The sequence below is a fragment of the Actinomadura sp. NPDC047616 genome (assembly GCF_040642915.1).
GTDB classification, from domain to species: Bacteria; Actinomycetota; Actinomycetes; order Streptosporangiales; family Streptosporangiaceae; genus Spirillospora; species Spirillospora miaoliensis.
Map to the genome: position 1 here is coordinate 281,208 of NZ_JBEYTB010000003.1, position 56,989 is coordinate 338,196.

The window sequence follows — 56,989 nt, forward strand, 5'->3', positions numbered from 1 at the left end:
CGGGCGGGCGCCTGGACCTCGGCGTGGGCCGCGGCTACCAGAGCGTCGAGTTCGAGAACTTCGGGCTCGACCTGGGCGAGGCACGGGACCGCTTCAACGAGTGCCTCGACATGATGGTCGGTCTCTGGACGCAGGACGGCTACGAGTACAAGGGCCGCTACTACGGCACCGGCCGTCCGCTGACACTGACACCGCGTCCGCTGCAGAAGCCGCACCCGCCGCTGCACGTGGCGGCGATCAGCCCCGAGACCGTGGAGATCTACGCCGCCCGCGGCCTGCCGATCCTGGCCGACCCCGCCGCGCCGTTCCGCAAGATCGCCAAGGCGGCCGAGACCTGGCACGCCGTCGCCGCCGCCAACGACGTGGACACCTCGGGCGCCGAGCTGGTGGCCAGCCGCATCGTCTACGTCGCGCCGACCATCGAGCAGGCCCGCGAGGACCAGGCCCGCTTCGAGGCCGCCTTCGACCGCTCGCGCATCTTCAACGTGCAGAGCGCCCCCATCGACCCGCGCACCGGCGAGGCCGCCAAGGGCTTCGAGTACTACCAGAACCGCTACCTCAAGGGCGGCTCGGTCGACAACGAGTTCCGCTGGGAGCAGCTGGAGGTGATCGGTGATCCGGAGCGGGTCATCGGCCAGATCAAGATGATCCAGGAGATGGGCTACTCCCACCTGATGTGCGACTTCGGCTCGACGCGGCCGATGCCCGTCGAGGAGATGAAGAAGGTCCTGAAGTTCTTCGCCGCGGAGGTCATGCCCGCCTTCCGCTGAGCGAGCGACCGAGCCACGGCACCTCCCCGCCACCACCCCCGGTTTCCGTCACATCCAGGAGGCGCGATGTCCGTCGTACACCGGCTCACACTCGGGGACGTTCTCGGCGAGCACCGGCGGGGCCGGCCGCTCGGCACCGCCGTGGTCGACGGCGACGTGCGGCTGACCTGGCCCGAGCTGGACGCGCGGGTGAACCGCCTGGCGGGCGCGCTGGCCGCCGAGGGCGTCACGGCGGGCGGGCGCGTGCTGTGGCTGGGGCAGAACTCCTTCCGCGTGCTGGAGCTGCTGCTGGCCTGCTCGCGGCTCGGGGCGATCTTCTGCCCGGCCAACTGGCGGCAGTCCGCCGACGAGCTCGCCCACGTGCTCACCGACCTGGCCCCGGCGGTGGTCGTGTGGGAGGAGTCGGAGGCGGTGGAGAAGGCGCGCGGGCAGGTCACGCTCGACGCGCGCTGGGTGCGCTCGGGCGGGGAGGCGGGCTCGGACGGCGTGGTCGAGTACGAGGCGTGGGCCGCCGCGGGCGACGCGATCGACCCCGACGCCGACGTGTCCGCCGACTCCCCCGTCCTGGCGCTCTACACCGCCGCGTTCGACGGACGTCCCCACGCCGCCCTGCTCAGCGACGCCGCGCTGGTCGCGCACAGCATGTCGCTGCTGCACGTCCGGCAGATGGAGGACGGGTTCACCTTCCTGGCGTGCGGGCCGCTGTTCCACGTCGGCACGATGATGTTCACGCTGGCCACCTTCCAGCTCGGCGGCACGGTCGTGTTCACCCCGGCCTACGAGCCGGCGGAGGTCTGCCGCCTGATCGAGCGCGAGCGGGTCACCCAGGCGTTCCTGTTCGGCCCGATGATCGACGGGCTCGTCCAGGCCAACAAGGACCGGACCTTCGACCTGTCCTCGCTGCGCTTCGTCTCGCACTCCCCCGAGTGGGACGACATGATCACCGTGGACGACAGCCCCTGGTGCGCGTCGAAGATGGGCGGCTACGGGCAGACCGAGGTCGGCGGCATGCTGACGTTCCTCGGCCTCGGCATGGGCGGCACGGGGGCGGCGGGCCGGCCGTCGCCGCTCACGCAGGTGCGGATCCTGGACGCCTCCGGCGCCGAGGTCCCGCCGGGCGAGGTCGGCGAGATCTGCGCGCGCGGCCACAGCGTGTTCTCCGGCTACTGGAACCGCCCCGAGCTGAACGCGGCCAAGACGGCGGGCGGCTGGCACCACACCGGCGACCTGGGACGGCGCGAACCCGACGGCACCATCACCTTCATCGGCCCCAGGCTGCGCATGATCAAGTCGGCGAACGAGAACATCTACCCCGCCGAGGTGGAGCGCGCCCTCAAGACCCATCCGGCCGTCGCCGACGCCGCCGTGATCGGGGTGCCGGACGACCGGTTCGGCCAGTCCCCCAAGGCCATCGTGGTGCTCCGGGACGGCGCCGCCGCCACCCCTGACGAGATCATCGAGCACGTGCGCACCGAGATCGCCTCGTACAAGAAGCCGCGGCACGTGGAGTTCGCCGACGAGATCCCCAAGAAGGGCTTCACGCCCGACTACGACGTGCTGGACGAACGCTACGGCGGCGGCGCCTACCCCGGCTCCTGACGCACGCGGACGCACCGATTTCCTGGGACGACCCGGACATACCGTCCGGCCCCGGCGGTCGCCGGGGCCGGACGGTGAGCGATGCTCCCGAACGTGTGCTAGTCTGACCTGAGTTGCGGTTCCCATAGACTCTGTGTGCGCCTGCCGGTTTCGTCAGGCGCATTTTTGTTGTTCTGGATCCTCCGGATGGGGTCATCGCGGCGATCCCGGGTCCACAAGGTGTGCGACCCGGACCGACCCAGAAGGAGACACATATGGCCACCGGCACCGTGAAGTGGTTCAACGCCGAAAAGGGCTTCGGTTTCATCGAGCAGGACGGCGGCGGCGCCGACGTCTTCGCTCACTTCAGCAACATCGCGGCCCAGGGCTTCCGTGAGCTTCAGGAAGGCCAGAAGGTGTCGTTCGACATCGTCCAGGGCCAGAAGGGCCTGCAGGCCGAGAACATCGTCGCCGCCTGACCCTTCTGCGTCCCACTGACGACGCTCGGCGCGGTGCCGCGGCCCACCGCCGCGGCACCGCCCGCCGTCGCCGACGCCGCCCGTCCACCGTCACGGGCGACCGCGCCGAACACCCGCCCGAGCGGGCGGCGCCCATCACACCGACGCGACGGGCCCACCGGCGGCCGTCCGTCACCATCCCTGGTTCGTTCTTGAGACTTCTTCGCACGGCCTCCTACGGCCGTACCGCACCGCGCGGCGGAGCGTTCCTCGATACGTGCCACACCGAGGAAGGCCCTTCGCATGGCCCATGACACCCGCACGTCCCGCACCCGGTCCGCGCGTCTCCGCGGCCGCAGCCGCCGCCGTCCCGCCACCGGGCGGCAGGGGAACGGCGATCTCCCGCTCGATCTCCCGCTCGCACGGAGCACCACGCCGGTCCTGCCGCCGGCCGCCTCCTTCGCTGACCTGGACATGCCGGCGGCGCTCCTCGCGACGCTGACGCGCCAGGGCGTCACCGAACCGTTCCCCATCCAGGCGGCCGCTCTGCCGGACGCGCTGCGCGGCCGGGACGTCCTCGGCCGCGGCCGGACCGGTTCCGGCAAGACCCTGACCTTCGGGCTGGCCCTGCTCGCCCGCACCACGGGACGGCAGGCCGCGCCACGGCGGCCGCTGGGGCTGGTGCTCGTCCCCACGCGGGAACTCGCGCAGCAGGTCACCGACGCCCTCACCCCCTACGCCCGCGCCGTGGGGCTGCGGCTGACGACCGTCGTCGGCGGCCTGTCCCTGGCCCGTCAGGCGAGCGCGCTCGGGCGGGGCACGGAGATCCTGGTCGCCACCCCGGGACGGCTCGCCGACCTGATCGACCGTGGCGACTGCCGGCTGGACGGGGTGCGCGTCACCGTCCTGGACGAGGCCGACCAGATGGCCGACATGGGGTTCCTGCCCCAGGTCACCGCGCTGCTCGACCAGGTCGCGCCGGACGGGCAGCGGATGCTGTTCTCCGCGACCCTCGACCGCGACGTCGACCGGCTGGTCCGCCGCTTCCTCGACGACCCGGTCGTCCACTCGGTCGACCCCCCGGCGGGCGCCGTCACCACGATGGAGCACCACCTGCTGCACGTCACCGAGGACGACAAGCACGACGCCACCGCGCACATCGCCGCCCGCGAGGGACGGGTCATCATGTTCGTCGCCAAGAAGCACGCCGCCGACCGGCTGACCCGCAAGCTGCTGTCGACGGGGGTGCACGCCGCCGCGCTCCACGGCGGCAAGTCGCAGTCCCAGCGCGACCGCGCCCTCGGCGGCTTCCGCGACGGGCGGGTGAGCGTGCTGGTCGCCACCAACGTGGCCGCCCGCGGCATCCACATCGACGACCTCGACCTGGTGGTCAACGTCGACCCGCCCGCCGACCACAAGGACTACCTGCACCGCGGGGGCCGTACGGCCCGCGCCGGGAGGACGGGAACCGTGGTCACCCTCGTCCTGCCCGCCCAGCGCCGCGACATGGACCGCCTCATGGCCGCCGCCGGGATCACCCCGCGCGTCGCCACCGTCCGCCCCGGAGACCACGAACTGGCGCGCATCACCGGCGCCCGGCCGCCGTCCGGTGTTCCCGTCACCGTCACCGTCGCGGCGCCGTCGCCCGACGGCCGCCGGTCAGGACCCGGCCGCCGTTCCTCCACTCCCAGGCGCGCGGCACGCCGCAGGACGTCGTCCAGGAACTCCTGACCCGCCACGCCCGGCGTCAGGGCACACGACCATGGCACCGCGCATGGCCGCCGTCCGGATGTAGCGGCGGCGCGCCCATCCCCGCTCCTGACGTTCGCGGGAGGGGACGGGGGCGCCGCGCCCCCGTCCCCGCGGGCCGGGCGGTCAGCGCGCCGAGGCGGTGACCAGGCCGGCCAGCTCCGGCAGCACCGCGTCCGCCACGGTGATCTTCCGGTCGAGCAGCCCGTTGGCGTGGAACAGGTCGGCGGCGCGCTGCTGCTCGGCGACGAACTCCTCGGTCACCGGGTTCAGCCCGAACGGGCGGTTGCGCAGCGCGTGCTCCCACTCGTCCAGGTCGCCGTCGTCGTCGTCGGCGAACAGCCGGGCGGCCTCGCGCGGATTCTCGCGGACCCAGGCGTCCGACTCCTGCAGCGCGGCGACGATCGCGGCCAGCTCGTCGCGGTGGCGGACGGCGAAGTCGCGGCGGGTGAACCACAGCGAGCGGTGGCTGAACAGCCCGTCGGTCTCGATCAGCGTCCGCAGCGCCGCCTCGCGCTCCAGCGCGGCCAGCCGCGGGTAGTAGCCGGTCCAGGCGTCGACCTTGCCGTCCAGCAGCAGCTGCGCGCCCTCGGGCCCGGCCTCCACCGGCTCGATGTCGGCCCAGGTGAGCCCGGCCCGGTCGAGCGCGAACAGCAGCAGCGTCGTCTGCCAGGAGCCGTGGCCGAGCGCCACCCTCTTGCCGGCCAGGTCGGCCGGGGAGGCGATGCCGGAGTCCGCCAGCGCGACGAGCCGTCCGTTGTTCACGCGCGGCCCGGAGATCGCCACGTAGACGATGTCGTGGCCCTTGCCCTGCGCGGTGACCGGCGGGGTGGAGCCGGTGCCGATGAAGTCGTAGCCCCCGTCGAACAGGTGGTCGCCGTGCGCGGACGGCAGGCCCTCGGTGGGGGCGGGACGGTCACCGGCGGGCAGCGACCGCAGGTCCACCCACTCCACGTCCGGCAGCGACCGCTCCAGGATGCCCCGGTGCCGCAGCACCCACAGGGAGTTGTTGTTGGGGAAGAAGCCGACACGGGTCATCGGGAGATTCCTTTCGCTTCGAGAGTGGGGACGGACGCGTTCGCGCCGGCGTCCGGACGGCCGCCGCGCAGCAGCGGAAGCACGTGTTCGCCGACCCGGTGGGCCTCCTCCAGGTGCGGCACCCCGGCGAGGATGAACGCGTCCACGCCGAGCGCGATCAGCTCGTCGAGCCGGGCGGCGACCTGCGCGTAGCTGCCGACCAGCCCGAACGCCGGGCCGCCGCGCAGCAGGTGGAAGCCGCCCCACACGTTGGGGCTCGCCTCCAGCTCGCGGTACTCGCGCACCGGCCAGTCGATGAACGACTGGCCGCGCAGCCAGCCCACCGAGTCGCCGCTCGCCTCGGGCCCCCGCAGCAGATCGGGATCGACGTGCCGCCAGCCGCGCCGGATCTCCTCCCACGCCTCGTCCTCGGTCTCGCGGGCCAGCACGTCGATGCGCACGGCGAACCGCGGGGACCGGCCGATCGCGGCGCTGTGCTCGCGGACCTGGTCGAACTTGGCGGCCAGCGCGGGGAACGGCTCCAGCCACGACAGGTAGTGGTCGGCGTGCCGCCCGGCGGCCTCGATCGCCGCCCGCGACGACCCGGAGAAGTAGATCTCGGGGAACGGCTGCCCGGCCAGGCGTTCGGGCAGGCCCGCGCCCTCGACCCGGTAGAAGCGGCCGTGGTGGGTGAACGGGCCGCCGTCCCACACGCCCTTGAGCACGTCCAGGAACTCCGAGGTGCGGGCGTAGCGGTCGTCGTGCCCGACCTTGTCGCCCCACCACAGCTGGGCGGGCCCGCCGCCGCCGGAGATGATGTTGTAGACGACGCGTCCGCCGGTGGCGCGCTGCAGGCTCGCCGACATCCGCGCGGCCTGCACCGGGTGCAGGAACCCCGGCTGGAAGGCGATCATGAACCGGTAGGTGGTGGTCTCGCGGGCCAGGCTCGCGGCCGCCGCCCACGGGTCGTCGGTGAACGGGAAGGAGGGCAGCAGCCCGCCGACGAACCCCGACAGCTCGGTGGCGCGCGCCACGTCGGCCATGTGGTCCAGGTGGCTGTACCCGTCGGGCCGGCCGCCGCGCAGCCCGGGGGTGATGCTGCCCGGCACGACCGGCGACCAGTCGCCCCGGCTCACCAGTCGGCGGCGCAGCGACCGCTGGTCGCCGTGCGTGCCGATGCGCCAGTAGATGTCGATCGAGTCACTCGCCCCGGTCATTTCACGTGCTCCCGTGCGAACAGGGGCAGCAGCCGCTCCCCCAGCCGGTAGGTCTCCTCCACGTGCGGCTCGGTCTCCAGCACGAAGGTGCCGACGCCCCGGTCGACGTAGCGGCGCAGCTCGTCGGCGACCTGCTCGAACGACCCGGCGAGCGCGTGCTCGGGGACGCCCCGGACGGCGCGCGCCTCGTCCTCGTCCTCGCGCGCCACGACCGTCAGCCGCAGCCCGTAGGCGACGGTGCGGCCGTGCTCGGCGGCGCGCGCGCCGAGGTCGGCGACGAGCGCGTCGACGTCGTCGGTGACGTCGAAGACGTGCACGTCGGCGTGCCTGGCCGACAGGTCGAGCGCCTCCTCCGAGGCGCCGGACAGGTGGACGGGCGGGAAGCGCCGCCCCGCCAGCGGCCCCTGGAAGCCGCCCGCGAGCACCTGGAAGAACCGGCCCTCGTAGGTGTAGTCCTCGTGCTCCCACACGCCCTTGGCGATCGTCAGGAACTCGTCGGCGCGCGCGTACCGGTCCGGGCCGTCCAGGAAGTCGCCCTGGGCGCGTGCCGTCACCGGGTCCAGGTCGACGACCGGCCACCAGCCGAACCGGTCCCCGGTGAACCGCTGCAGCGAGGCCGACAGCTTCGCCGCGTACACCGGGGTGCCGACGCCGGGGTGGAAGCCGGCGACGCCGTGCAGCCAGCGGTTGGCGCGCAGCAGCCCGGCCACCACGACCAGCGCCTCCTCCGCGTCGTGCGCGAAGGGGGCGACGACGCCGTCGAAGCCGGTGACCTCGGCGGCGCGGCCCACCTCGGCGATCGTGTCGAACGCCCCGTAGCGGTCCCGGCGGGTGTCGGTGACGAACGAGGGCAGCGGCGCCGGGTCGGCGTACGGGCCGACCGTCGGCAGCGTGAGCAGGAACCTGGGCGCCGTCATGCCGCCCTCCTCTCGGTGACCTCGCGCAGCGGCTCGGGCGCGGCCCACGCGTGCACGTCCACGTCGGCGGCGAGGAAGCCGTGCAGCAGCAGGAAGTCCTTCTGCCGCACGAGCAGGTCGAGGCGTTCGGGCGACAGGTCGGGACGCAGCGTGCGGTGGAACCCGTCGCGGTAGGCGGTGCGCACGCCCGCGCGGCCCGACCGGGTCTCCCCGGCGAGGATCTCGCGGACGCCGTCCAGGTTGGCGGCGGCCCAGTCGGCCGCGCGCAGCGTCTGGGCGAGGAACGCGGTCACCAGTTCGGGCCGCTCGTCCAGCAGCCGCTCGTGCACGGTGATCGGGCGCGGGGTGCCGTTGTTGACGCGGGTGGCGGGGTCGGGGTGGGCGTCCAGGTCGACGCCGACGACCAGGCCGAGTTCGGCGGCCTGCTCGGCGGCGCGGGCGCCCTTGACGTAGACGGCGTCCACCTCGCCGCGCGCCAGCTCGTCCAGGCCGGGCCACGACAGGCGGCGTTCGCGCGCGTCGCGTCCCACCGACGGCGAGATGTCGGCGGTGACCTCGACGAACGTCACGTCGTCGAGGGTGAGACCGCCCTGGGCGAGCGCGCCCTTGACGCCATGCAGCGCCATCGCGCGCGGGAAGCTCTGCGCCTTCGTCCGCGCCCAGCCGGGCAGCGCGACCCGCGCGCCGCGCAGGTCCCGCGGCCCGTCGACGCCCGAGCCGGGCCGCACGAGGATCGACTGCCACTCCTCGATCCAGGTCAGCCCGATCAGCCGGGTCGGCGCGCCCTCGGCGCGGGCGGCCAGCGCCGGGACGTTGCCGCCCTCGCGGAACAGCCCCGGCAGGTCGTGGTCGAAGTGGTGGCGGGCCAGGTCGGGTCCGGCGTCCTGCAGGACGCCCACCTCCAGCCCGTACGGCGCGAACGCCTCGGCCAGCCAGCCGTGCCGGTGGGCCAGGCCGCTGGCGGTGGGCACCGGGCAGCGGGTGAACCAGATCTTGTCGATATGACGTTCGTTGGCATGCGTGGGCATGCGGCGGCTCCTCATGGGGATGACAGGGCGACGCCCAGGTGGGTCAGCAGCTCGCGGCGGTGCTCCAGCACCGCCGGGTCGGCCGTGCCCGACAGGGCGTCGCGGGGACGGGGCAGGTCGATGGCACGGTCCACGGCGAACGCGCCGTCGCGCAGCACGGCGACGCGGTCGGCGAGCCGCACCGCCTCGTCCACGTCGTGGGTGACCAGCACGACCGCCGGACGGTGCCGGGCGCACAGCTCGGCCACCAGGTCCTGGGCCTGCAGGCGGGTCAGGGCGTCCAGGGCGGCGAACGGCTCGTCCAGCAGCAGCACCCGGGGGTCGCGCACGAGCGCGCGGGCCAGCGCCACCCGCTGCGCCTCGCCGCCGGACAGGGTGGCGGGCCAGTCGCGTTCGCGTCCGGCCAGGCCGACCTCGGCGAGCGCGCGGCGGCCCTTGTCGCGCGCCGAGCGCGGCAGGCCGAGCGTGACGTTGGCCAGCACGCGCTTGGCCACCACCAGCCGGGGTTCCTGGTAGACGGTGGTGACGCGCGGCGCGGTCAGCACGGTGCCCGCGTCGGGCCGTTCCAGCCCGGCCAGCAGGCGCAGCAACGTGGTCTTCCCGGTGCCGCTCGGGCCGAGCAGCGCGACGAACTCGCCGCGCCGCACGTCCAGGTCGACGCCGTCCAGGACGGTGGCGGCGCCGAACCTCTTGGTCAGGCCGCGCACGCGCACGGCCACCTCGCCGGGGCCGCTCATCGGGCCGTCACCTGCCCCCGCCAGGGCGTGACGAGCCGTTCGGCGCCGCGGATCACCAGGTCGATGAGCAGTCCGAGCAGCGCGTAGATCAGGATGCACAGCACCATGTAGTCGTTGCGGTAGTACTGCTGCGCGAGCGTCACCAGGTAGCCGACGCCCTCGGTGGCGCCGAGCTGCTCGGCGGCGATCAGGCCGGTGAGCGACACCGACAGGCTGATCCGCAGCGCCATCAGCACGCTCGGCAGCGCGGACGGGATGACGACCGACACGGCCAGCCGGGGGCCGCGCAGCCCGAAGCCGCGGGCGGCCTCCACCACCTTGCGGTCGACGCTGCGCACGCCGAGGTAGGTGTAGGCGTACATGGGCGCGGACGCGGCGACCGCGATCAGCACGACCTTGAACGTCTCGCCGACGCCGAACCAGGAGATGAACAGCGGCACCAGCGCCAGGAACGGCACCGCCCGCTTCATCTGCAGGGTCGGGTCGATCAGTTCCTCGCCGAGGGCCGACAGGCCGGCGGCCACGCCGAGCAGCAGCCCCGCGCCGCAGCCGAGCAGCACGCCGAGGCCCGCGCGGCGCGCCGAGGCGAGCACGTAGTCGGCGAGCTGCCCGGTGGAGACCAGCTCCTTGAGGGCGGACAGCACCTCGCCGGGGCCGGTCAGCACGTCCGGGGGGATGCGTCCGCTGCCCGAGCCCCACCACCAGGCGACCAGCAGCGCCAGCGGAACCGACAGCCGGACGGCCAGCGACACCGCCGGGCGGCGTCGCCGCCGGCCCAGCCAGGCGGGTTCGCGCAGTTCCGTGGTGTCCGGCGGCGCGGGCGCGGCCACCTTCTCCATGGTCACTGCGCCCCCAGCTTGAACAGCACGTCCTCGGGGCGGATCTCGCCCGGCAGCACGCCCTGCTCGCGGAACAGGCCGGCGACCGCCGCGACGTGCTCGCCGTCGGCGTCGGTGACGGGGCGCGGCACGTTCTGGTGGCGGGCGGAGGCGAGCGCGTCGTTCAGCCGCGTCCCGGACACCGCGGTCGGGCCCTTGTCGAGGAAGACGTTCTGGAACTTCTCCGGGGTGCGCTTCTCCTGCTCGGTCAGCTCGCGCACCACGTCCAGGAAGGTCTGCACGGCGCGCGGGTTCGCCTGGAGCAGCTCGGTGCGGGCGGCCCAGATGTTGAGGTCCTGGTCGGGCAGGTCGCGGCCGTGCACCAGGACCCGGGCGCCCTTGGCGACGGCCTCGGGGTAGGCGTCGACGATCGCCCACCAGGCGTCCACCTTGCCGGTGGCGAACGCCGACGCGCCCTGCACCGGGTTGAGGTAGACGCGCTGGACCTGCGAGGCCGGGACGCCCGCCTGCTTGAGCGCGAGCAGCAGCAGGTATTCGCCGCGTCCGGCCTTGTTGACCGCGACGCGCCTGCCGGCCAGGTCGCGCACGGACCGGATGGGGCTGTCCGGCTTGACGACCAGGCCGTCCTCCTGCGGCGCGGCCTTGTCGGTGACGCGGTCGGTCGCGGCGAAGATGCGCAGGTCGCGGCCGTTGGCGAGGTAGCCGACCGCAGGGGAGATCGCGCCCTCCAGCACGTTCACCGAGCCGGACCGCACCGCGTCGATGGTCGCGGTGAACGAGGCGTAGGAGCCGCCCCACTCCACCCGCGCGCCGACGGCCTTCAGCCGCTGGTCCAGGATCTTCTCGCGCTTGGCGTAGGCGAGCACGCCCGCGTTGCCGGGGTCCTTGAGTTTGATCACCGTGCCGGGGCCGGAGCCGTCTCCCCCGGCGTTGGCCGACCCGCCGCACGCGGCGGCCAGGCCCAGCGGCAGGGCCAGCAGCGCGGCGAGGGCGGTGCGGGCGAACGGTCTCAGGCGATGGCGGGGGCTCTTGCCGGGGGACGTGGACAGGACGGATCTCGACATGGCTGACGTGGCCCTTCACGGGTCGTGCGCGCAGGCCGACGGGGCGCCCGGGCGGACGCCGGGGCGCATGCGGCGGCAGGGGCTCGCGGAGAGAGAACTGGGAGGAGGGAGGGAAGCCGAGGCCGGATCAGCTACAGAGAGTGCTGTCCAGCCGCATGAGATCGACCACGCGCCGGACGGTCAGTGCGTGCGCCATATTTCAGATAATTCCGGTAGGGATACCAGAATGTCAACCCCGGACACCGCGTCGACCTGCATTTCCTACTGTCGTGGTCGGTTAGCAAGGCTCACGACGGCCCGGGGAACGGCTCACAGGACGGCGATCGGGTTGATGGGGCTGGCGGTGCCGCCCTCGATGCGCAGCGGGGCCGCGACGAACAGGAACTCGGCGCGTCCGGCTCCGGCCAGCTCCTCCAGCCACAGCATCTCGGCCAGGTGGACGCCGTGCCGCCACAGCAGGATCATGTGCAGGTCGTCGGCGAGGCCCTCGTCGGCGAGCTGGCGCTCGTTGAGCCCGCCGATCGCGGCGTTGTCGGCGGCGACCATGCCGACGTCGTGTCCGGCCAGCCAGCGGCCGCCGTCGGCACTCAGGCCCGGCTGCCCGGCCCAGTAGCCGTCCGGCCCCTCCTCCTGCCAGGTCAGCGGCCAGCCGGTGCGGACGACGGCGACGTCACCGGGGCGCAGTTCGGTGCCGGCCGCGTCCAGGCACGCCCGCAGCTCGTCGGGGCCGATCCGGTCGGCCGCCGCCAGGTGCGGGACGCCGCGCAGCCCCGCCACGTCGAACAGCACGCCCCGCGCCACCACCGGCCCGGCCTTGTCGATGCCGCACCGCTGCGCCCCGTAGGAGCGCACCCGTCCGGCCGGGTGCCCGTTGTAGAGCTCGTCGCCCGACCACATGTGGCACAGCGCGTCCATGTGCGTCGTGGTGCCGTGCGGCGTGACGACCAGTGCGTCGTCGGCCATCCGCAGCCCCGCGCCGATCGCCCGCGCGCCCGCCGCGTAGTCGCCGCCGTCCACTGACATGAAGTGCTGCGGCAGCGGCCTGCCCCGCAGGTGCGGGACGGTCGTGGGCGCCGGCGAGGAGGTGGCGCCGCGGATCGGCATCGCCAGGCTCACCACGCGCCCCTCCCGCACGCACCGGGCCGCCGCGACGACCGCCTCCGGGGTCAGCAGGTTGAGGGTGCCGCGCTCGTCGTCGGCGCCCCAGCGCCCCCAGTTGCCATACTGTTCGAACGTCATTCGGTGAAACCTTCCTCGACGAGCGGAGCGGGAACGTGGCGCAGACGGCGGTACAGGGACAGTGCGATCCGGCCTTCGCGGCGGTACGGGACGTCTTCGAGCGGCACTTCGCCGACGGGCTGGAGCTGGGCGCGGCCGTCGCGGTGTACGCGGGCGACCGCAAGGTGGTGGACCTGTGGGGCGGCGTGGCCGACCGCCGCACCGGACGCGAGTGGCGGGCCGACACCCCGTGCTTCGCGTTCTCCTGCACCAAGGCGCTCACCGCCACGGCGGCCCTGCTGCTGGCCGAGCGCGGCGCCTACGACGTCGACGGCCCGGTGACGGCGTGGTGGCCGGAGTTCGGCGCGCACGGCAAGGAGGGCACGACGGCGGCGCACCTGCTGTCCCACCAGGCGGGGCTGCCCGCGTTCGCCCGTCCGGTCTCCGCCGAGGAGGCCGCGGACCCGGCCGCGCTGGCGGCCGAGCTGGCGGCGCAGGAGCCCGAGTGGACGCCCGGCGAGGGCCACGGCTACCACGCGCTGACGTACGGGTGGCTCGCCGGCGAGATCGTCCGGCGGCTGTCGGGGCGGCCGGTCGGGACGTTCGTGAAGGAGGAGTTCGCCGGGGACCTCGACCTGTGGATCGGCGCCCCCGACGACGTCATCGAACGCGGCGCCAAGCTGACCGCCGCGCGTCGCGTCCAGGCCCCGGACGGCGGGCGGCTGGCGCAGGACGCCCCGGTCCCGGACGCCTCGTCGCTGGAGCGGCTGGCGAAGGCGGCGGGCGATCCCGGCAGCCGGCTCAACCGGGCGCTCAACAACCCGCATCCCGGCAAGGGCGGCTTCAACAACCCGGTCGTGCTGCGGGCGGGCTGGCCGGGCGCGGGGATGATGACGACGGCGGCGGGCATGGCGGGCTTCTACCGCGACCTTGCGGCCGGGCGGATCCTGCGGCCCGGCACGCTGCGCGAGGCCATCAGGCCCCGCGTGCACGGCCCCGACCGCACGATGGTCCTCGAGACCGCGTTCGGGCTCGGCTACATGCGTCCGGCCACCCCGTTCCGCGTCCCGGCGGCCGGTCGCGCGTCGGCGTTCGGGCACGGCGGCGCGGGCGGGTCGATCGGGCTGGGCGACGCCGAGGCCGGGCTGGCGCTGGCGTACCTGCCCAACCTGATGGGCGACGGGCTGACCGGCGACGCGCGCGCCTTCCGCCTGATCGAGGCCGCCTACGCCTCCCTCGCCTGAGCCCACCCCCATCAGACCGGCGCCGTCAGTGCATGGTGATGCCGCCGCTGACCGACACGGTCTGGCCGGTGATGTAGGCGGCGCGGTCGGTGCACAGGAACGCGACGAGCCCGGCGATGTCGTCCGGGCGGCCGATGCGGCGCAGCGGGATCTGCCTGGCGAGCTTGTCCAGCAGGCCGGGGTGCCGGTCGGACACCGCCCGGACCATCGGGGTGTCGGTCGGGCCGGGGCAGACGACGTTGCTGGTGACTCCGCCGCGCGCGGCCTCCCGGGCGAGGGTCTTGGCGAGGCCGAACAGCCCCGCCTTGGTGGCCGCGTAGGCGCCCTCGCCGCCGGAGCCCGCGCGCGCACCGTCGGAGGAGACGAACACCAGGCGTCCCCAGCCGCGTTCGGTCATGCCCGGCAGCAGCGCCCTGGTGAGCTGCATGGGGGCGCGCAGGTTCACCTTCCACATCAGGTCCCAGTGGGCGGGGTCGCTGTCGGTGAAGGGCTCGACGATGCTGACGCCCGCGTTGTGCACGAGCACGTCGACGCGGCCCACCCCGGCGGTGAAGCGGTCGATGTCGCCGGGGTCGGCGAGGTCGACGCGGTGGGCGGTGCCGCCGACGGCCTCGGCGGCCTCCTCGGCGGCGGCGCCGTCGAGGTCGGCGACGACGACGTGGGCGCCGAGGGACGCCAGGTCGGCGCAGACGGCCCGGCCGATGCCCCCGGCGCCGCCGGTGACGACCGCGACGCGCCCGTCCAGGGTCAGTCCGTTCACGCGGTCCTCCAGGCGGCGGCGAGGTCGGTGCTGGTGGCGCGGGCGGCCAGCAGGGCGACGGTGTTGGCCATGACGGCGTCGCCGTACTCGGCGGGCATCCCCGCGACCGCGTCGGTGACGACGACCACCCGGTAGCCGAGGTTGACCGCCTCCAGGCACAGGCCGGGGACGCCGAGGTTGAGCGACACGCCGAGGGCGACGACGGTGCGCACGCCGAGGGCGCGCAGCGTCTGGTCCAGGGACGTGCCGGTGAACGGGGAGAACCCGTGGTAGCGGCGCGACTCCAGGTCGGCCGGGTCGTGCAGCTCCGGCAGCACCTCGATCGCGCCCGTGCCCTCCAGCATGTGCGCGGGGTCGCGCAGCAGTCCCCTGATGAACGGGCTGTTGCCGGTGTGGCTGCCGGCGCGGTCGGCGCGGAACGCGGCGGTGCAGTGCACGACGCGGATTCCGGCGGCGCGGGCGGCGGTGACGGCGCGGACGGCGCCCGTGGTCACCTCGCGCTCGGCGCACACCTTGACCAGGTCGGGGAAGCGGGCCAGGTCCCCGACGACGCCGCGCTGCATCTCCATGACCAGCACGGCGGTGTGGGCGGGGGCGGCCAGTGCGGCGAGATCGATCGGCACGTGAATCAATCTAGCACTTGCTTGGTAGACGGGGCCGGTAACGTCCCGTCCATGGACGTACGCGACCTGCACGGCTGGCCCGCCACCGCCGAGGAGGCCGAGGAGATCCAGGACCGGCTGCGCCCCCTGCTCGACCTGGACGGCCCGGGGCCGCAGGCGCCCCGCCTGATCGCCGGGCTGGACGTGTCGTACGAGGGCGACGGGGGCGGGCAGGGCGGACGCCTCGCCGCCGCCGTGGTCGTGCTGGACGCCGCCACGCTGGACGTGGTGGAGGAGTCGGTGGTCACCGGCACCGCCGCGTTCCCGTACGTGCCGGGCCTGCTGGCGTTCCGCGAGCTGCCCGCGCTGGTGGAGGCGCTGCGGCGGCTGTCGGCGACGCCCGACCTGCTGGTGTGCGACGGCTACGGGCTGGCCCACCCGCGCCGGTTCGGCCTGGCCTGCCACCTGGGCGTGCTGACCGGGCTGCCGTCGATGGGCATCGCCAAGACCCCGTTCGTCGGCGCCTACGACCCGCCGGGAGAGCGGCGCGGCGACGCGAGCCCGGTGCGGCACGACGGCGAGGTCGTCGGGCGCGTGCTGCGGACGCGCGACGGCGTCAAGCCGGTGTTCGTGTCGGTCGGGCACCGCGTGGACCTCGACACCGCGTGCCGTCACGCCCTCGCGCTGACCCCCCGCTACCGCCTGCCGGAGACCACCCGCCGGGCCGACCGGCTGTCCCGCGACGCCCTCGCCGACCTGGCCTCGCCCGCCTGAGCCGGGCGGTCTTCCGCTGGATTGCCGACCTTCGCGAACCCGGTTCGGCGGCCTTGTTCGTCAACCAAGCGTGCGCTAGGTTGGCTGGCGATGGACCGCCCGCGCCCCTCCCCCGCGCCGACGCCGCTGACCGAGCCGTACTGGACGGCCTGCCGGCGCGGCGAGCTGGTGCTCCAGCGCTGCCGGGAGTGCGCGCGGTTCGTCCACTTCCCCGAACCCTCCTGCCCGTTCTGCGGCGGCGCCGAACCGGCGTACGAGGCGGTGTCCGGACACGGCCAGGTCCACACGTTCAGCGTCGTGCACCGCAGCTTCCTTCCCGGGTTCACCCCGCCGTACGTCGTCGCGTGGATCGACCTGCCGGAGGGCGCCCGGGTGTTCGGGGACGTCACCGGCTGCCCGCCCGAGGACGTGCGGATCGGGATGCCGGTGCGGGTGACCTTCGACGACCTCGACGGCTTCGGCCCGATCCCCCACTGGAGGCCAGCAGCATGACGCGCATAGGCAACGTCCTGTACGTCGCGAAGGACGTGGACGAGGCGGTCCGCTTCTACCGCGACGCCCTGGGCCTGGCCGTGAAGTTCACCGACGGCGACCGGTTCGCCGCCTTCGACGGCGGCGGCACCACGTTCGCGGTGGCCGGGCCCGACGAGGACGTGACCGGCGGCGTGCCCGCGGTGTCGTTCAAGGTCGACGACGTGGCCGGGGCGGTGGAGCGGCTCACCGCGGCCGGGGCGCGGCTGGTGCGCGGGCCCGAGGAGGGGCCGCACGAGATCCGCGCCGTGCTGCGCGACCCGGCCGGCAACGCGTTCGTCCTGTACTCGCCCCGCCCCTGATCGGCCGACAGGTCCCCGTTCCTCGAAGGCACGTCCCCCCGCCACCGTCCGCGACCCCACCCCCCGAGCCGGAGCCGAAGGAGCCGAGCCGTGGCGCGAGAGAACTCCCCCTTCAGCAACTACGCCTACGCCATCCTCACCGCGAACGCCCGGCGCACCCCCGACAAGGTGGCGCTGACGTACTGCGGCGAGCAGAGCTTCACCTACGACCGGCTCAACCGCAGGGTCAACCGGGTGGCGCACGCGCTGCTGGCGGCCGGGGTGACCCCCGGCATGCGGGTGGCGTCGCTGATGAACGAGACCCTGCACGTCGCCGAGGTCTACCTGGCGCAGATGAAGATCGGCTCGGTCGTCGCCGCGCTCAACCCGTACTGGCCCGCCGACACCCTCCGGCAGGTGGTGGAGCGCTCCGAGTGCACGGCGTTCGTGTACGACGCCACGGTGGAGGACGCGGTGGCCTCCATCCGTCCCGAGCTGCCGAACGTGAAGCTGTGGCTGCGCGTCGGCGGGCCGGGCGCCGACGCCGTCGACCTGGACGCGCTGGCCGCCGAGGCGAGCGAGGCCGAGCCGCCGCTCGGCGGGTTCGGCAACGACCTGCTCGCGCTGTTCTACACCTCCGGCACGACCGGCCTGCCGAAGGCCGTCATGCACACCCACTTCAGCTCGCTGGCGTCGGCGCAGATCTGGCTGGACGTGGGCCGCGACCAGGACTCGGTGATGGGCACGGGCGCGATCATCTGGGGCATCGGCTTCCCCGCGCTGGTCGGCCCGGCGTTCTACGCGGGCATGAAGCTGGTGCTGGAGCAGGACTGGGGCCCGGCCAACTTCCTCACGGTGGTGCCGCGCGAGAAGGTCACCCACGTCAGCCTGATCCCCAGCTTCTTCTCGGCGCTGCTCGGCTCGGACGAGCACCGCGACGCCGACCTGTCGTCGCTGCGGGCGATCGTGCTGGGCGGCGAGCCGCTGCTGCCGAGCCTGCGCGAACGCATCATGCGGCGGCTGCCGGACGCGGCGATCTACAGCTACTACGGGCAGACCGAGGCGCCCTACACCTGCTTCGGCCGCCAGGACGACGGCAGCCAGGACATCTCGTCGGTGGGCCGGGCCCGCATGTCCTGCGCGGTGCGGATCACCGACCCGGGCGGCGAACGGGTCGTCGGCGAGGTCGGCGAGATTAACCTGTCCGGCCCCAACCTGATGGCCGGCTACGACGGGCAGCCCGACAAGACCGCCGAGGTGCTGCGCGACGGCTGGTACGTGGGCGGCGACCTGGGCCGCATGGACGAGGCCGGGTTCCTGTACGTGCTGGGCCGCCGCGAGGACTCCATCCTCAAGGGCGGTCAGTGGACGCAGCCCGCGCAGATCGAGGAGGCCGCGATCGAGGTGGACGGCGTGGCCGAGGCCGGGGCGGTCGGGGTGCCCGCGCATCCGGAGGGCCGCGACGCGGTCGAGCAGAAGATCCTGCTGGCCGTCGTCCCGAGATCGGGGGCGACGCTGGACGCCGACGCGGTGCGCGCCGCGCTCGCGGGCCGGCTGCCCGCCCACCGGGCGCCCGACACCGTCGTGGTCGCCGACGAGCTGCCGCACACGCAGGACGCGTCGGGCGGGCCCGGCAAGCTGCTGCGGCGCGGCATCCGCGACCGGTACGCCGACCGCGTCCGGTGACCGGCCCGATGAAGTCGGTTCCCGAGCACGCCGTCAAGGCGTGGATCCGGGGGTTCGGGGTGGCCGTGCCGCGCGGCGCGACCGCCTCGTCCCCCGAAGGCGTGGGAACGGCCGCGCACGGCCTGACCGGCCCGCTGGTGGTCAAGGCCTACGGGCCCGACCTCGTGCACAAGAGCGACGCCGGGGCCGTCCGCCTGGGGCTCGAGTCGCCGCCGGCCGCCTGCGACGCCGCCGCCGAGATGCTCACCGCCCTCGCGGCCCGGGGCGTGACGCCGGACGGCTTCCTGGTGGAGGAGCAGGCCGCGCCGGGCGTGGAGGTCATCGTCGGCGCCGTCCGCGACCCCGCGTTCGGCCCGGTGCTGCTGGTCGGGCTGGGCGGCGTGTGGACGGAGGTGCTGCGCGACACGGCGCTGCGGCTGTGCCCGGTGACCGAGGCCGACGCGCACTCCATGCTGGCCGAGCTGCGCGGCGCCGCCCTGCTGAACGGCTCACGCGGCCGGCCGGGCATCGACCGGGACGCGCTGGTCCGGGTGATGCTGGCGGTCGGCAGCCCCGGCGGGATCGTCGACCGGCTCGGCGACGGGTTCACCGAGTTCGAGCTGAACCCGGTGATCTGCGGCCCGCACGGCGCCGTCGCCGTGGACGCCCGGCTGCTGGGCGCCGACACGCTGCCCACCGGCCGCCGCCCCGCGGGCGACCGGCAGCCGCGCGCCGCGTCCGGCTTCGACCGCCTGTTCGCGCCGCGCGGCATCGCGGTGGTGGGCGCGTCCACCAGGAAGCCCGGGTTCGGCAACATGTTCCTCGGCTTCTACAAGGCGGCGGGCTACAAGGGGACGCTGCTCGCGGTGCACCCCACGGCCGGCGACATCGACGGCGTGCCCTGCGTCCCGTCCCTGACCGACGCCGCCCCGGACGTCGACTACGCGCTGGTGGCCGTGCCCGCGGCGCGCTGCGCCGACGTGGTGCGGCAGGCGGCCGGGATCCCGTACGTGCAGGTGATGAGCGGCGGGTTCCGCGAGATGGGCGCCGCCGACCTGGAGGCCGGCCTGCTGGCGGCGGCACGCGAGGCGGGCGTGCGGCTGCTCGGCCCCAACTGCATGGGCGTGTACGCGCCGGCGGGCGGGCAGACGTTCCTCGGCGGCGAGCCGGGACGCCCCGGGCGCGTCGCGATGATCTCGCAGAGCGGCGGGCTCGCGGGTGAGGTGATCAAGGTCGGCGAGCGGCGCGGGCTGGCGTTCTCCAAGGTCGCCACGGTCGGCAACAGCGCCGACGTGACGCCCGCCGAGCTGCTGCGCTACCTGGCGGCCGACGACGGCACCGCCGTCATCGGCCTCTACCTGGAGGACCCGCGCGACGGCCGGGGCCTGTTCGAGACGCTGCGCGAGGTCGGCAAGCCGGTCGTCGCGCTGGTCGGGGGCCGCAGCCGCCAGGGCCGCACGGCCGCCGCGTCCCACACCGGCGGCATGGTCAGCGACACCCGCGTCTGGTCGGCCCTGGCCGCCCAGACCGGCGTCGCCCTCGTCACCGGCCAGGACGACCTCATCGGCGCCCTGGACTTCCTCGACCTGCACTCCGCGCGCGACGTCGGCCCCGGCCGCGACGTGCTGGTCATCGGGCCGAGCGGCGGCGCGAGCGTCCTGGCCGCCGACGTGTTCGACACCGCCGGCCTGGAACTGACCGCGTTCCCCGACGAGACGAAGGCCGCGCTCCGCGACCTCGGCCTGGGCGCGGGCAGCTCCCTGGCCAACCCCCTCGAAATCCCCGTGGGTCCGCAGGCCGACCCGGACCTGGTGCGCGGCGCCGTCACCGCGATCGTGGCGGACCGCCCGTTCACCGACGTCGTCGCGCACGTCAACGTGCAGAGCTTCTTCACGTTCGGCACCAGCGTCGAGCCGCTGCTGACCTACGCGCGCAGGCTCGGCGCGCTCCAGGAGGAGCTGCCCCGCACGCGCGTCACGCTGGTGCTGCGCAACAGCGAATGCGCGCCGCCCGGGGTCGAGGACGACGTCCGGCGCATCGCCCGCGGCGCCGGGATACCGGTGTACCGCACCATGGAGGCCGCCGCCGTCGCGGTGGCCGCGGGAAAGACGTTCTCCGCGAGGAGCAGGCATGGGACAGCTTGACGGCAAGGTCGCGCTCATCACCGGCGGCGCACGCGGCATGGGCAAGGCGCACGTGCGGCGTTTCGCCGCCGAGGGCGCCAAGGTGGTGTTCGGCGACGTCCTGGAGGAGGAGGGCGCCAAACTCGCCGCCGACCTCGCCGACGCCGGCCGGTTCGTCCACATGGACGTGACCTCGCCGGAGGACTGGCGGAGCGCCGTCGACACCGCCGTGAACGCCTTCGGCCGGCTCGACGTGCTGGTCAACAACGCCGGGATCATCCGGCACAAGAGCATCGAGGAGATGTCGCTGGACGAGTGCCGCCGCATCCTGGACGTCAACCTCGTCGGCCAGTGGCTCGGCATCAAGTCCGTGACAGCGGCCATGCGCGCCGCGGGCGGCGGCTCCATCGTCAACGTGTCGTCCACCGAGGGGTTCATCGGCGCCGCCGGGCTCGCCGCCTACTCGGCCAGCAAGTTCGGCGTGCGCGGCCTCACCAAGGCCGCCGCCCGCGAGCTCGGCCCGGACGGCATCCGCGTGAACTCCATCCACCCCGGCGGCATCATCACGCCGATGTCGATGCAGGACGACGTCGTCAACGCCACCGCCGCCAGCGCCGACGCGTTCATGAAGGCGCTGCCGCTCGGCCGCCTCGGCTCGACCAGGGAGGTCACCGGCCTGCTGGTCTACCTGGCCTCGGACGAGTCGAGTTACTGCACCGGCAGCGAGATCCTGGTGGACGGCGGGATGCTCACCGGCGCGGGCTACTGACCCGTGGACGAAGCTCCGTCCATCCCTCCACGGCCTCCAGTTCGGCGGCCAGCGAGATGAGCGTCGCCTCGTCCGAATCGTGCCCGAGCAGCTGCGCCCCGATCGGCAGCCCCTCCCGGCTCAGCCCCGCGGGGACGTTCACCGCCGGCCACCCCAGCACGTTCCACGTCCAGCAGTAGGGGCAGGCGGCGGCCACCCCCGACTGCGTCCTGCGGTAGGGAACGCCGTCGTAGGCCCCCACCTTCGACGGAAGCTGCGCGGTCGTCGGCGTCAGCACGACGTCCGCGTACTGGAAGATCCTTCCGATCCTCCTGCGCAGCCCCGGGTCCATGCGCCTGGCCAGCGGAAGCAGCCTTCTGCCGACCGTCCTGCCGATCCGCGCCTCCATCTCGGTGCGCGGCTCCGGCGTCGCCCCCGGGAGGGAGTCCAGCCAGTCCGCCACCCCGGCCGTGCCGCGCGGAACCAGCCCCAGCACCACCAGCCCGTAATCGGGGTCGGCCGGGAACACCTTGTGCCCCAGGTCGGTGAGCCTGCGGGCCATCCTCTCCACCGCCGCCCGGATCTGCGGATCGAGCCTGCCGCTCACCCCGAACGCCGTCCTGAACGACACCGCGATCTTTAGCCTGCGCGGCCTGGTCCGGGCCGCCTCCAGGAACGGCGTCACCGGCGCGTCGAGCCGGTACACGTCCTCGGGATGGCTTCCGGTCAGCACGTCCAGCAGCAGCGCCGCGTCCTCGACGCTCCTGGCCAGCGGCCCCCAGACCGTCAGCCCGTTGAACGGATCCCGGTGCGGGAAACCGGACACCCTGCCCCGCTGCGGCTTGATGCCCACCAGGCCCGTCCAGGCCGCCGGAATGCGGATCGACCCCGCACCGTCCGACCCCACCGCCGCCGGGACCATCCCCGCCGCCACGGCCGCCGCCGAACCTCCCGACGACCCTCCCGGCGTGTGCTCGGGGTTCCACGGGTTCCTGGCGCACCCGAACCCCGGCGACTCGCTGAACGGCCACAGCCCCAGCTCGCACGTCGTCGTCTTGCCCACCACGACCGCCCCGGCCGCCTTCAGCCGCCGCACCAGCTCGGCGTCCGCCGTCTTCGGCAGGTGGTCGCCCGGCACCCCGAACGGCGTCGTCTCCCCCGCCAGGTCCGTGTCGTCCTTGATCGCCACCGGGACGCCCAGCAGCGGCAGCCGCTCCCCGTCGGCCAGCCGCCGGTCGGCCTCCGCCGCCGCCTCCCGCGCCGCCTCGGCGCACACCACCCGGAAGGCGCCCAGCCCGTCCAGCTCCGCGATGCGCTCCAGCGACCGCTCGACCAGCTCCTTGGCCGTCACCTGACCGTCCGCCAGCGCCCGCGCCTGCTCGGCCAGCCCCTCCACGCCGCACCTCCGGGTCGGCCCGGGGGGACAACTCGCCCACCCGGGGTATCGTTCGTTCGAACGAACGATAACGGGAACACCACCCGATCCGGAAGACTGGGGTCGATGAACGCCCGTGACCGCATCCTGCACGCCGCCCTGCGCCTGATCGGCGAGCAGGGCGTCGGCGCCGTGACCAACCGTGCCGTCGCCCGCGCGGCCGGCGTCTCCCTCGGCTCGCTGACCTACCACTTCCCGAACCAGTCCGACCTGCTCCGGGAGGCCCTGCACACCTTCGTCGACGAGGAGATCGCCCGGATCACCGCCCACGTCGAACGGCTGCGCACCGCGGGCATCGACGCCGACCAGGCCGCCGACGAGGTGGAGAAGGCCATCGTCGAGTTCTCCTACGGCCCCGAGCAGCTCGCCAACCTCGAACTGCACCTGCACGCGGCCCGCGACCCCGCCGTCCGCGCCACCTCCACCCGCTCCGTCGAGGCCTACGACCGCCTCGCCACCGCCGTCCTGACCGCCCTCGGCATCCCCGACGCCGAACGCCACGCCCCCGCCGTCGTCGCCATGCTCTACGGCCTGGCCGTCCGCCGCCTGTCCACCGGCGACACCACCGCCACCGGCACCGCCGACGCCTTCCGCCTCCTCCTCCGCGGCGCCCTCCCCCGCGACTGACCTCCGCTCCCGAGCGTGAAAACGGCTCTGGCCCGTACGACCCCAGAGCGGATTAAGGGGTCGTACGGGCCAGCCGCCTGTCTCAATCAGGAACCTCGGGTCGGAACCTCAGCCGACGTTCGCTCTGCTCTCCAGCCTCTGCACCTCCGCCGAAAGTCTTGCTGTGACACCCAAGACGCTAAGCCGCCCACCCCCCGCGACGACCTCTCTTAAGGTTCACTTAGGGAACGCCTGAGCCACCCTTATTCCGGTCCACTCCGGGGCTCCGTTGTTGGACGAGAAGTCTGCATTCACCTGCGGTAACGCATGGTTCTTAGGCGGCGTCTCAGAGGGTGTACGTACGGGTGACCGCCACGAGTCCGCCGTCCTCGCGGGTCGAGGCGGCCAGATTCGGCGGCATGGCCGTGAATCCCGGGACGCTCCGCAGGCCGTCGGTCTCGGCGATGGCGGTGACGCGGACCCGGCCCGTCCCCGGCACGCGGAGCGTGATCTCGGCGCCTTCGGCGGGCAGGCCACGGAAGCGCACCTCGCCCGGCCAGGTCCGGGCCCGTGTTCCCGTGACGGGGACGGTCACGGGGGTCAGGCCGCGGACGGCCGCCGTGGCCTGGGTGATCGGACGTTCGACGCGGAGGGTGACCGATCGGGCGCCGCGGCCGACGCGCACGCGCAGCCTGAGCGTGTCACCGGAGCGGCTCACCAGCGACAGGCGGGGGGCGGCGGCGCGAACGGCGGGGGCGGGCCCCGTCCAGAGAGTGCCGCGCGCGTAGCCGGGTGGGAGCGCCGCGGTGTCATGGCCGGAGACGTAGCGTCTGGTCCAGGCGGGCGGTTCGGTGTCGGCGCTGACCCAGTGGGCCTTCCGTCCGTCGGCGTCCATCACGTACGACAGGTGCGTGCGCCCCGGGTTGTCCGCGTCGAAGCGATCGACGGCCAGTCCGGCGGCGACCAGCGCGCCCGCCAGCACCACGCCGACGGCCGGGACGGCGAGCCGCCACCGGCGGCGCTCGGGCAACGCGAGCTCCGCGAAGGGCAGCAGCGTCAACAGGAACAGCGCCACCATCAGGGCGGCGGCACCGCCCAGCGCCAGCCCCATGCCCGCGAACACCGTCCTGGCCAGCGCGGGCAGCAGGATCGCCGACACGATCGTCCCCACCGTCAGCGCGGCCATCCGCCCCCGGGGCAGCAGTAGCGCCCCCAGCCCGCCCAGGGCGCACGTCAGCGCGGGGAGGGTGAAGACGAACGCGGCGCCCGGCGCGTAGGCCGCGCACACGACCCCCAGCGCTGCGGGCCAGCCCAGCGCGCCGACCGCCAGCGCACAGGGCCCCACCACGCGCCGCAGCGCCAGGTACCAGACCAGCACTGAGACTCCGGCCAACATCGCGACGGCCGCCTGGAACGCCCCGGGTCGATGCAGCAGCCCGCCCATCACGTCGTACGTGGGCCGCACCCCGGCCAGCAGCGCCCACACCACCTGCGCCAGCACCACCGACAGCAGCAGCGGCAGGATCCCCGACAGGGTGCCCACGGCCAGGCGGGGCAGGCTGAGCAGCCGCCTGCGGCGCGCGGCCAGCGCCAGCGCGGCGACCGCCGCCACCGACAGCACGGCCAGCGGCCACACCAGCCACTGCGGATACGTCACCATCACGCCGAAGATCCGGAAGTAGGTGGCGTCGTGGTCGGCCTTCACCGTCGCCAGGTCCGCGTCGCCCAGGGTGCGCGCCAGCGCCAGCATCGTGGAGCCGTGGTGCTGGAGGCTGCCCCGGTCCATCTGGGCGAGGGAGTCCTGGGCGGTGTGGTAGCGCGAGGAGCGTTCGATGTAGGCGAAGTTCATGCCGGTGAAGCCGGCCTTGGTCAGCGGTGTGAAGTCGGTGTTGTTCGGCAGCAGCCGGTACAGCGCCACCATGGACGAGTCGCCCCGGGGGTGCGGCGCGGCCTGCGCGAACGTCCGCACGAGCCCGGCGTTGGCCTCGGACGTCTCGAACATCATGGAGGGCCCGGCGACCCCGCGCGCCTCGAAGTTCAGCAGCACCCCGCCGGCACGGCCCAGCGGGTGCAGCCGGGCGAACGCCTCCGCGCCGAGCACGCCGTCCTCCTCGCCGTCGCTCATCAGCAGCACCAGGTCGTTGCGGAGCCCGGCGTTCCCGAGCGCCCGGACGGTCTCCAGCATGGCGGCGACGGCCGCGGCGTCGTCGGAGGCGCCGGGCCCCATCGCCGCCGAGTCGTAGTGCGCCGCGATCAGCACGGTCCCGGTCGGATCGGTGCCGGGCCGCGTGGCCACCACGTTGTGGACCTGCCCGAACGACGCCAGCCCCCGGGAGGAGTTCGCCCCGACCGCCCGCTGCGTCTCGACCCGCAGTCCCGCCGCCCGCAACTGCTCCACCAGGTAGTTCCTGGCGCGTTCGCCGGCCGCGCTGCCGATCGGGCGCGGTTCGGCGGCGAAGCGTTCCAGGTGGCGCATGGCCCGTTCGGCGCTGAACTCCCCGCTCGGCGCCGAGGCGGGCAGTGGCCGCATGGCACCGCCGGTCGCCGCGACCAGAAAGGCCACCGCCGCCAGGCCGAGAAGACCGGCCAGCCCGGCCCGGATCCGGTGCGGGACCTCGATCAACGTTCCCCTCATGGACACGGAACGCTAGGCCCGGGGCTCTGCCCGCCGTAATGATGCGCGTGCCCCGATCCGCCTGCGGTTTTCCGCACGGCGGGACGGCGGAAAACCGCCACGGCGCCGCACGGCACGGACGCGGCGGGTCAGGCGATGACGCGGGGTCCGGTCCGGGGCCGGTTCCAGATCTGCAGCAGGCCCCGGGTTCCGGCGGAGTGGAAGCGCAGGCGGTAGTCGCCATGCCCGGCGGGCAGCGGCGGGAGGTCCAGGGCGCGTCCGGCCAGCTCGTGGAGGGTGACGTAACCGGTGTGGAAGCGGCAGCTCAGTTCCGCGATGCGGGGGTACGAGCGGTCCGGCCCCGGGTCGGCCGGTGAGATCAGGACGGTCAGCGGAAGATCGCCGTCGTGGACGGGCGCCCACAGGAGCGCCGCACCGGGGACGGCGTCGATCAGCTCGCCCGCGGACTCGGCGTGCGGGGGGACGGGGATGATCTCGCCGAGCGATCGGCCCTTGTCGATCAGGACGACCTGGCCCGCCCGGACGCGCAAGGTCAGGTCGAGGCGTTGAGGGGTCGCGGTGGTGCGGCGGTCCGGGGCGAACCAGGACGGGACGCCTCCGGGGAAGCCGCGCCGGGCGAGGGCGGCGGTGTACTCCTCGTCGGTCATCTGGAGCGCGCGTTCGGCGACCCCCGGCACATCACCCGGCTCGGGCCGTTCGTAGGTGCCGATGGCGATGAACTGCGAGGTCACGGCGGGGTCGGGCGGATGCCACCGGGTAACGCGGACCGTTCCGCAGCGACGGCAGGGGACGCGGCGGACGTTGACGGTGCGGCCGTCCGGATCGGTCTCGGTGCCGGTGGGTTCCAGCACGTTCAGCTCGGGGAAGTCGTGTTCGCCGCCGCACTCCTTGATGATCATTTCCATGGCGACGTCGTCGCGGCTGGGCAGGGACCCCATCAGCGGTCACCTCCGGGCCGGGGCAGCAGGGCGCGGCCGCGTTCGGGGGTGAGCGTCTCGGCCAGGACCGGCTCGGTGAGCAGGACGACCGGCGCGATGTGGTCGGTGGATCTCGGCCGCCAGAGGGGCAGCGCGTCGCCGACGGCCCGCCACAGGGCGTCCGGGTCGCCCGCGCGCCGGTCCAGCGCCGCACGGACGAGCTCGGTGAACTCGGGGTTGCCGTAGTCCGGCCGGACCTCGGAGCGGCGCAGGCGCGCCTGGTACTCGGCGACGAGCACCACCAGTGCGGGGTCCCTGCCCATCGCCATCTGCAGGATCGAGTTGCGGTGGGGCGAACTGACCTGTCCGTGCTGGACGAACAACAGGGGCAGGAACTCCTCGGTGAACAGCGGATCGGAGAGGAACCCGTCGGGGGTGAACGAGGGGTGCAGCAGTCGTCCCAGGAGCTGTTCGGCCTCGTAGGTGCGTCCGAGAAACAGCAGGATCTGCGCGCGCAGAACGGCGGCCCGCGCGTGGCCGAAGTTCTCGGCCTGCGCCAGGACGGCCTCGGCCCCGTCGACGTCACCGGCGAGGGCGTCGCGGCGTGCCTGCTCGACCTTGGCCGCCCACGAGTCGCGCGTCGCGCCCTCGGGCCGGCGCATCCGGTGGAACTCGGCGTACAGGTCCTCCATGAGCGCGGTGAACGACGGGAAGCGCTCGGGCGGCGCGGCACGCCAGGAGAACAGGCTGTAGGCGGCCCACTCCCCGTTCTCGTCCACGTCCCCCGGGTCGAGGTACAGGATGCCCGCGTCCGTCTCCAGGGAGATCAGCAGCCCGCGGCTGATTGGACCGTCGCCGCCGTCGGCCTCCTCCTCTTCGACGGGCTCGTCCCAGTCCTGCCAGTACGGCTCCAGGTCGCGCACCCAGCCGAGGTCGGACGTGCCGCGCATGCGCCACACGAAGATCCCCGCGTTGCGCCAGCCGTCGGTGGTCAGCAGGAACTCGCGGTAGGACGGCGGCAGACGCGTACCGAGCCGCTCCTCCGCGGCGACGACGGCCTCAGGGGGCGCCGGATCGAACCCGAGCCATCCGTCGCGGACCACTTCCGGATCCAGCTCGTCGGGCTCGGTGCAGCCGATCCATTCCTCGCTCCACCTGGTCAGCCATGGTCTCCAGTCCATGGCAAGACCCTGGCGCACACCTCCGACAAAACGCGGAAAAGGGACTCTCATCGGGCGGACGACGCCGTCCACCCGATGAGTTTCGGACGCGGCACCTGTCTCCATTGGCACACGCAACCGAGGGGAGCACGACGATGAGGATCACCCTGGCGACGTTCCTGACGCTGGACGGGGTCATGCAGGGCCCGGGGGCACCCGACGAGGACACCCGCGACGGGTTCCGGCACGGCGGCTGGCAGGCGCCCTACGCGGACGAGGGACTGGCGACCTACACCGCCGAGTGGTTCGCCGAGGCCGACGCCTTCCTCCTGGGCCGCAGGACCTACGAGATCTTCGCGGCCTACTGGCCGCTCGTCACCGACGAGAACCACCCCATCGCGGCCCCCCTCAACACCCTCCCCAAGTACGTCGTCTCGACCACGCTGGACAAGGCCGAGTGGAACAACTCGACGCTCATCAAGACCGACGTCATCGAGAAGATCGCCGAGTTGAAAAGCCGCCCCGGCCGCGAACTGCAGATCCACGGCAGCGGCGTGCTCGCCCAGTCCCTGCTGGACCACGGCCTGATCGACGAACTCCGCCTGTGGACGTACCCCGTCGTCCTGGGCACCGGCAAGCGCCTGTTCGAGCCGGGCCGCACCCCCACGGCCCTGCGCCTGGTCGACTCCAGGCCGACCAGCAGCGGCTGCGTGCTCAACGTCTACCAGCCGGCAGGCAAGCCCACCTACGGCGACTTCACCGAGGAATGACACCTCGCCCAGCAGACCCGCGCGCTCGCGCGTCGGCCTGGGACGGCTGTGATCGCCCGGGTGCCAGACTGCGGCCATGGACGTTCGGCAGCTCGAGTACTTCCTGGCGGTCGTGGATCACGGCAGTGTCAGCAAGGCGGCGATGGCCCTGTACGTCGCTCAGCCGTCGCTGTCCCAGGCGATTCGGTCTCTCGAGCGGGATCTCGGGCAGACGCTGTTCCATCGCATCGGGCGCCGGTTGGTGCTCACCGAGGCCGGCCGGGTGTTGATCGAGCCGGCTCGGCAGGTGGTGCGCGGGCTGGAGAACGCGCGGGCGAGCGTGGAGTCGGTCGCCGGGCTGGCGGTGGGGCGGGTCGAGATCGCGGCGATGCCGTCGCAGGCCGTGGAGCCGCTGGCCAGGATGATCCAGGCGTTCGTCGAGCGACACCCGGGGATGTCGGTGTCCGTGCGGGCGGCCTTCACGGCCACGGCGGTGATCGACCAGGTGCGCGGAGGGCAGGCGGAGGTGGGGCTCCTGGCCGCGACCGACCTGCCCGTGGCGTCGGGCGTCACCCTGGAACCGATCGGCCGCCAGCGGTTCGTGCTGATCGCGCCCACCGACGGTCCGTTCGCGGCGGGCTCCACCGTGCGGACCGAGGATCTGGCCGGGCAACGACTGATCGTGGGCCAGCCCGGGACCGGGATGCGGCGGGTGGTGGATGAGATCCGCGCCTCCGGGGTCGAGCTGACGCAGGTGGTGGAGACCGAGTTCAGGGAGGCGATCCTGCCTCTGGTGCTGGGCGGCGTCGGGATCGCGGTGCTCGCCGACTCGTGGGCGCCGCTGGCCCGCCGGGCAGGTGCCCTCGCCCTGGATCTGGACCCGCCGAGGTACCTGCACCTGGCGCTGGTGCGGCGTGAACAGCTCACGCCGACCGCAGACGCCTTCCTCACGGCCGCGCGCGAACTATAGGCCGAGCCTATAAGGAGCGCTCACTCTGCGTATTGGACGCGAGCCGGTATCTGCTGATGCCATCTGTGGCATGACGGATTACCGGATCGCTCTCATTCCCGGAGACGGAATCGGCAGGGAAGTGACACCCGCCGCATGCGCGGTGCTGGACGCGGTCGGCGCACGCCACGGCATCGCATTCACCTATGACGAGTTCGACTGGTCGTGTGCCCGGTACCGCGCGCTCGGCGCGATGATGCCCGATGACGGCCTTTCCCGGATCCGGCGGCACGACGCGATCTTCCTCGGCGCCGTCGGCGACCCGTCGGTGCCCGACCACGTCTCACTGTGGGGCCTGCTCATTCCCATCCGCCGGGGATTCCGGCAGTACGTCAATCTGCGCCCGGTCAAGGTGTTCGAGGGAGTGGAAAGCCCGGTGCGGCGTGCGGTGGCGGGCGAGGTCGATCTCGTCGTCGTCCGGGAGAACGTGGAAGGGGAGTACAGCGAGATCGGTGGCCGGCTGGGCCGAGGCTTCCCCGAGGAAATGGCCGTGCAGGAGGCCGTTTTCACCCGCGCCGGCGTGACCCGGGTCGCCGGCTACGCGTTCTCGCTCGCGGCGTCCCGCCGCAACCGGTTGACCTCGGCGACGAAGTCGAACGGGATCGTGCACACGCTGCCGTTCTGGGACGAGCTCGTCGCGGAGGTCGGAAGGTCCTACCCGGACGTCACGTGGGATGCCGAGCACATCGATGCCCTGTGCGCCAAGGTGGTCCTCGACCCGGCGCGTTTCGACGTGATCGTCGCCTCGAACCTGTTCGGCGACATTCTCAGTGACCTGACCGCGGCGGTGGCGGGCAGCATCGGCATCGCACCCGCGGCGAACATCAACCCGGAGCGGGAGTTCCCGTCGATGTTCGAGCCGGTGCACGGTTCCGCGCCGGACATCGCCGGCCGCGGGATCGCCAACCCGCTCGGTGCGGTCTGGACCGCGGCCATGCTGCTGGACCACCTCGGGCACCCGGAAGCCGCCAAGGAGATCGAGCAGGCGATGGCCGCCGTGCTCGCCAAGACACCGATCCGCACCCCCGACCTCGGCGGTTCGGCCACCACCGAGGCGTTCACCAAAACCATTCTGGAATTCCTCGGAATGTAGTTTCCCCACCCCCGGCCGGTTGCCACGAGGAGGAACAACCATGGCCGCTACCTCGACGACCCACCCCGATGACGTCCGCAGACCCTGGCACCGCCAGCTCTACGTATGGGTGCTGGCCGGAATCGCGGCGGGTGTCATAGTCGGTTTGTGCTGGCCCGCCTTCGGCGCTTCGCTCGAGCCGGTCGGCAACATGTTCATCGCGGCGATCAAAATGGTGGTCGCGCCGGTCGTTTTCGTCACCGTCATCACCGGCATCGCCGGTGTGGACAGCCTGCGCCGAGTGGGCCGGATCGGCTGGAAGGCGCTGCTGTACTTCCAGTGCGCCACCCTGGTCGCGATGCTCCTCGGTCTCATCTCGATCAACGTGTTCCGCCCGGGCGAGGGCATGCACGCCGATCCGACGAAGATCAAGTTGACCGAGTCGGCGGCCGGTCTGGTCACGCGGGGCGAGCACCAGAACTGGTGGCATTTCGTCACCGACATCGTTCCGTCGAGCATGGTCGCGCCCTTCGTGGAGGGCAACGTTCTGCAGGTGGTGTTCATCGCCGTGCTCACCGGCATCGCGCTGCACGCGGTCGGCCCCGTCGGCGCACCGCTCGTGGACGGCCTGAGCCGTGCCGGCGCCGTCATCTTCAAGATGCTCGGTTACGTCATGTACGCGGCGCCGGTGGGCGCGTTCGGCGCCATGGCCTACACGGTCGGCAAGTTCGGCGGTTCCACGCTCCTCGGGCTCGGGAAGCTCATCCTGGTGTTCTACGGAACCGCGGCGTTCTTCATCGTCGTGGTCCTCGGCGCGGTCGGGCTGGTCATCCGGGTCAACATCGTCAAGCTGCTGCGGTACTTCCGGGAGGAACTGCTGCTGGTCGTCGGCACCTCGACCACCGACACGGTGCTGCCCCGGCTGATGACCAAGCTCGAGAACCTCGGGGTGCCGCGTGACATCGTCGGCCTGGCCGTGCCGACCGGGTACTCGTTCAACATGGACGGCATCGCGATGTACCTGTCGCTGGCCGCCGTGTTCATCGCCCAGGCCACGGACACCCCGTTGTCGCTCGGCGCCCAACTGGCCCTCGTCGCGGTGATGATCCTGACCTCGAAGGGCTCCGCGGGGGTCACCGGTGCAGGGTTCGTCGTCCTCGCCGCGACCCTGTCCACCACGGGGGTGGTCCCGGTCGCGGGCCTGATGCTGATCTTCGGGATCGACAAGTTCATGTCCGAATGCCGCGCCGTCACCAACTTCTGCGGCAACGCCATCGCCTCGCTGGTGATCGCCCGCTGGGAGCGCGCGCTCGACCCCGCCCGGGTTCGCCGCGTCCTCAACGGCGACCCGCAGACCGCACCTGCCGCCCTCAGCGTCGAACGCAGCGTCTCCCATGCATGACCGGCGAACCCTGCTCGCCCGAATCGGCGTCCGAGCGCAGTTCCCTGACCGAACCGAGAGGATCCGATGAGCGTTCCGCTCCCCAGCTCGTTCACCTACCGGACCATCGACGCCGACGGCGTGCGCATCAACTGCGCGGTGGGCGGCGACGGGCCGCCGATCCTGCTCCTGCACGGTTATCCGCAAACGCACCTGATCTGGCACCACGTCGCCCCGAGACTCGCCACCGACCACACCGTCGTGCTCACGGACCTCCGCGGTTACGGCGACAGCCACAAACCGCGGCCGGGCCAGGACGACGCCGAGTACTCCAAGCGCGCCATGGCCCGCGACCAGCTGCTGGTCATGCGCTCCCTCGGATTCGACCGGTTCGGCATCGCCGGCCACGACCGCGGCGGACGCGTCGGCCACCGCCTCGCACTGGACGCACCGGATGCCGTCACGGCGCTGGCCGTCCTGGACATCGTCCCGACGCACCACGCCTTCGGCCACGCGGACATGACCTTCGGCCTCGGCTACTACCACTGGTTCTTCCTCGCCGCCGGCAACGGCATCCCGGAACGGCTCATCGGCCGCGACCCCGAATTCTGGATCACTGCCCGGATGACCGCCCGCCACCACGGCGGCACGCCGTTCGACCCCGCGGCCGTCGCCGAGTACGTGCGGTGCTTCTCCGACCCGGCCGCGATCGCCGCCTCCTGTGCCGACTACCGGGCCGCGGCGGGCATCGACCTCCGCCACGACGAGGCGGACGCCGGCCGCACCATCGCCTGCCCGCTGCTGGCCCTGTGGGGCGAGCACAGCTTCGTCGGCCGCACCTACGACGTCCTCGCCGCCTGGCGCGGCTACGCCGGTGACGTCCGCGGACGGGCTCTACCCAGCGACCACTACCTCCCCGAAGAACAACCCGAACTGGTGACCACCGCCCTGCGCGACTTCTTCTCCTCCTAGCTAGGCCGCATCGAGAACTTGTCACGGGCCGGGAGCTAGGCCAAGTCGCACTCACCGCGCTTCACACAAGGCCATCAAAACGGCACAGTCCTCGGCCCGCTCAGGGCCGAGGACTGATGCGTGCGCCGTCAGCGGGCCGCAGCGATCAGTTCCAAGGTCTGTTCGAGTTCACGGCCCGGAGCCGGCTCGGAGCTCCACATCAGCCGCAGATCATCGCCATGCCGGCGCGGGACCACATGGGTGTGGAAGTGAAAGACCTCCTGCCAGGCGGCCTCGCCGGTGGAATGCACGACGTTCACGCCGTCGGGCGCCAACGCCGCCTTCACCAGCGCGGCGACCCGATGCACCATCCGGGCGACATGCGCGTGGGCGGTCTCGGAGATCGCCCACACGTCGGCGGCATGTTCTCGCGGAACGACCAGCGTGTGTCCCGGCGACGCAGGGGCGATGTCGAGGAACGCCACCGTGTGCTCGTCCTCGAGGACCCGATAGGACGACAGCCGCCCGGCAACGATCTCGCAAAAGGTGCAGTCGCTCACGCACCCGATAATCGCATCCGCCAACCCCGCCCCGCCAAGGCGAAATGCCCAGCACGCGTGCGGCGCCGGTGCCGCGGAGTTCTTCACCGCGCTCGGCGGGCTCGGCGGGGTCATCGTGGAGGCCGGGCACAGCTTCCAGCCGGACCGGATGTTCGCCGCCGTCGTGGTGCTCATGGTGGCCGCCGTCGTGCTGACGTGGCTGATCGGCCTCGCGGAGCGGCGGATCGCGCCGTGGAACCGCTCGCTCACCGGAGACGGGCAGTGAGCGCGCCGCGCCGGGTCATCGTCGGCGTGTCGGGCGCGACGGGCACCGCGCTGGCGGTGCGGACGCTGCAGCTGCTCGGCGCAGCGGGGATCGAACGGCATGTGGTGGTGAGCCCGGCGGCCCGGCGGACGGCCGCCTACGAGATGCCGGACGCCGAGTTCGGCGAGCACGCCGAGGCGGTGCACAACTTCCGCGACATCGGCGCCTCCATCGCCTCCGGGTCCTACCCGGTGGACGCCATGGTGGTGATCCCCTGCAGTGTCCGGACGCTCGGCGCCATCGCCGCCGGGATCGCGGACAACCTGCTGGTGCGGGCCGCCGACGTCACGTTGAAGGAACGCAGGCCGCTGGTGCTGTGCGTCCGCGAGACCCCGCTGCACCTCGGCCACCTGCGCGCGATGGTCACCGCCACCGAGATCGGCGCGATCATCGCGCCCCCGATGCCCGCCTTCTACGCGGCCCCCGAGTCGATCGACGACGTGGTGGACCACACGGTCGCGCGGACGCTGTCGCTCATCGGGGTGGAGGCGCCGGGCGCCCCGCCGTGGCAGGGCACCCGCTCCTCCTAGAGCCGGCCCGCTGCCTGTGAGCGCGCCCACCGTCCCGGCCGGTCGGGATCCTCGCGGCCCCCGGCCGGCCGGCGGCGATCGGTGAAGCGGGGACGGACGCAGCAGCGCGCCGCGTTCAGTCGGGGATGGACTGTTCGGTCCAGATGGTCTTGCCGCTGCAGGTGTAGCGGGTGCCCCAGCGTTGGGCGAGGGCGGCGACGAGCTGCAGGCCGCGGCCGCCCTCGTCGGTGGGGGCGCTGCGGCGGATCAGGGGGGTGGTGAGGCTGCCGTCGGACACCTCGCAGATCAGCGTGCGGCTGCGCAGGAGGCGGACGCGGAGCGGGCCCTTGGCGTGCCGGATGACGTTGCCGACCAGTTCGCTCACCAGGAGCTCGGTGGTCATGAGCAGATCAGAGAGGTCCCAGGCGGCCAGCTGGCGCCGGACGAGCTCGCGGGCCTGGCCGGCGGCCTTGGGGTCCTCGGGCAGCGCCCACGAGGCGATGTTGTCGGGAGCGAGCCGATGCGTGCGCACGAGCAGGAGCGCGGCGTCGTCGCCGGCCCGGTGGCTCGGCGGGATGAAGGCGGCGGTGAGGGTGTCGCACACCGTCTCCAGGGACGCGGCCGCCCCGTTGCGCGCGGTGGCGCTGAGCGTCCGCGCGAGCTGCGCCATGCCCTTGTCGATGTCGCGGTCGGCCGCCTCGACGAGGCCGTCGGTGTAGAGGACCAGCAGGCTGCCGTCGGGCAGGTTGACGGAGGCCGTGTCGATCGGCGGAGAGGCCGCGCCCAGCGGCGGGTTGCCCGCGGTCGTCAGGTAGGTGACGGTGCCGCCGTGCGAGACGACGGCGGGCGGGGGGTGGCCGGCGCAGCCGAAGGCGAAGTCGCCCGTGACCGGGTCGTAGATGCCGTAGAGGCAGGTGGCGTAGCTGTCCTCGCCCAGGTCGCCGACGATGCCGTTGAGGCGGTCGAGGATGTCGTCGGGGGCCAGGTCGAGGTCCGACAGGGTGCGGACGGCGGTGCGCAGGCGCCCCATGGTGGCGGCCTCCGACAGGCCGTGGCCCATGACGTCGCCGATGACCAGGGCGACCCGGTCGGCCGACAGCGGGATGATGTCGTACCAGTCGCCTCCGACCTCCGTCCCGTTCCCGGCGGGCTGGTAGTGGGCGGCGGCCGAGACGGCGGGCAGTGACGGCAGGTCGCGGGGCAGCAGGTCGCGCTGGAGCTCCCGGGCGCGCGCGGCGGCGGCGTCGTACAGGCGCGCCCGTTCCAGCGCCTGGGCGATCAGGCTGCTGAGCGCGGTGAGCAGGGTGCGCTCCTCCTCACCGAGACGGCACGGCCGGTCGAACGAGAGGACGCCGACGCCGATGGCGCGTCCCGACGCGATGAGCGGCAGGAACACCCGGGCGTCCTTGTCCACGGACATGGGGAAGTCGCCCACCTGGGGGTAGCGCGCGATCAGTTCGTCGCCCGACTCGAAGAACAGCGGGATGCGGGTCCGCAGCACCTCCCCTATGGGCGAGTCGTCGGGGAACGGTTCGCCGGAGAGCTGGTCGATCAGCTCGCCGCTGTAGCCGGTGATGCCGACGAGGTAGAGCCGGACGTTCTCCACCGTGGCGATGATGAGTCCCGAGGCGTGGAAGGCCGGCAGGACGCTGTCGGCGAAGGCGGTGACGACGTCCTGGGTGGTCACGGCCTCGGCGAGGGCCCAGGTGAGCTGCTCCATGAGCGCCGCGCGGTCGGCGGCCTGCCCGGTGCCCCTGGGCCCGGCCCCGGGCGGGCACCGGTCGGTGATGTCGGTGATGGTGAGGGTGAAGCCGTCGGGGACCGGGATGATCCGCAGGCGGTACCACCAGTCGCCGCCCGGCAGGGTGATCTCCAGGTCGGCCGGCACGTCGTCGGCCATGGCCGTACGGCAGCGATCCGCCAGCTCGGGCACGCCGCGGAACGCGGGCACGTCCCACAACCGCCGTCCGATCATGCGGTGCGAGGAGCCGAGCAGGCGGTCCGCCGCCTCGTTGGAGTAGGCGATCCGCCCGTCGGCCTCGACGAAGAGGAAGCCGTCACTCATGTGCCGCAGGGCACGCCCGACCGAGCCGAGGGCGGCGTACGTTCCGGTACCGCCGCCCGCGGCGCCGACCAGTCCGACCGACCGGCCCTCCCCAGACCATTCGTTCACCGAGCCCCCTCCCCCGGACGAAGCCGTCCCGGCACCGCCGTGACCGACCTGCTCCCGGCGGCGGGACCTTTTGCTCCGAGGAGCGGGAAATTTCCGATTCCGCCAGTAACGATAGAGGCCGCCGGGCATCCGGCGTGGCGAGCGTTCTGCCGCCCGCCGCTGTTTTTAGGGATATTTGAGAATTTCTTGGAGATGGTCACAGCGCTTCACGGAACAGCTGCTCGACGTCGCTCTCGGTCGCCTCGCGCGGGTTGGTCGCCATGCAGGCGTCCTTGAGGGTGGTCGCCGCGAGCCGGGGGATCGCCTTCTCCGTCAGGCCGACGGCCCTCAGCCCCCCCGGCACGCCCACCGCGTCGGCCAGCCGCTCGACCTTGTCGGCGAGCAGGTACGCGGCGTCCTCCGGGGAGCACCTGCCGACGTCGATGCCCGCGGCGGCGGCCAGCGGGACGTAGCGGCTCGGGTCCGTCCGCGCGTTGAACCTGATCACGTGCGGGAGCAGCACGCCGTTGATGACGCCGTGCGGGGCGTCCAGCAGGCCGCCCACCTGGTGGCTCATGGCGTGGGTGGCGCCGAGGATGGCGCTGGTGAAGGCCATCCCGGCCTCCAGCGCGCCCTGGGCCATCGCCATCCGCGACCCGGCCTCCTCGGGACGGTCCATGGTGCGGTCCAGATGGCGGACCACCAGGCGCACCGCGTCCAGCGCCCGCCGGTCGGTGAGCGGGCTGTGCGCCCGCGACACGAACGACTCGATCCCGTGGGTGAGGGCGTCCAGCCCGGTCGCGGCGTTCAGCCACTCCGGCATCGTGGTCAGCAGCCGCGGGTCGATGATCGAGATGTCCGGCACGACCGCCTCGCTGATGATGACGGCCTTCACCAGGTGCACCGTGTCGGTGACGACCGCGAACTGGGTGACGTCCGATCCGGTGCCCGAGGTGGAGGGCACCATCATGGTGGGCGGAAGCGGCCGCGTGACCCGGTCGACGCCCTCGTAGTCGAGGATCCGGCCGCCGTTGCCGGCCAGGATCGCCACGCTCTTGGCCGCGTCGATGCAGGACCCGCCGCCCAGGCCGATCACCATGTCGCAGGAGTTGTCCCGGTAGGCGGCGAACGCCGCCTCGACCTCGTGGTCCTTGGGGTTCGGCGTGATGTCGTGCCACACGACGGGACGGAGTCCCGACAGGCGCAGGTGCCCGACGGCCTCGGCGACCCATCCCGCCTCGACCAGGCCCGGGTCGGTCACCAGGAAGGGCCGGCGCGCGCCGCCGCGCAGCGCGCAGCAGCCCACGTCGGCCAGCGCCCCCGGGCCGAAGACGATCTCGGGGCTGCCGGTTCTGGCCACTCTCGTCTGGGCGGGGACCGACTCCAGGTTCTTCGTCCGCGGGCCAGTGAGTTCCACCGCGTCCACGCTTCCGCACATCCGGAAAATCCGCCCCGCGCCTGACGGTCGTCCATGCGGCGCCGGCCGGATGCCAAGGAATTCCGGTGCGCTCACTGGTGAGAAAAGCCTTGGCCGTAAAAAGTATACGCGCAGGTCAGCCGCCTTGCCTGCCCCGTCGCGCCCTCACGAGACACAACGCGGCTGCGGAATTCAGGTGCGCGAGTGGCGGCGGCGGACCAGGCGGCGGGAGCGCCGGGGCGGGGGCAGCCATTTGGTGCGGAACCACATCTGGACCTGGGCGCCGCCCAGGACGGAACGGTGGATCCGCAGGTAGCCGCCGGTGGCCTCGGCGGCGCGGCGGGCGATGTCCAGGCCGAGGCCGGTGGAGCCGCCGCCGCTGCGGCCCCGCTGGAGGGCCGCGTCGGGGTCGGCGATGCCGGGGCCCGCGTCGGCGACCAGGATCCCGGTGATGCCCTCGCCGACGTGCAGGGTGACGGCGAAGCCCGTGCCTTCGGGGGTGTGACGGAAGACGTTGCCGAGAAGGGCGTCCACGGCGGCGGCCAGCTCGGTGGCGGGCAGCGGCAGCGGCGCCGGGCGGTCGGCGCCGATCAGCTCGCAGCCGCGGCCCTCGTCCTCGGCCAGGACGGACCAGAACTCGACGCGTTCCCGCAGCACCTTGGCGGCGTCGCAGCTGCCGCGGCCCTGCGGGCGGCGGACGGTGCGGATGATCTGGTCGACCTCGCGTTCGATGCGGTCGACGGCCTCGCGGGTCTGGTCGGCCACGGGACCCGCGCCCAGGGCCTCGGCGTTCAGCCGCAGCGCGGCGAGGGGCGTGCGCAGGCGGTGGGACAGGTCGGCGGCCATCTCCCGTTCGGCGGCCAGGAGCTGGACGACGTGGTCGGCCATGGCGTTGAAGGCGGTGCCGGCCTCGACGAGTTCGGGCGGGCCGTCCGGTTCGATGCGGACGCTCAGGTCGCCCGCGCCGAAGGCGCCCGCCGCCTCGGCCAGGCGCCGGGTGGAGCGGATCATGCGGGCGCCCAGCCGGTCGGCGACGGCGACCGAGCCGGCGACCAGCGCGGCGGCGACGGCGGTCATGACGCTCCACGCCTGCCAGACGCCCCGGGTCAGTTCCTCGTCGGGGATGAAGACCTCGACGACGGCGGTGCGGCCCGCGTCCAGCGCGACGGGCTGCAGGAGCGCCCACCCGCCGGGGACGCGGGCGGTGTGCCAGCGGCCGCGGCGGCCGGCCTCGGCGAGCTGTTCGGGGCGGGCGCGGACGGCCTCGCCGCCGGTCTGCTCGGGCACCACGGTGCCGTCGGGCATGTGCACGGCCATCCGGCGGGCGGCGCCCGCCTGGGTGCTGGCGACGGCGCGTTCGAGGGCGGCCGGGTCCTCGGTGACGACGAGCACGGGGCCGAGGGCGCTGGCCTGCCGTTCGGCGGTGGTCAGCGCCCGGTCGCGGGCGATCTCACGCACGGTCAGCGCCAGCGGGATGAGGAACGCCAGCGCGACCATGGAGGTGACCGCCAGCGACACCAGCACCAGCGTGCGCCTCACGCTCGCCTCCGCGCCACGACACCGTCCCGGCGAGTCGTACGGTCCGCGGCCGGCCGCGGTTCGATCATGCCCTGTCGTCGGGCTCGGCGAGCCGGACGCCGACGCCGCGCACCGTGTGCAGGTAGCGGGGCTTGGCGGCGGTCTCGCCCAGCTTGCGGCGCAGCCAGGACAGGTGGACGTCGATGGTCTGGTCGTCGCCGTAGGCCTGGCGCCACACCTCGGCCAGCAGCTCGCGGCGCGCCACCACACGGCCGGGACGGGCGGCCAGGTAGGCCAGCAGGTCGAACTCGCGCCGGGTGAGCTCCAGCGGCGCGCCGTCCAGAGTGACCTCGCGGCGGTCCAGGTCGATGCGCAGGCCGCCCACGCGCAGCTCGGCGGTCGGGCCCGAGCGGGACGCGCGGCGCAGCACCGCGGTGAGCCGGGCGCTCAGGTGCTCGGCCGAGAACGGCTTGATCAGATAGTCGTCGGCGCCCGCGTTGAGCAGCCGCACGATCTCCGGCTCGTCGTCGCGGGCGGTCGCGATGATGACCGGCACGTCCGACACGCCGCGCAGCATCTTCAGCACCTCGCCGCCGTCCAGGTCGGGCAGCCCGAGGTCGAGTATCACCACGTCGGGAGGCGTCTGGGTGACCTCGCGCAGCGCGTCCATCGCGGTCCCCGCGCTGCGCACCACGTGCGACCGCGCGCTCAACTCCCGGATCAGGGCGGTACGGACGTTCGCGTCGTCCTCCACCACCAGCACACTCGCCATGCCCGAACCGTATGCCACCATGTGGTAGTGCGTCGCGGGATGTCATATGTTGCCCCTGGGGACCACATTTCCTCGGTGATTGCCAGTCGGTACCGGCACGCCCCGATCGTGCGGATGTACGAGTATTGCGGACAGGTCCCCCCACACCGCACAACCAATGATCAGGTCGCGTGTCGCACCCCGTACCGCGCGGCGAAGTCGATGAGGGCCGGGACGGCGTCGCGGGTGCGGGTCCAGGGGCGGACGATCAGACGGTCGACGCCCAGGCGTTCCCAGTGGCGGATCTCGTCGGGGCCGGACAGTTCGTAGGCGTGCACGGTGATCTCGAACGGGGCGTCGGCGCGTCCGGCGGTGGCGCGCAGCTCGCGGAGAAGGTCGAGTTTCGGGCGGACGCCCCGCAGGGTCTGCGGCATGCTGATCCAGCCGTCGCACAGGGTCGCGGCGCGGCGCAGGGCGGCGCGTGACTCGCCGCCCGCGTGGACGGGCAGCGGGCGCTGGACGGGTTTGGGTTCGAACGCCACCTGGGGAAAGTCGAAGAACTCGCCGTGATGCTCGACCGTCCTCTCCGTCCACAGGCGGCGGGAGACGGCGATGGCCTCGTCGAGGCGCCGGCCGCGGGTGGCGAAGTCGACTCCGGCGGCCAGCCATTCGCCCTCGTACCAGCCCGCGCCGACACCGACGACGGCGCGGCCGCCGGAGATCTGGTCCAGGGTGGCGAAGGCGCGGGCGGCGATGAAGGGGTGACGCAGTCCGTAGAGGTAGACGGCGGTGCCCAGCCGTACGTGTTCGGTGACGGCGGCCAGCGCGCACAGGTAGGCGGGCGCGTCGAACAGCGGCGTCTGCGGGCGGATGCCGGGTTTTCCGGTGCCGGGGTAGGTGGCGGTGGACAGGTCGGTGGTGAAGACCAGGTGTTCCGGCAGCCACACCGATTCGAAGCCGAGACGGTCGGCCGCCACGGCGAGGTCGCGCCAGGCCCCGGGGTGGACCAGTCCGAGCGGTACGCCGAACCTCACGACCCCTCCCAGTGGGTGACGCGGCCGTCGGCGAGGTCGCGTTCGACGGCCTCGGGCGCGCGGGCCGCGGGGTCGCCGTATCCGCCGCCGCCCGAGGTCTCGACGACCAGGGCCTCCCCGGCGGCCAGCGGCTGGCGGGTGGCCTTGGTGCCGAGCGGTTCGCGGGTGCCGTCGGCGCGTTCGCGGTAGTAGCCGCCCGCGCGGCCGGGACGGCCGCCGGACGCGCCGGGCGGGGGACGCAGCAGCCGGTCGCCGCGCGTGTCGACGCGGGCGTCCTCCAGCATGCGGATCACGGTGCGGGTGCCGAGCCCGCCCCGGTGGCGGCCGGCACCGCCCGAGTCGGGGATCAGCGAGACCTCCTCGATCCGGACGGGCAGCCGCGCCTCGATCGGCTCGGCCTGCGGGATGATGTTGCGTCCGCCGCCGAACAGCGCGCCGGTGGCGTCGGGGCCGTCGCAGCCGTCGCGGGCGCCCATGCCGCCGAGGTCGAACGACATGTGCAGCCAGGGCCGGCGCGCGCCGCTGACGCTGAACGCCTGCAGGATGCCGGACGCGGCGACGCCGCCCGTGGGCAGCGCGCCGGTGAGGGCGGCGAAGATGGCCTCCTCGGCGGCGGCCACGGTGCCGAAGCGGCCCCCGCCGGGGTACGGGGGGGTGCAGTTGACGAGGGTGCCGCGTGGCATGCGCACGTCGACGGGGGCGAAGCAGCCCTCGTTCATGGGCAGCGCCGGGTCGACGAAGCAGCGCAGCGCGTACATGACGCCGCCGTGGGTCTGGGAGAAGCCGGAGTTGACGGGCAGCGGGACCTGCTCGTCGGTGCCGTCGAAGTCGACCACGGCGCCGCCGGCGCCGTCCACGGTGACGGCGACGCGGACCAGGTGGCCGTCGTCGAGCCGGTACTCGCCGTGGTGGGTGCCGGGCGGCAGGGCGGCCAGGCCGTCGCGCATGCGGCGTTCGGTGTGGGCGAGGTAGTCCTCGACGCCGCGGGCCAGGCCGTCCGGGGTGTGGGCGTCGATGATCTCTTCGAGGCGGCGGGCGGCGACGTTCGCGCCCGCGACGAGCGCGCGCAGGTCGCCGACGAGCCGGTCGGGGGTGCGGCTGTTGGCGGCCAGCACGCGCACCATCTCGTCCACCAGGCCGTCGGCGGTGGCGACGCGGACGGGCGGCAGCTGCAGGCCCTCCAGGTAGACGTCGGTGGCGTCGGAGGCCATGCCGCCCGCCGACAGCCCGGACAGGTCGGCGACGTGGATGAGCGTCCCGGTGAAGTAGGCGGGGGCGCCGTCCACGAAGACCGGGCGGAACACCAGCAGGTCGTTGGCGTGGATGCCGCCCTGGTAGACGTCGTTGAGCGCGAACACGTCGCCGGGGCGCATCGTGGCGGGCGGGTAGGCGCGCAGGACGTACGGCAGGGCGCTGCGCAGGCTGGCGCACTGGATGAGCGCCGTCGACAGGGAGTGCGCGACGAGGCGTCCGCGCGCGTCCAGGACGGCGGCGGCCGCGTCGGCGCCCTCCACGATGAACGTGGAGTAGGCCGAGCGCACCACGACGATGCCCGCCTCCTCGGCGGCCACGCACAGCGCGTTGCGCAGGATCTCGGCGGTGAGGTCGTCGCCGCCGCTCATGTCGTGCCTCCTTCGAGGAGCAGGGCGCCGTCCCGGTCGACGGTGCCGCGCCAGCCGGGCGGGATGAGGAGCGAGCACTGGGGCTCGGTGACCAGGCATGGACCGGGGAGTTCGGTACCTGGGGCGCAGCCGTCGCGGGGGTGCACGGGGACGTCGCGGAAGGCGCCGTCCAGCCACACCGGGCGGGTGCCGTCCGATGGCGGGCCGTGGCGTGCCGTGTGCGTCGACGTGACGGACCCGGACGGCAGGACGACGCGCACCCGCGCCGTGGTCACCTCCACCGGGTCGCGCAGCTCGATGCCGTACGACTCGTGGTACCGCTTGTAGAACTCGTCGGTGGCGCCCTGCACGACCTCGGGCGTGACGGGGCCGGACGGCAGTTCGACGGTGAACGCGTGGGCCTGCCCGATGAACCGCATCCCCAGCGACCGCACGACCGTGCCGGGCTCGCCGGTCTCCAGGTCGGCGCGTGCGGCGCGTTCCAGGTCGGCCAGGACGGACGCCAGTTCGCCGAGCGTGTCGCGGCTCGCCGAGCAGGAGACGAGCGTGCTCACCGGGGCGAGGAACGTGCGGGCCCGTTCGATGGCAAGGTCGGCGTACAGCAGCCCGACGGCGGAGCCGACGCCGGCCTGCGGCGGCACCAGCACCCGGCCGATGCCGAACCGCTCGGCCAGCCGGACGACGTGCGTGGGGGCGGCGCCGCCCAGGGCGACCAGGGTGAAGCCGCGCGGGTCGATGCCGCGCCGCACGGTGACGACGTGGATGGCGGCGCCCATCTGCGCGTTGGCGATGTCGTGGATCGCGGCCGCCGCCTCCACCACGCCGACGCCGAGCGGGCGGGCGACGTGCTCGGCGATCGCGGCGCGCGCCAGGTCGGGCGACAGGCGGAACTCGCCGAAGCCGCCGGGGTCGAGGTGGCCGAGGACGAGGTCGGCGTCGGTGACGGTGGGCAGGGTGCCGCCGCGTCCGTAGCAGGCGGGTCCGGGGTCGGCGCCGGCGCTGCGCGGGCCGACGCGCAGGGTGCCCGCGTCCACCCAGGCGATGGAGCCGCCGCCCGAGCCGACCTCGGCCAGGTCGATCGCGGGGACCTTGATGGGGACGCCGGTGCCGGGGCGGCGTCCGCCGAAGCTGCCCTTGCCGCCGACCTGGAACTCGTGGGTGATGCCGGGGCGTCCGCCCCGTACCAGCCCGGCCTTGGCGGTGGTGCCGCCCATGTCGAAGGAGATGAGGTCGGCCAGGCCGCGTCGCGCGCCCTGCCGGGCGGCGGCGATGACTCCGGCGGCGGGACCCGACTCGATGGTGTAGACGGCGCGGGCGGCGGCGAGCGCGGCGGGCAGCACGCCCCCGGCCGACTCCATCACGTGCACAGGGGCGGTGACGCCGAGGGCGCGCAGCCGTCCGCCGAGGCGTCGCAGATACGCCGCCATGACAGGGCCGACGTAGGCCGACATCAACGTCGTGGTGGCCCGTTCGTACTCGCCCAGTTCGGGCCACACCGACGACGAGGTGACCACGGGGGTGCCCTGGGGGAGCCGCGCGGTGATGATGTCGGCCAGGCGGTTCTCGTGGACGGGGTTGAGGTAGGAGTGCAGCAGGCATATCGCCACCGCCGACACGCCCAGGGACGCGATGTCGTCGGCGACGCGCGCGGCGGCGTCCTCGTCCAGGGGCTGGAGCACCGCGCCGTTGGCGGCGATGCGTTCGGGCACGGCGAACGTGTGCGTCAGGGGGACGGGCGGTTCGGGGGGCTCGAACGCCAGGTCGTAGCGCTCCTCCTCCACGCGGGCGCGCCGCCCGAGCGCCAGCATCGACCGGAAGCCCCGCGTGGTGACGAACGCGACGGGCACCCCGGTGCGTTCCAGGATGACGTTGGTGGCGAGTGTGGTCGCGTGGACGAACCGGTCGACGGCGCGCGGCGGCGTGCCCGACGCGGCGAGCACCTGCTCGACGCCGCGCAGCAGCCCCTCGGTGGGGTCGGCGGGCGTGGTGAGCGTCTTGGCGACGTGCACCCGGCCGTCCGTCCCGGCAAGGACCACGTCGGTGAACGTGCCGCCGACATCGCTGGCAAGGGTGATGCCCATGGACGCGTCCTCCCCGCTGCCGGCGGCCCGCCTGACCGCCGCCACCAACCTAGCGACCGCTTGGTACGCTAGCCGTCATGATGCTGGACGGCAAGGTCGCGGTGATCGCCGGAGCCGGGCCGGGGCTCGGCCGGACGCTGGCGGTCCTCATGGCCCGCGAGGGCGCGGACGTGGCGGTGGCGGCGCGCAGCGCGGACGTCCTCGACGCGATCGCCGCCGAGGTCGCGGCGGAGGGCCGGGCCGCGCTGGCGGTGCCGGCCGACGTGTCCCGCCCGGACGACGTCCGCCGCCTGGCCGACGCGGGCTCGACGTCAACGGCGGCCAGTTGTTCACGTGAGGACACCCGGCGACCGGCCGTGATTCGGACCACGTCCGCCGGTTTGCCGACTGATCTCTCCGGGGTATCACCCTGCCCGGAAAAGCCGCGATCGGGGGCGGAAAGGAGAGTCCCCGATGGTGCTCGATCCCGGCGGGCCCGGCCGCGCCCGCGGCGTGGACACGGCCGCGCGACGCGACCAGGTGCGCAAGGCCGCCGTCGCCAGCGTCGTCGGCACGTCCATCGAGTGGTACGACTTCTTCCTCTACAACACGGCCGCGGCGATCGTCTTCAAGGACGTCTTCTTCCCCAGCTCCACCGACTACGCGGGCACGCTTTCGGCGTTCGCCACCTACGCGGTCGGGTTCGCCGCCCGGCCGGTCGGCGCGGCGCTGTTCGGCCACTGGGGCGACCGGCTCGGCCGCAAGGCCACGCTGATCGTCACGCTGCTGCTGATGGGGATCTCCAGCGCGCTGATCGGCGTGCTGCCCGGCACCGAGACGATCGGCGTGGCCGCGCCGGTGCTGCTGGTGGCGCTGCGGATCCTGCAGGGCATCGCGGTCGGCGGCGAGTGGAGCGGCTCGGTGCTGCTGGCCATGGAGTGGGGCGACCAGCGGCGGCGCGGGCTGATGGCCAGCCTGCCGCAGATCGGCGTGCCGATCGGGCTGATCCTCGGCACCGGCGCGATGACCGCGATCGCGCTGTCGGCCGAGGACGCGTTCACCTCCTGGGCCTGGCGGGTGCCGTTCCTGCTCAGCCTGGTGCTGGTGGCGGTCGGGCTGTGGGTGCGGCTGCAGGTTCTGGAGACCCCGCTGTTCGCCGAGATCGTCGAGCGGCGCGAGGTGTCGCGGGTGCCGGTGGCCGAGGTGGTGCGGCGCCATCCCCGGGAGATCGTGCTGAGCGCGCTGCTGCGCTGCTCGGAGCAGATGCCGTTTTACATCTTCACCTCGTTCGCCCTGACCTACATTCATGACGACCTGGGCATGGCGCAGGGGCTGGCGCTGGGCGCGGTGACGCTGGCGGCCGTGCTGGAGCTGTTCGCGATCCCGGCGGCCGGGCACCTGGGCGACCGGATCGGCAGCCGCCGCGTGTACGCGACGGGGGCGCTGCTGGTCGCGGTGCTGGCCTTCCCGTACTTCGCGCTGCTCAACACCGGGATCGCCGTCGTGGTGGTGGTCGCGGTGGTGCTGGCGCAGATCCCGCACTCCCTGCAGTACGGGCCGCAGGCGTCCATGATCGCCGAGAGCTTCCCGACCCGGCTGCGCTACGGCGGGGCGGGCCTGGGCTACCAGCTCGCCTCGGTCGTCGCGGGCGGCCCGGCGCCGCTGCTGGCGACCTGGCTGCTGCACGACTACGGCTGGTGGGCCATCTCCGCCGCCATGGTCGTCGCCTCGGTGCTGACGCTGACGGCGATGGCGCTGCTGCCCGACCGCTCCCGCGCCGACATCACCGCCGACGACGCCTACTCCACGCCCGCCCCCTCAGCGCCTACTCCGCGGCCTGAAGCACCTCGGGACTGAGGCCGCGGGGCAGGACGAAGACGGCGGTGGCCTCGACCGTCACCGTGCCGTCCGGGGCGATGATGCGGGCGGCGGTGTGCGTGCGGCGGCCCACGACGCCGGTGACCTCGGCCTCGCCGCGCAGCGGGACGCCGTAGGGCGTGGGCCGCCGGTAGCGCAGGTCGAGCGCGGCGGTCATGCCCGGCGCGCCGGCCGCGTGCGCGGCGGCGCCGAGCAGCTGGTCGAGGACCATCGCCGACACGCCGCCGTGCACGAACCCGGGCGGGCCCTCGTAGACCGACGTCAGCGTGAAGTCGCAGAACACCGTGCGGTCGGGGCGCGTCTCGATCGTCACCGGCGGGGCGATCGGGTTGAGCGGCCCGGTGACGGGGTTGGCGAGCTGGCGGCCGATCTGCGGCGCGCCGGGGACGGGCGCGGCGATCGGCGGGGCGGAACGGCGCGCGGCCGACAGCCGCCGGGTGAGGGCCGCGATCTCCTCGCTCACGGCGGCGACCTCGGCGGCGTCGACGTCGGTGTGCACGACGGCCTCGGTCAGCTCGCGGATCCGCGCCGCCAGCCCGGCCAGCTCCGCCACCCGGGGCTCGTCCAGCGCGGCCCGCTCGCCGTCTACGAAGACCCGACGCATCGCCGCCCCGGCGCCGCTCATGCCGCCTCCCGTTCCTGTCGACCGAGTCGGATTCTAGAAGGCGACCCCGTCCCCGTCCCGCACCGGGGGTGCGCCCTCAGGGGGTCGTCCCTCATGACGGCCGACCGTAGCGCAGGGCGCGGGCCAGGAGCTGTGCCAGGTGCAGTCCCTCCCGGTGCGTCCCCTGGGCGATCTGCGTGCGGCAGGAGAACCCGTCGGCGAGGACGAGGTCGTCGCCGGAGGCGGCCCGCACCTTGGGGTACAGCTCGCGTTCGGCGCAGCCCTGGGAGACCTCCCAGTGGCCCGGCTCGAAGCCGAAGTTGCCCGCCAGCCCGCAGCAGCCCGCGCCGACCACGTCGGGGTCGACGTTGAGGCGTGCCAGGACGGCGCGGTCGGCGTCGTAGGAGCCCTTGGCCTCCTGGTGGCAGTGCACCTGCGCGACGGCCCGCGCGTCCAGTCCGGCGAACGGCCAGTCCCCGTCGTGGGCGGCGACGACCTCGGCCAGGGTCCTCATGCCGGCCGCGAGCTTCTTCGCGCGCTCGTCGTCCGGCAGCAGTTCGGGTGCCTCCGCGCGCAGCATGACGGTGCACGACGGCTCCAGGCCGACGATGGGCAGGCCGCTGTCGAGGGCGGGGCCCAGGACGTCCAGCGTGTGCCGCAGCACGCGTCGCGCCACCGTGAGCTGCCCCGTCGAATGCCACGTGAGCCCGCAGCAGACCCGGCCGGGCGGGATCAGGACGCGGTATCCGAGTGCCTCCAGTACGTCGACCGCGTCGCGCCCCACCCCGGGCGTGTGGAAGTTGGTGAAGGTGTCGGGCCACAACACGATCGTCCGGCCGTCCCCCGTTTTGGGCCCGCGTCGCCGGAACCACCGTTGCAGGCTCTCCTCCGCGAACCGGACCATCTGCCTGCGGGGCTCCACCCCGGCGACGCGCTTGACAACCCCGGCGACACGGTCACGCGCCAGGGCGGCGTTCACGAAACGTGCGGGCGCCCCGGACACCATGCGCGACCACAACGGCAGCCACCCCATGGAGTAGTGCGCCATGGGACGCCGCCGCCCGGCGTAGTGGCGGTGCAGGAACTCGGCCTTGTACGTGGCCATGTCGACGTTCACCGGGCATTCGTGCGCGCACGCCTTGCACGACAGGCACAGGTCGAGCGCGTCCAACACCTCGGTCGACCGCCAGCCGTCGGTGACGGTGCGGCCGCGCAGCATCTCGGCGAGCACGCGCGCGCGTCCCCGTGTCGAGTGCACCTCGTCCCGGGTCACCTTGAACGACGGGCACATCGACCCCACGTCCAGGTTGCGGCACGCGCCCACGCCCACACACCTGTGCACCGCCGCCGCGAACGAGCCCCCGTCGCGTGTGAGCGCGTGCACCGGCGTGACGGGCAGCGCGTCGCGCCCTGGGCCGGGCCGCAGGTCGGCGTCCAGCGGCGCCGGATCGACGAGCACTCCGGGATTGAGCCCGCGGCCGGGGTCGAAGACGCCTTTGAACGCGGCGAACGCCTTCAGCAGGTCCCCGGAGTACATCTTCCCCAGCAGCTCCGAACGGGCGCGCCCGTCGCCGTGCTCGCCCGACACCGAACCGCCGTAGGAGACCACCAGGTCGGCGGCGCGTTCCACGAACTCCCTGTAGGCCGCCACACCCGGCTCGTCGGAAAGGTCGAAGTCGACGCGCAGGTGCACGCAGCCTTCACCGAAGTGACCGTACGGCACGCCCTGGAACCCGTGCCGCCGCATCAACGCGTACAGGTCGCGCAGGTAACCGGCGAGGCGGGCGGGCGGCACGGACGAGTCCTCCCACCCGGGCCACGCCTCCCCGCCCTGCGGGAGCCGCGTGACGATGCCCGACCCGGCCTCCCGGATCCACCACAGCGCCCGCATTTCCCGCGGTTCGTCCACCACGACGGACGTGACCTCGGGCAGATGTTGCCGCACGCCGTCGACGAGCGCACGCGCCGCCTCCCGCGCGAGCTCCACGGAATCGCCGCCGACCTCGCAGTACAGCCAGCCACCGCCCTCGCACAGTTCGGCCCCGGCCGTGGCCCGCCCCGGCTGTGAACGCAACGCGGCCAGCAGATCGGCCGCCATGCCCTCGACGGTCAACGCGCCCATGCCCGCCACCACCGGAGCCATCTCGGCGGCGACGAACACGTCGGGGAATCCCAGGACGACCAGCACCCTGGCGTTGGGAACCGGCACCAGCCGCACGGTGGCCTCGGTGATGACCCCGCAGGTGCCCTCACTGCCCACCAGCGCCTTGGCCACGTCGAACCCGCGCTCCGGGAGCAGGTAGTGCAACCCGTAGCCCGACACCTGGCGGCTGAACCTGCCCAGTTCCCTGCGCAACGGGGCCAGGTGGGCGTCACGCAGCCGGGTCAGTTCCGCGTCGAGGGCCGCGTCCCCGGAGGTGCCCTGCCGCGCGTGCAGTTCCCTGCCGTCCGCCGTCAGCATCTTCAGTGCCAGGACGTTGTCGGCCGTCGTCCCCCAGGCCACCGAATGCGATCCGCACGCGTTGTTGCCGATCATCCCGCCGAGGGTGCACCGCGAATGCGTGGACGGGTCCGGCCCGAACGTCAGGCCGTACTCGCCGGCCGCCGCGCGCAGGTCGTCCAGCACCACCCCGGGCTGCACGACGGCCGTCCGCGCGTCCGGGTCGATCTCCAGGACGCGGTCGAGATGGCGCGAGGTGTCGACGACGACGCCCGTGCCGATCGAGTTGCCCGCGATGGACGTCCCGCCGCCGCGCATGGTCACCGGCAGGCCCGCGTCCCGCGCGATCTCCAGGACCCGTGCCAGCTCCTCCATCGAGCGCGGCTCGGCCACCGCCGCCGGGACCCGCCGGTAGAGGGAGGCGTCGGAGGAGTAGGCCGCGCGCGTGGTCAGGTCCGTCCGGAAGACCCCGGGCAGCCGCCGTGCCAGCTCGACCCCCACGCCAGACCCCTCTCACCGACGACCGCACCGGGCGTTCCCATCATGCCCCCGCCCGCCGCCCGCTGGACGAGCAGGACCGGCCCGACACCGATCAGCACGCCGGTGACCCCGCTCCGACGGCCGGCCAGGACACCCCGGACCGCCGGATCACGCAGGGGCCACGTAGATCAGCGGCAGGAGCGGCAGTGACCGAATCGTCGCCGTCCCCGGCACGCTATGCGAGCCGCTCGCGCACGCCCAGGCCGTACTCGCCGCGGCGGCGGAGCATGACCAGCAGCATGAGCACGAACATCGCGACGTGCTCCAGCATCATCATCGTCCCGGCGTCCACGACGTCCAGCCACAGCAGCGGGATCAGCACCACCGCCGGGGCGAACATCGCGCCGCACATCTCCAGGGTGCTCGCCCACCCGTGGCCGCGACGGCGCATCCAGAGCACCATCCCGGCCGACATGTCGAACGCCATCTCCAGCGTGACCAGCTCGGGCTGGGTCGTCATGGAGTACTCCACGCCCGTCGGCGCGAGCACGCCCCGCACCACGGCGCCGAGCACGACCATCCCGGCGAGCATCGCCACCACCATCTCCAGGTAGTGCCGGACGAAGTGCCGCCACCCGTGACCGGATCTCCCGGACGCGCCGTCGCCTGCCTGCATCCCACGTCTCCTCTCATACGGGCGCGGGGTATTGACCGCATACGGTACAGGGGTATGTAGAGGGAGACAAGGCTCGAATTCCGCTGCGGAGTGAACAGAGCGGCAGTCATACGCCCACCCCGTGCCGGTTACGTCCACACGTCCCTGCACAGCCCCCGGGCGGTCGCGGACATCAAGTGACCGCCACTGTCCCTAGCGTCTGCGCCACGACGGAAAGGGAGATTCCATGACCATTCTCGTAACGGGTGCCACCGGCAACGTGGGCCGACCGCTCGTCGAGCGGCTGCTGGCGGACGGGCACCGGGTCCGCGCCCTCACGCGCGACCCCGCGAAGGCGAACCTGCCGGCGGGCGCGGAGGTCGTCGCCGGGAACCTGGCCGACACCGCGAGCCTGTCCGCGGCGTTCGACGGCGTCAGCGCCGCGCACCTGATCGGCTTCGGGGACGACTACGCGCCGCTGGCCAACGGCCCGGAGATCATGGACGTGGCGAAGCGGGCCGGCACGCCCGAGGCCGGGTACACCGTCCTGCCGACCGTCGAGCAGGTCACCGGCAGGCCCGCCCGCACCTTCGCCCAGTGGGTCGAGGAGAACGCCGCCGCCTTCCGCTCCTAGCCTCCGCCGGGCTCCGGGCACGGCGGCGGCCGCGCCCGGAGCGCCGCCGGGGCCGGGCGGGGCATGACGGGCGCCGGTCCCGGGCATACGCTGGGGAAATACGGGGGGCTTTGCCATGGTCGAGGGATTCGAGCACCGGGCGGGCGACGGCGCGTCCCGCTATCTGCCGGTGGCCGAGCACGGGCTGATCGGCGACCTGCAGAGCGTGGCGCTGGTGGGCACGGACGGCACGATCGACTGGTACTGCTGCCCGTCGTTCGACTCGCCCAGCGTGTTCGCCTCGATCCTGGACGCGGACCGGGGCGGCTCGTTCGAGCTGGCCACCACGACGCGGGCGACGACCAAGCAGTTCTACTTCCCCGACACCAACGTGCTGATCACCCGGTTCTTCACCGACGACGGGGTGGGCGAGGTCCAGGACTTCATGCCCGTCGCCGGCTCGGGAGAGTGCGAGCGGCACCGGCTGATCCGGCGGGTGGTGTGCGTGCGCGGGTCGGTGCCGTTCCGGACGCGGGTGGCGCCCCGGTTCGGGTACGGGGCCGAGCCCCACGTCCTGCGCCTGCACGACGGCATGGCGATCTTCGAGTCGGCGTCGCTGACGCTCGCGCTGACCTCCACCGTCCCGTTCGAGCACGACGACCGGGACGCCTGGGCGGACTTCAAGCTCGCCGAGGGCGACGCCGAGGTGTTCGCCCTCGACCGGATCAGCGACTGCGTCCTGCCGCGCGGATGCCCGCACGCCGAGGCCGACCGGGAGTTCAACGCCACCGTGAAGTTCTGGCGGCGCTGGCTGTCGTCGTCGCGCTACCGGGGCCGGTGGCGGGAGATGGTGCACCGCTCGGCCCTGACGCTCAAGCTGCTCACCTACGCCCCGACCGGGGCGATCGTGGCCGCGCCGACCACCAGCCTGCCCGAGCGGATCGGCGGCGAGCGCAACTGGGACTACCGGTACGTGTGGGTGCGCGACGCCGCGTTCTGCGTCTACGCGCTGCTGCGCCTGGGCTTCACCGACGAGGCCGAGGCGTTCATGGACTTCCTGATCAAATACGTGAGCCTGCGCGGCGACGGCGCCGACGGCCCGCTGCAGATCATGTACGGCATCGACGGGCGCACCGACCTGCCCGAACGCGTGCTCGACCACCTGGAGGGCCACCGCGGCTCGGCGCCGGTGCGGGTCGGCAACGACGCCGTCGGCCAGCTCCAGCTCGACATCTACGGTGCGCTGATCGACTCGATCTACCTGTACGACAAGTGGGGGCAGCCGATCTCCAGCGACCACTGGGACCAGGTGTGCACGCTGGTCGACTGGGTGTGCGACCACTGGGACCAGCCCGACGAGGGCATCTGGGAGACCCGCGGCGGACGCCGCGACTTCCTGTACTCGCGGCTGATGTGCTGGGTGGCGATCGAACGCGCCATCCGCCTGGCCAACCACCGCGGCCTGCCCGCCGACCTGCGCCGCTGGCGGCAGGCCCGCGACACCATCTACCGGCGGATCATGGACCGCGGCTGGTCGGCCGAGCGGCGCGCGTTCGTCCAGTACGAGGGCGGCGGCGTCCTGGACGCGGCGCTGCTGATGATGCCGCTGGGCAAGTTCGTCTCCCCCACCGACCCCAAGTGGCTGTCCACCCTTGACGCGCTCACCGCCGACCTGGTGTCGGACTCGCTGGTCTACCGCTACGACCCGCAGGCCAGCCCGGACGGCCTGCGCGGCGAGGAGGGCACCTTCTCCATCTGCTCGTTCTGGTACGTCGAGGCCATGGTCCGCGCCGGCCGCGTCGACGAGGCCCGCCTGGCCTTCGAGAAGATGCTCACCTACGCCAACCACCTGGGCCTGTACGCCGAGGAGATCAGCCGCACCGGTGAACAGCAGGGCAACTTCCCCCAGGCCTTCACCCACCTGGCCCTCATCAGCGCCGCCTTCAACCTCGACCGCGCCCTCGGCTGACCCGCCCGGGCCGTCGTGGCGCGGACGGTCAGCCGAGGTAGGCGGTGCGGACCCTGGGGTTCCTGCGGATGTCGTCGGGCGGGCCGTCGGCGATGACCTCGCCGAGGTCGAGGACGACGACGCGGTCGCAGGTGGTCATGACGAAGCCGACGTCGTGTTCGACGAGCAGGACGGTGGCGTCCAGGGATGCGATGACCTCGGCGAACAGGGCGGACTGGTCGGCGTCCAGGCCGGAGGTGGGCTCGTCCAGCAGCAGCACGGCGGGGTCGTCGACGATGGCGCGGGCCAGCTCCACCATGCGGCGGCGGCCGATGGGCAGGTCGGCGGCGTGGGCGTCGCGCAGGTCGGCGATGCCGCAGCGGTCCAGGGCGGCCAGGGCGCGGTCGCGGCGGGCGGCCTCCAGGCGGCGGCGGGCGCGCCCGCCCACCAGGTCGGCGGCCAGGCCGCCTCCGCCGCCGTGCCATTCGAGGGCGGCCAGGACGTTGTCCAGCACGGTCAGGCGGCCGAAGACCTGCGGGCGCTGGAAGGTGCGGCGCAGGCCGAGGCGGGCGCGGTGCACGGCGCCGGTGGACGTCACGTCGACGCCGCGCAGCCGGATGCTGCCGGCGGTCGGGCGACGCAGGCCGGTGACCACGTCGAACAGGGTCGTCTTGCCGGCGCCGTTGGGGCCGATGACGCCGCAGACGCCGCCTTCGGGCACGGCCAGGCTCACGCCGGTCAGCGCGTGGACTCCGCCGAACCGGACGCTGACGTCGTCGATCTCGATCACTGGTCGGCCTCCGTGGCGGGCATCAGCGGGCCCTCGTCCAGGCCCAGGTAGGCGGCGGCGAGCCGGTCGTCGTCGACCTCGGCGCGCGGGCCCGTCCACACGACGCGGCCCAGGCGCATGAACGCGACGGTGTCGGCCAGCGCCAGCACCTCCCCGGCCTTCTCCTCCACGATCAGCAGCGCCACGCCGTTGTCGCGCAGCTCCCCGAACATCTGGAAGATCTGCTCGACCACCAGCGGCGCCAGGCCGAGGGACGGCTCGTCGGCGATCAGCACGCGGGGCGGCCGGATCAGCGCGGGCGCCAGGGCGAGGATCTGCTGCTCGCCGCCGGACAGGGCCCCGGCGGGGACGTCCCGGCGGGCCGCGAGCTGCGGGAGCCGGTCGTGGACCTCGGCGCGGTCGGCGGCGTCCGGCAGCCACAGGGTGAGGTTCTCCTCGACGGTGAGGGACGGGAACACGCCTCTGCCCTCGGGGGCGAGGTAGACGCCCGCGCGGGAGCGGCGGTGCGCGGGCCAGGCGGTGATGTCCTCGCCATCGAGCAGGACGCGTCCGGAGGTGGGCGCCATCCCGCCCGCCACGGCGCAGAGGGTCGACTTGCCCGCGCCGTTGGCGCCGAGCAGGGCCACCACCTGGCCTGACGGCACGGCCAGGTCGACGCCCCGCAGGACCGTCGCGTCGCCGTAGCCCGCGACGATCCCTTCGAGGCGGAGGGCGGCGGGGCCGGGGGCGGGATCGGCGGCGGACCCGGACGGCTGCGCGGAGGGCGCGTCGGCGGGCGGCGGTGTGCGTCTGCGGCGGCGGTAGCGGCGTTCGGCCAACTGGGCCAGGACGCCGTCGGGGTGCTTGGCCAGGATCATGCCGCCGAGCCCGAACAGGATCATTCCGACGTACTGCGAGTCGGTGACGTTGTCCAGGACCTCGGGGAACAGCGCCATGACCAGCCCGCCGAGCACGGCGCCGCCGATGCGCCGCACGCCCTGCAGCACCACGACGGCCAGCCACACGAAGCCGGTCAGCGCGGGCAGGTCGGTGGCGGTGATCTGGCCGTTGAACGTGGCGTACAGCACGCCGCCCAGCCCCGCGGCGCCGGACGCCAGCGCGAACAGCGTGATCTTGGCGCGGGTGGCGGAGATGCCGACGGACAGCGCGGCGGTCGGCGCCGACCGCACGGCCAGGATGGCGCGGCCGGACGCCGAGCGTTCCAGGTTGCGCACCAGCAGGGCGACGACGCCGATGAGCAGGAGCAGCACGACGACGCGGGTGCGGGGGTCGTTGGTGTCGGTGATCCCGAAGGAGACGGCGGGCAGCTTCCAGCCGACGGTGCCGTTGCTGAACGCGTCGATCTGGAAGAGCACCTGGTCGGCGAGCAACGCCAGCGCGAGGGTGGCGAGGGCGAGGACGCGGCCGCCCAGGCGCAGGGCGGGCAGGGCGACGAGCACGCCCGCCGCGACGGCGGCCAGGACGCCGAGCAGCACGGCGGCGGGGAACGGCAGCCCCTTGCCGAAGGCCAGTCCCGCCGCCAGGGCGGCCAGCGCCGCGAACGACGCCTGCGCCAGGTTGACCATGCCGCCGATGCCGGTGACCACGACGAACGAGCAGAAGATCAACGCCAGTACGAGGCCCTGCGCGACGAGCCCCACCCAGTAGTCGTCGCCGATCGTGAACGTCCACAGCAGCAGCGCCGCGACCGACGCGCTCCACGGCAGGACGCGGCGCCAGCGCGGCAGGTCGGCCAGGTAGTCGGGCGGCGGGGCGTCCTCGGCGATGGAGCCGGCGAGGCGTTCGCGCGAACGCCCCAGCACCAGCAGTCCGGCGAACAGCAGGAGCGCGGGGACCGCCGTCCTGAAACCGGTGACCTTCTCGGCGAAGTCGGCGTAGCCGGCGACGAGGTTCTGCACCACGCCCAGCCCGAGGCCCGCGGCGAACGTGACGGGGATGGACTGGAGCCGCCCGAACACCGCGGCGGTGGCCGAGGCGAACAGCAGCACCGTGAACGCGTTGGAGTCCAGGCCGAGCGTGGGCACCGCGAGCACCCCGGCGAGCCCGGCCAGCGTCGAGCTCAGCATCCACGCCTGGGCGGAGGCGGCGTCGGCGTCCACACCGCGCAGCGTGGCCAGGCGGCGCCGGTCGACGGTGGCGCGCATCCGCAGGCCGAGCGGCGTGTGCCGCATGACCGCCCACAGCGCGGCGGCGGCCAGCACCGCCAGCACGAACGTGGTGAGCTGGTCGGAGTCGACGGTCAGCCCGCCGAACGGGTGCCAGGTCTGCACCGGACGCGGGCCGAGACCGCGCGCGGCGGCGCCCTCGGTGACCCGGGGCAGGTCGGCGCCGAACGTGCCGACCAGCACGTCCACCGTCCACAGGCCCAGGGCGGGCAGCGCGATCGTCAGGCCGATGGTGGCGACGATCTGCGCGGTCT

49 protein-coding genes and 1 pseudogene (2 of these 50 only partly in view) are annotated in these 56,989 nt (G+C 73.5%); 23 read left to right on the plus strand and 27 right to left on the minus strand.

What is annotated here, in order from left to right:
* The 4 genes from ABZ801_RS08905 to ABZ801_RS08920 form a co-directional block, all read left to right on the plus strand.
* A protein-coding gene (locus tag ABZ801_RS08905) for an LLM class flavin-dependent oxidoreductase (RefSeq protein ID WP_360695690.1) crosses the window boundary here: on the plus strand, positions 1–770 show its 3' portion. 289 nt of this gene lie to the left of the window's left edge; the window shows 770 of its 1,059 coding nt (coding positions 290–1,059); its start codon lies beyond the left edge, outside the window; it ends in the stop codon at positions 768–770.
* A gap of 66 nt (positions 771–836) precedes the next feature.
* Positions 837–2,369, plus strand: a complete 1,533-nt coding sequence (locus ABZ801_RS08910) for an AMP-binding protein (protein WP_360694723.1) — start codon at positions 837–839, stop codon at positions 2,367–2,369.
* Positions 2,370–2,623: 254 nt separating this feature from the next.
* The gene (locus ABZ801_RS08915; protein ID WP_344948385.1) at positions 2,624–2,827 is read left to right on the plus strand and encodes a cold-shock protein; all 204 of its coding nucleotides are present in this window, start codon (positions 2,624–2,626) and stop codon (positions 2,825–2,827) included.
* A gap of 282 nt (positions 2,828–3,109) precedes the next feature.
* On the plus strand, positions 3,110–4,537 hold the full coding sequence (locus ABZ801_RS08920; RefSeq protein WP_360694727.1) for a DEAD/DEAH box helicase: 1,428 nt from the start codon (positions 3,110–3,112) through the stop codon (positions 4,535–4,537).
* A 144-nt stretch (positions 4,538–4,681) separates the two neighbouring features.
* On the opposite strand, the gene ABZ801_RS08925 is transcribed toward ABZ801_RS08920, so the two are convergent.
* From ABZ801_RS08925 to ABZ801_RS08960, 8 genes are all read right to left on the minus strand, one after another.
* Positions 4,682–5,593, minus strand: coding sequence for an ABC transporter substrate-binding protein (locus tag ABZ801_RS08925; RefSeq protein ID WP_360694730.1), 912 nt, complete (start codon positions 5,591–5,593; stop codon positions 4,682–4,684).
* Positions 5,590–6,789, minus strand: coding sequence for an LLM class flavin-dependent oxidoreductase (locus ABZ801_RS08930; protein ID WP_360694733.1), 1,200 nt, complete (start codon positions 6,787–6,789; stop codon positions 5,590–5,592). Before ABZ801_RS08930 ends, ABZ801_RS08925 begins: the two co-directional genes overlap by 4 nt.
* The gene (locus tag ABZ801_RS08935; RefSeq protein ID WP_344948375.1) at positions 6,786–7,706 is read right to left on the minus strand and encodes an LLM class flavin-dependent oxidoreductase; all 921 of its coding nucleotides are present in this window, start codon (positions 7,704–7,706) and stop codon (positions 6,786–6,788) included. Before ABZ801_RS08935 ends, ABZ801_RS08930 begins: the two co-directional genes overlap by 4 nt.
* A complete protein-coding gene (locus tag ABZ801_RS08940) occupies positions 7,703–8,734 on the minus strand; it encodes an ABC transporter substrate-binding protein (protein ID WP_360694737.1) in 1,032 nt (343 codons plus the stop codon). The genes ABZ801_RS08935 and ABZ801_RS08940 overlap by 4 nt, the downstream gene beginning before the upstream one ends.
* 11 nt (positions 8,735–8,745) lie before the next feature.
* Positions 8,746–9,471, minus strand: a complete 726-nt coding sequence (locus tag ABZ801_RS08945; RefSeq protein WP_344948370.1) for an ABC transporter ATP-binding protein — start codon at positions 9,469–9,471, stop codon at positions 8,746–8,748.
* Positions 9,468–10,310: an ABC transporter permease gene (locus tag ABZ801_RS08950; RefSeq protein ID WP_360695693.1), complete on the minus strand. Its 843-nt coding sequence runs from the start codon at positions 10,308–10,310 to the stop codon at positions 9,468–9,470. The genes ABZ801_RS08945 and ABZ801_RS08950 overlap by 4 nt, the downstream gene beginning before the upstream one ends.
* A gap of 2 nt (positions 10,311–10,312) precedes the next feature.
* A complete protein-coding gene (locus tag ABZ801_RS08955; RefSeq protein WP_360694741.1) occupies positions 10,313–11,374 on the minus strand; it encodes an NrtA/SsuA/CpmA family ABC transporter substrate-binding protein in 1,062 nt (353 codons plus the stop codon).
* 309 nt (positions 11,375–11,683) lie between these two features.
* Positions 11,684–12,613: a cyclase family protein gene (locus ABZ801_RS08960; protein ID WP_344948365.1), complete on the minus strand. Its 930-nt coding sequence runs from the start codon at positions 12,611–12,613 to the stop codon at positions 11,684–11,686.
* A 35-nt stretch (positions 12,614–12,648) separates the two neighbouring features.
* Between ABZ801_RS08960 and ABZ801_RS08965 the strand changes: the two genes are divergently transcribed.
* Entirely contained in the window at positions 12,649–13,836 is a 1,188-nt protein-coding gene (locus tag ABZ801_RS08965) for a serine hydrolase domain-containing protein (RefSeq protein ID WP_360694745.1), read from the plus strand.
* 25 nt (positions 13,837–13,861) lie between these two features.
* Here ABZ801_RS08965 and ABZ801_RS08970 read toward each other — a convergent pair whose 3' ends face one another.
* Together ABZ801_RS08970 and ABZ801_RS08975 are read right to left on the minus strand one after the other, a co-directional pair.
* Positions 13,862–14,596, minus strand: a complete 735-nt coding sequence (locus ABZ801_RS08970) for an SDR family oxidoreductase (protein WP_360694748.1) — start codon at positions 14,594–14,596, stop codon at positions 13,862–13,864.
* Complete coding sequence (locus ABZ801_RS08975) at positions 14,593–15,219, minus strand: isochorismatase family protein (RefSeq protein WP_360694751.1); 627 nt, start codon at positions 15,217–15,219, stop codon at positions 14,593–14,595. The genes ABZ801_RS08970 and ABZ801_RS08975 overlap by 4 nt, the downstream gene beginning before the upstream one ends.
* A gap of 51 nt (positions 15,220–15,270) precedes the next feature.
* Between ABZ801_RS08975 and nfi the strand changes: the two genes are divergently transcribed.
* From nfi to ABZ801_RS09005, 6 genes are all read left to right on the plus strand, one after another.
* Positions 15,271–15,972, plus strand: coding sequence for a deoxyribonuclease V (gene nfi, locus ABZ801_RS08980; RefSeq protein ID WP_344948354.1), 702 nt, complete (start codon positions 15,271–15,273; stop codon positions 15,970–15,972).
* A 90-nt stretch (positions 15,973–16,062) separates the two neighbouring features.
* Positions 16,063–16,464 (plus strand): OB-fold domain-containing protein, encoded by a 402-nt coding sequence (locus ABZ801_RS08985; RefSeq protein ID WP_344948351.1) that lies wholly within the window; start codon positions 16,063–16,065, stop codon positions 16,462–16,464.
* Positions 16,461–16,805, plus strand: a complete 345-nt coding sequence (locus ABZ801_RS08990; protein ID WP_360694755.1) for a VOC family protein — start codon at positions 16,461–16,463, stop codon at positions 16,803–16,805. Before ABZ801_RS08985 ends, ABZ801_RS08990 begins: the two co-directional genes overlap by 4 nt.
* Positions 16,806–16,895: 90 nt before the next feature.
* Positions 16,896–18,470 carry a class I adenylate-forming enzyme family protein gene (locus ABZ801_RS08995; RefSeq protein WP_344948345.1) on the plus strand — a complete coding sequence of 525 codons (1,575 nt, stop codon included), beginning with the start codon at positions 16,896–16,898 and terminating at the stop codon, positions 18,468–18,470.
* An 8-nt stretch (positions 18,471–18,478) separates the two neighbouring features.
* On the plus strand, positions 18,479–20,593 hold the full coding sequence (locus ABZ801_RS09000) for an acetate--CoA ligase family protein (protein ID WP_360694759.1): 2,115 nt from the start codon (positions 18,479–18,481) through the stop codon (positions 20,591–20,593).
* The gene (locus ABZ801_RS09005; protein ID WP_360694762.1) at positions 20,580–21,341 is read left to right on the plus strand and encodes a glucose 1-dehydrogenase; all 762 of its coding nucleotides are present in this window, start codon (positions 20,580–20,582) and stop codon (positions 21,339–21,341) included. Before ABZ801_RS09000 ends, ABZ801_RS09005 begins: the two co-directional genes overlap by 14 nt.
* On the opposite strand, the gene ABZ801_RS09010 is transcribed toward ABZ801_RS09005, so the two are convergent.
* A complete protein-coding gene (locus tag ABZ801_RS09010; protein WP_360694765.1) occupies positions 21,322–22,716 on the minus strand; it encodes an amidase in 1,395 nt (464 codons plus the stop codon). The genes ABZ801_RS09005 and ABZ801_RS09010 overlap by 20 nt on opposite strands.
* A 105-nt stretch (positions 22,717–22,821) precedes the next feature.
* Here ABZ801_RS09010 and ABZ801_RS09015 point away from each other — a divergent pair, with 105 nt between their 5' ends.
* Entirely contained in the window at positions 22,822–23,382 is a 561-nt protein-coding gene (locus tag ABZ801_RS09015) for a TetR family transcriptional regulator (protein ID WP_360694768.1), read from the plus strand.
* Positions 23,383–23,707: 325 nt separating this feature from the next.
* Here ABZ801_RS09015 and ABZ801_RS09020 read toward each other — a convergent pair whose 3' ends face one another.
* From ABZ801_RS09020 to ABZ801_RS09030, 3 genes are all read right to left on the minus strand, one after another.
* Positions 23,708–25,996, minus strand: a complete 2,289-nt coding sequence (locus ABZ801_RS09020; RefSeq protein ID WP_360694771.1) for a M28 family peptidase — start codon at positions 25,994–25,996, stop codon at positions 23,708–23,710.
* Between the two features lie 128 nt (positions 25,997–26,124).
* Positions 26,125–26,934, minus strand: coding sequence for a hypothetical protein (locus ABZ801_RS09025; RefSeq protein ID WP_360694774.1), 810 nt, complete (start codon positions 26,932–26,934; stop codon positions 26,125–26,127).
* Positions 26,934–28,094 (minus strand): SMI1/KNR4 family protein, encoded by a 1,161-nt coding sequence (locus ABZ801_RS09030; protein WP_360694778.1) that lies wholly within the window; start codon positions 28,092–28,094, stop codon positions 26,934–26,936. Before ABZ801_RS09030 ends, ABZ801_RS09025 begins: the two co-directional genes overlap by 1 nt.
* Before the next feature lie 134 nt (positions 28,095–28,228).
* Between ABZ801_RS09030 and ABZ801_RS09035 the strand changes: the two genes are divergently transcribed.
* The 5 genes from ABZ801_RS09035 (at position 28,229) to ABZ801_RS09055 (ending at position 33,256) form a co-directional block, all read left to right on the plus strand.
* Complete coding sequence (locus tag ABZ801_RS09035; protein WP_360694781.1) at positions 28,229–28,843, plus strand: dihydrofolate reductase family protein; 615 nt, start codon at positions 28,229–28,231, stop codon at positions 28,841–28,843.
* 76 nt (positions 28,844–28,919) lie between these two features.
* A complete protein-coding gene (locus tag ABZ801_RS09040) occupies positions 28,920–29,792 on the plus strand; it encodes a LysR family transcriptional regulator (protein WP_360694784.1) in 873 nt (290 codons plus the stop codon).
* Between the two features lie 70 nt (positions 29,793–29,862).
* Positions 29,863–30,924, plus strand: a complete 1,062-nt coding sequence (locus ABZ801_RS09045) for a tartrate dehydrogenase (RefSeq protein WP_360694787.1) — start codon at positions 29,863–29,865, stop codon at positions 30,922–30,924.
* A gap of 40 nt (positions 30,925–30,964) precedes the next feature.
* Positions 30,965–32,305, plus strand: a complete 1,341-nt coding sequence (gene dctA, locus ABZ801_RS09050) for a C4-dicarboxylate transporter DctA (protein WP_360694790.1) — start codon at positions 30,965–30,967, stop codon at positions 32,303–32,305.
* Positions 32,306–32,371: 66 nt separating this feature from the next.
* Complete coding sequence (locus tag ABZ801_RS09055; protein ID WP_360694793.1) at positions 32,372–33,256, plus strand: alpha/beta hydrolase; 885 nt, start codon at positions 32,372–32,374, stop codon at positions 33,254–33,256.
* 128 nt (positions 33,257–33,384) lie between these two features.
* On the opposite strand, the gene ABZ801_RS09060 is transcribed toward ABZ801_RS09055, so the two are convergent.
* Positions 33,385–33,795 carry an HIT domain-containing protein gene (locus tag ABZ801_RS09060; protein WP_360694796.1) on the minus strand — a complete coding sequence of 137 codons (411 nt, stop codon included), beginning with the start codon at positions 33,793–33,795 and terminating at the stop codon, positions 33,385–33,387.
* Here ABZ801_RS09060 and ABZ801_RS09065 point away from each other — a divergent pair.
* The gene (locus ABZ801_RS09065) at positions 33,782–34,060 is read left to right on the plus strand and encodes a hypothetical protein (protein WP_360694799.1); all 279 of its coding nucleotides are present in this window, start codon (positions 33,782–33,784) and stop codon (positions 34,058–34,060) included. The genes ABZ801_RS09060 and ABZ801_RS09065 overlap by 14 nt on opposite strands.
* On the plus strand, positions 34,057–34,629 hold the full coding sequence (locus tag ABZ801_RS09070) for a UbiX family flavin prenyltransferase (RefSeq protein WP_360694802.1): 573 nt from the start codon (positions 34,057–34,059) through the stop codon (positions 34,627–34,629). Before ABZ801_RS09065 ends, ABZ801_RS09070 begins: the two co-directional genes overlap by 4 nt.
* Before the next feature lie 115 nt (positions 34,630–34,744).
* Here the strand turns inward: ABZ801_RS09070 and ABZ801_RS09075 are convergent, their stop codons facing one another.
* The 7 genes from ABZ801_RS09075 to ABZ801_RS09105 all read right to left on the minus strand — a co-directional run bounded on the left by ABZ801_RS09075 (position 34,745) and on the right by ABZ801_RS09105 (position 45,183).
* Positions 34,745–36,781 (minus strand): SpoIIE family protein phosphatase, encoded by a 2,037-nt coding sequence (locus tag ABZ801_RS09075; RefSeq protein ID WP_360694805.1) that lies wholly within the window; start codon positions 36,779–36,781, stop codon positions 34,745–34,747.
* Between the two features lie 196 nt (positions 36,782–36,977).
* Positions 36,978–38,177, minus strand: coding sequence for an iron-containing alcohol dehydrogenase (locus ABZ801_RS09080; protein ID WP_360694808.1), 1,200 nt, complete (start codon positions 38,175–38,177; stop codon positions 36,978–36,980).
* A gap of 192 nt (positions 38,178–38,369) precedes the next feature.
* The gene (locus tag ABZ801_RS09085) at positions 38,370–39,716 is read right to left on the minus strand and encodes a HAMP domain-containing sensor histidine kinase (RefSeq protein ID WP_344948278.1); all 1,347 of its coding nucleotides are present in this window, start codon (positions 39,714–39,716) and stop codon (positions 38,370–38,372) included.
* 64 nt (positions 39,717–39,780) lie between these two features.
* Entirely contained in the window at positions 39,781–40,467 is a 687-nt protein-coding gene (locus tag ABZ801_RS09090; RefSeq protein ID WP_344948276.1) for a response regulator transcription factor, read from the minus strand.
* Positions 40,468–40,628: 161 nt separating this feature from the next.
* A complete protein-coding gene (locus ABZ801_RS09095) occupies positions 40,629–41,480 on the minus strand; it encodes an LLM class F420-dependent oxidoreductase (RefSeq protein ID WP_360694812.1) in 852 nt (283 codons plus the stop codon).
* The gene (locus tag ABZ801_RS09100; RefSeq protein WP_344948273.1) at positions 41,477–43,102 is read right to left on the minus strand and encodes a hydantoinase B/oxoprolinase family protein; all 1,626 of its coding nucleotides are present in this window, start codon (positions 43,100–43,102) and stop codon (positions 41,477–41,479) included. Before ABZ801_RS09100 ends, ABZ801_RS09095 begins: the two co-directional genes overlap by 4 nt.
* A complete protein-coding gene (locus ABZ801_RS09105) occupies positions 43,099–45,183 on the minus strand; it encodes a hydantoinase/oxoprolinase family protein (RefSeq protein ID WP_360694816.1) in 2,085 nt (694 codons plus the stop codon). The genes ABZ801_RS09100 and ABZ801_RS09105 overlap by 4 nt, the downstream gene beginning before the upstream one ends.
* Before the next feature lie 80 nt (positions 45,184–45,263).
* Here ABZ801_RS09105 and ABZ801_RS09110 point away from each other — a divergent pair.
* Together ABZ801_RS09110 and ABZ801_RS09115 are read left to right on the plus strand one after the other, a co-directional pair.
* Positions 45,264–45,470, plus strand: a pseudogene (locus ABZ801_RS09110) (SDR family NAD(P)-dependent oxidoreductase); the annotation flags it as partial.
* A 166-nt stretch (positions 45,471–45,636) separates the two neighbouring features.
* Positions 45,637–47,019 (plus strand): MFS transporter, encoded by a 1,383-nt coding sequence (locus ABZ801_RS09115; RefSeq protein WP_360694819.1) that lies wholly within the window; start codon positions 45,637–45,639, stop codon positions 47,017–47,019.
* On the opposite strand, the gene ABZ801_RS09120 is transcribed toward ABZ801_RS09115, so the two are convergent.
* From ABZ801_RS09120 to ABZ801_RS09130, 3 genes are all read right to left on the minus strand, one after another.
* On the minus strand, positions 46,988–47,665 hold the full coding sequence (locus tag ABZ801_RS09120) for a PaaI family thioesterase (protein ID WP_360694822.1): 678 nt from the start codon (positions 47,663–47,665) through the stop codon (positions 46,988–46,990). The genes ABZ801_RS09115 and ABZ801_RS09120 overlap by 32 nt on opposite strands.
* Positions 47,666–47,756: 91 nt before the next feature.
* Entirely contained in the window at positions 47,757–50,585 is a 2,829-nt protein-coding gene (locus ABZ801_RS09125; protein WP_360694824.1) for an FAD-binding and (Fe-S)-binding domain-containing protein, read from the minus strand.
* Between the two features lie 214 nt (positions 50,586–50,799).
* Complete coding sequence (locus ABZ801_RS09130) at positions 50,800–51,240, minus strand: hypothetical protein (RefSeq protein ID WP_360694827.1); 441 nt, start codon at positions 51,238–51,240, stop codon at positions 50,800–50,802.
* Positions 51,241–51,466: 226 nt separating this feature from the next.
* Here ABZ801_RS09130 and ABZ801_RS09135 point away from each other — a divergent pair, with 226 nt between their 5' ends.
* A complete protein-coding gene (locus tag ABZ801_RS09135) occupies positions 51,467–51,853 on the plus strand; it encodes an NmrA family NAD(P)-binding protein (RefSeq protein ID WP_360694830.1) in 387 nt (128 codons plus the stop codon).
* A 115-nt stretch (positions 51,854–51,968) separates the two neighbouring features.
* Positions 51,969–53,801 carry a glycoside hydrolase family 15 protein gene (locus ABZ801_RS09140; RefSeq protein ID WP_360694833.1) on the plus strand — a complete coding sequence of 611 codons (1,833 nt, stop codon included), beginning with the start codon at positions 51,969–51,971 and terminating at the stop codon, positions 53,799–53,801.
* 28 nt (positions 53,802–53,829) lie between these two features.
* Here the strand turns inward: ABZ801_RS09140 and ABZ801_RS09145 are convergent, their stop codons facing one another.
* Together ABZ801_RS09145 and ABZ801_RS09150 are read right to left on the minus strand one after the other, a co-directional pair.
* Entirely contained in the window at positions 53,830–54,570 is a 741-nt protein-coding gene (locus ABZ801_RS09145) for an ABC transporter ATP-binding protein (RefSeq protein WP_360694836.1), read from the minus strand.
* A protein-coding gene (locus ABZ801_RS09150) for an ATP-binding cassette domain-containing protein (RefSeq protein WP_360694839.1) crosses the window boundary here: on the minus strand, positions 54,567–56,989 show its 3' portion. 277 nt of this gene lie beyond the right edge of the window; the window shows 2,423 of its 2,700 coding nt (coding positions 278–2,700); its start codon lies beyond the right edge, outside the window; it ends in the stop codon at positions 54,567–54,569. Before ABZ801_RS09150 ends, ABZ801_RS09145 begins: the two co-directional genes overlap by 4 nt.

Bases quoted from the DNA above. Each gene is read 5' to 3' on its own strand.
- ABZ801_RS09120 (WP_360694822.1), bottom strand. From the start codon at position 47,665: ATGAGCGGCGCCGGGGCGGCGATGCGTCGGGTCTTCGTAGACGGCGAG.
- ABZ801_RS08945 (WP_344948370.1), bottom strand. From the start codon at position 9,471: ATGAGCGGCCCCGGCGAGGTGGCCGTGCGCGTGCGCGGCCTGACCAAG.
- ABZ801_RS09140 (WP_360694833.1), top strand. From the start codon at position 51,969: ATGGTCGAGGGATTCGAGCACCGGGCGGGCGACGGCGCGTCCCGCTAT.
- ABZ801_RS09035 (WP_360694781.1), top strand. From the start codon at position 28,229: ATGAGGATCACCCTGGCGACGTTCCTGACGCTGGACGGGGTCATGCAG.
- ABZ801_RS08920 (WP_360694727.1), top strand. From the start codon at position 3,110: ATGGCCCATGACACCCGCACGTCCCGCACCCGGTCCGCGCGTCTCCGC.
- ABZ801_RS09055 (WP_360694793.1), top strand. From the start codon at position 32,372: ATGAGCGTTCCGCTCCCCAGCTCGTTCACCTACCGGACCATCGACGCC.
- ABZ801_RS09135 (WP_360694830.1), top strand. From the start codon at position 51,467: ATGACCATTCTCGTAACGGGTGCCACCGGCAACGTGGGCCGACCGCTC.
- ABZ801_RS09090 (WP_344948276.1), bottom strand. From the start codon at position 40,467: ATGGCGAGTGTGCTGGTGGTGGAGGACGACGCGAACGTCCGTACCGCC.
- ABZ801_RS08915 (WP_344948385.1), top strand. From the start codon at position 2,624: ATGGCCACCGGCACCGTGAAGTGGTTCAACGCCGAAAAGGGCTTCGGT.
- ABZ801_RS08960 (WP_344948365.1), bottom strand. From the start codon at position 12,613: ATGACGTTCGAACAGTATGGCAACTGGGGGCGCTGGGGCGCCGACGAC.
- ABZ801_RS08910 (WP_360694723.1), top strand. From the start codon at position 837: ATGTCCGTCGTACACCGGCTCACACTCGGGGACGTTCTCGGCGAGCAC.
- ABZ801_RS08990 (WP_360694755.1), top strand. From the start codon at position 16,461: ATGACGCGCATAGGCAACGTCCTGTACGTCGCGAAGGACGTGGACGAG.
- ABZ801_RS09040 (WP_360694784.1), top strand. From the start codon at position 28,920: ATGGACGTTCGGCAGCTCGAGTACTTCCTGGCGGTCGTGGATCACGGC.
- ABZ801_RS08985 (WP_344948351.1), top strand. From the start codon at position 16,063: ATGGACCGCCCGCGCCCCTCCCCCGCGCCGACGCCGCTGACCGAGCCG.
- ABZ801_RS09020 (WP_360694771.1), bottom strand. From the start codon at position 25,996: ATGAGGGGAACGTTGATCGAGGTCCCGCACCGGATCCGGGCCGGGCTG.
- ABZ801_RS09105 (WP_360694816.1), bottom strand. From the start codon at position 45,183: ATGGGCATCACCCTTGCCAGCGATGTCGGCGGCACGTTCACCGACGTG.
- ABZ801_RS09000 (WP_360694759.1), top strand. From the start codon at position 18,479: ATGAAGTCGGTTCCCGAGCACGCCGTCAAGGCGTGGATCCGGGGGTTC.
- ABZ801_RS09100 (WP_344948273.1), bottom strand. From the start codon at position 43,102: ATGAGCGGCGGCGACGACCTCACCGCCGAGATCCTGCGCAACGCGCTG.
- ABZ801_RS09015 (WP_360694768.1), top strand. From the start codon at position 22,822: ATGAACGCCCGTGACCGCATCCTGCACGCCGCCCTGCGCCTGATCGGC.
- nfi (WP_344948354.1), top strand. From the start codon at position 15,271: ATGGACGTACGCGACCTGCACGGCTGGCCCGCCACCGCCGAGGAGGCC.
- ABZ801_RS08925 (WP_360694730.1), bottom strand. From the start codon at position 5,593: ATGACCCGTGTCGGCTTCTTCCCCAACAACAACTCCCTGTGGGTGCTG.
- ABZ801_RS08950 (WP_360695693.1), bottom strand. From the start codon at position 10,310: ATGGAGAAGGTGGCCGCGCCCGCGCCGCCGGACACCACGGAACTGCGC.
- ABZ801_RS09025 (WP_360694774.1), bottom strand. From the start codon at position 26,934: ATGGGGTCCCTGCCCAGCCGCGACGACGTCGCCATGGAAATGATCATC.
- ABZ801_RS09030 (WP_360694778.1), bottom strand. From the start codon at position 28,094: ATGGACTGGAGACCATGGCTGACCAGGTGGAGCGAGGAATGGATCGGC.
- ABZ801_RS09130 (WP_360694827.1), bottom strand. From the start codon at position 51,240: ATGCAGGCAGGCGACGGCGCGTCCGGGAGATCCGGTCACGGGTGGCGG.
- ABZ801_RS08940 (WP_360694737.1), bottom strand. From the start codon at position 8,734: ATGCCCACGCATGCCAACGAACGTCATATCGACAAGATCTGGTTCACC.
- ABZ801_RS08935 (WP_344948375.1), bottom strand. From the start codon at position 7,706: ATGACGGCGCCCAGGTTCCTGCTCACGCTGCCGACGGTCGGCCCGTAC.
- ABZ801_RS09115 (WP_360694819.1), top strand. From the start codon at position 45,637: ATGGTGCTCGATCCCGGCGGGCCCGGCCGCGCCCGCGGCGTGGACACG.
- ABZ801_RS08930 (WP_360694733.1), bottom strand. From the start codon at position 6,789: ATGACCGGGGCGAGTGACTCGATCGACATCTACTGGCGCATCGGCACG.
- ABZ801_RS08955 (WP_360694741.1), bottom strand. From the start codon at position 11,374: ATGTCGAGATCCGTCCTGTCCACGTCCCCCGGCAAGAGCCCCCGCCAT.
- ABZ801_RS09005 (WP_360694762.1), top strand. From the start codon at position 20,580: ATGGGACAGCTTGACGGCAAGGTCGCGCTCATCACCGGCGGCGCACGC.
- ABZ801_RS09045 (WP_360694787.1), top strand. From the start codon at position 29,863: ATGACGGATTACCGGATCGCTCTCATTCCCGGAGACGGAATCGGCAGG.
- dctA (WP_360694790.1), top strand. From the start codon at position 30,965: ATGGCCGCTACCTCGACGACCCACCCCGATGACGTCCGCAGACCCTGG.